The sequence below is a fragment of the Thalassovita autumnalis genome (assembly GCF_001458255.1).
GTDB classification, from domain to species: domain Bacteria; phylum Pseudomonadota; class Alphaproteobacteria; order Rhodobacterales; family Rhodobacteraceae; genus Thalassobius; species Thalassobius autumnalis.
The window spans coordinates 1-57,671 of sequence record NZ_CYSB01000036.1; the positions used below are offsets into that span (position 1 = coordinate 1).

Sequence of the window (57,671 nt, forward strand, 5' to 3'; positions counted from 1 at the left end):
CCATGGAACTGGCGCCCCGAAAAAGCCTGAAACCGCCCCGATACCGGACGGATACCCTTTGCGGTGAAGACAATGAGATTGTTGTCCGCCATTGGTCCGAGGACAATGGTCGAATGCTGAGCTGTGCTGTCCTGAAGGCATCTCTCAGGGCATCTACTACAAATGGTCGAAGGACTTCATAGACTGTCGAGGTGAATGCCATCGGTTCGAAAGAGCCGAGACAGAGGAAACGCCGACTGGCTGGTGATAGGGCCCGTGAGGCCACAACCGATGACCCAGCCCCTTGATCCGGTCCGTTTAGATGGAGAATCCGTCCCTGTTTCTTTCTCGTGATTAGGTTGCGGTCAAGGCCTGCTGAGCGGAGCCATTGCGTAGCTCAACCGAAGCAGGCCGGGTGGCGCGGTTGAGATTGACGTAAACGGCTGGGGACAGTCCGCCAAGCGAAGTGTGTGGTCTTTGGGTATTGTAATCAATTCTCCAGTTTTCAATGATCTTTCTGGCTTCAGCGAGATTGCCGAAGATGTGTTCATTCAGGCATGGTCTCGCAGCCTGCCCTTGAAGCTTTCGACGAATGCATTTTGCATAGGTTTTCCGGGCGCGATGTAATGCCAGTTCACGCCAGTGTCCTGGCACCATCTTAGAACAGCGTGCGATGTCATCTCCGTTCCATTATCAGAGACAACCATATCGGGCTGACCGCGCCGACGGATCAGCTCATCCAACTCTCGGGTCAGTCGCATCCCAGACAAAGAACGATCCACAACCGTTGCCAGTGCTTCTCGCGTGCAGTCATCCGCGATACACGGCACACGGAATCTCTGGCTGTCTTAAAATGCATCAGACACAAAGTCCAACGACCACCGCTGATTGGCACGATCCGGCGGCAAAATGGGCCTGCGCGTGCCTAAAGCTCGTTTTCTCGAAAGTCTGCGGCGCACGGCCAAACCCTCTTCACGATATAAGTGCAAGAGCTTCTTGTGACTCACTTCAAAGCCCTCTCTGGCAAGCAGGATTCCCAAACGACGATATCCAAACCGACGCCGTTCATTCGCCAGTTCACGCAGCCGCTTTCGCAGAGCGCCATCGCCTTGTCCCTGCATTTGGTACTAAAAGACAGACCTATGCAGGTCAGCCAATTCACACGCCCGATGCTCTGACAGGCCATGCTGATCCATCACATCACGCTCGGCTCGTCGCTTCACGTCAGGCGTCAGTAGCGTCGCAGGCGCTCACTCGGACCAGTGGCTTTCGATCTGCTCCATTGTGGCAAGATCCTTAAGCGCGGCGTTATCCAGCATTGCATCTGCAAGTATGCGTTTCAGCTTGTTGTTCTCGTTTTCAAGAGCACGAAGCTTCTTGGCATCCGACACATTCATGCCGCCAAACTTTGCTTGGTATTTATAGAAGGTCGCATCACTGATGCCGTTGCGGCGACACAACTCCTGCGCCTTCACACCAGCTTCATACTCTTTGATCATTCCGATGATCTGTTCGTCTGAAAATCTACGTTTCATGCTCCATCCTTCAATTGGACGAATTACTAACACCCCAATGGCCCGATTTCAGGGGGCTGGGTCAGCACCAAAGGTCGATCTCAGCCCAAAATAGGCACGGCAATCAATCAGTTCGGGGGAGCGTCTGGTCGTCGCATCGAAATGAGAATAACTGCTTGTTTGTTGGCACTATTTGGGAGATTTCGAACACAAACGTTTCAGACGGATAGGATCGGGATGGTGCTGCACCTTGCCGTCAATACGCGCCCACAGGCAAGCAAGCAAAGCGTTGGTGCTGGCTTGCAGGAACGCCTCAGCCAAAGCGGTTGGGTCGTCGGTGCGCAGTACCTGTTCGCGGGTGGCCTGCCAATGTTCTATCAGAGCCCTGATTTTTTCGCTTGGGACACGGTCCGCTTCATCCATTAAGAAGGAGGCAAAGGCGTCGCCTGCTGCGCCGCCTGCGAGGCGCGTCGCCATCATGCGAGCATGAATACCGTTGGTGCCTTCATAGATCGCGGTGATGCGGGCATCGCGGTAGGTTTGTTCGATCCGGTATTCCCGCAGGTAGCCATAGCCTCCGAGAACCTGCATTCCCAACTCGGCCGCGCGCATGCCCGCTTCGGTACAGTAAACCTTTGCCAGAGGTGTCAGAAACTCAACCAAATCGGGGGTGTCGCCCTGTTCCATTTTGACGCAAGCCAGATGCGCCATGGCCCGCGCGCCAAGGGCGAGGCGGTCGATCTCGTCAAGCATGCGGCGGACATCGGCATGCTTGTCAATCGTGGTCGAAGCACCATCAAGGCCGCGGCCCTGTACCCGCTCAGCAGCATAGCTCGCGGCGATATCATAGGCGCGCGCAGCATGTGCCACCCCCTGTAGCGCCACGTCTGCTCGGGCGTGGTTCATCATTGCGAACATGGCGGCAAGGCCTTGGCCTTCCTCTCCGATCAGCTCCGCCTCGGCATCGTCGAAGGCGAGTTGGCACGTAGGCGACGCGTGAAGGCCCATCTTTTCTTCGATCCGCGTTACCGTCACGGCATTGCGGCTGCCGTCACTACGGGTGCAGGGGCAAAGGAACAAGGACAAGCCTTTGACACCATTGTCAGAGGTGCGCGCCAGAACGAGGTGCAAGATGCGCTTGGACATGTTCTGATCGCCACCCGAGATGAAAATCTTCTCGCCCGAAATCGCCCACCCTTCCGCGTGCTCTTCTGCGCGGCACCGGATGCGCGCAAGGTCGGACCCGGCGCCCGGTTCTGTGAGACACATGGTGGGCAGCATGTCACCCGATGCCAGCCGGGGCATGATCCGCGCGCGCTGTTCTTCGTTACCGAAATGCCTGAGCACCCGCACCGCGCCTGGAACAAGGCCCGTGACCATCTGCAACGCGTGGTTGGCGCCTGAGAAAACTTCGGAGGTGACGGCGAGCATGAGCGCGCTCATACCCTGTCCGCCGTATTCTTCGGGCACTGTGAGGGCAGGCCATCCCTGCTCAGCATAGGCGGCGTAGCAAGGGGCGAAGCCGTCGGGCATCTTCACGCGTCCGCCTTCAAGACGGCAGCCCTGAACGTCGCCCACTTCGTCGAGCGGGGCGATCTCGCCTTCTGCAAAGGCGGCGAAATGCGCGCCGACCTCACGTGTCAGTTCGGCGTCATAATCGGGCAGCTTACTGGCTTCAGCCACATGGGCGAGTGTAAAGAGGATGTCGTCTAGAGGGGCGGCAAAAGGCTTCATCAGAGCACCTTGAAGTAAGTGATTTCAACGCTTGAGGCGCGGCGGACGCCTGCGCAAACGAAGATCATGTGGTTGACCCAGCGGTAGCCTGCGTCGCCTGTTTCAAGTCGCGCAGCGGTCCGCATATAGTATTGCGAAGGCGGCACATCTTCCCCGTTCGCAAGTCGCTCCATCGCTTCGGTTGGGCCATGTCGGGTGCCGACATTGACGACCTCAATGATCGCTCCATCCGTTGTTTTGATTGCATAGCGCGTGTCGAGTTGAGCGGTTCCATCTGGAAAAACGGTCTGCCAGTCCGCGCCAAGGTTCAACACTTCGCCCTCGATTTCAGGGCCAAGTGCCGCCCCTCCGACGATTGGGATAATGCGTCGCTGGCCAGCACGTCCAACGCCCATCTCGATAGGCTCCCCCAGATCGACGCGAAGCGTGAAGCTGCGCTCAAGTCTGGGGGTGGGTATACCTCGAAGCGTCATTCCAGCCCCAGCAAACGCGCGGCGTTGCCCTTGATGATATCTTCGCGCAGGTGGTCTTTGATCGCGATCTTCTCGAAATCCGAGAGCCAGCGCTCTGGTGTGATCATCGGCCAATCAGACCCAAACAGAACTTTCTTCTTCAGGATCGAGTTGCAGTATTTCACCAAAATCTCGGGGAAGTATTTCGGCGACCAACCTGAAAGGTCGATGTAAACATTCGGCTTGTGCTGGGCCACCGCGAGCGCCTCTTCCTGCCAGGGGAAGGATGGGTGCGCGAGGATGATCTTGAGTTCAGGGAAGTCCACAGCAACGTCATCCATATACATCGGATTTGAATACTTCAGGCGCATCCCATTGCCGCCGGGCATTCCGCTTCCCACGCCAGTTTGCCCAGTATGGAAAAGCGCGATCCCACCTTCTTCGGCGATCGCCTCATAGAAGGGGTAGGCCATGCGATCGTTGGCGAAGAAACCTTGCATGGTTGGGTGAAACTTGAACCCCTTCACCCCGTAGTCGCGCATCAGTCGCTTGGCTTCACGCACGGCCATCTTGCCTTTCCACGGGTCGATGCTGGCAAACTGGATTAGCACGTCGCTGTTCTCTGAAACAGCTTCATAGACTTCGTCGTTGTTGTAGCGGCGGTAGCCCGTTTCGCGCTCGGCATCGACGGGGAAGATCACCGCCGCGATGTTCTGCTCACGATAATGCGCGGCGGTCTGGTGGATGGTTGGCGGGTGGCTCCAAGGCGCGCCGAAATAGCTGGCCATTGTTGACTGCAGATCGTCATAGCCATCATCCGCGTGGCAGCCGCACGGTTCTTCGGCGTGGGTGTGGATGTCGATGGCGCGGACTTTGGAAATGTCTACCATGGGTTTCTCCTAAAGAGTTGCGACGGCCGGATCGGCGTCAGCATAAAGGCGTTTGAGAAGACCCGCGCGGCGGGTCAGAACCTTGCGGAAGTTAAGATTGCCTTTGGCTGTCATTTCGCCGTCGGGCATCGACGCAGGCTCGCTCAGGACAATTGCACGGGCGACGCGGGTTGAACTGCTGGCACCTGTCGCTGCATGGGCCGCCAGGCGACGGTGAATTTCTCCAAGCAGCAGTGGGCAAAGGTAAGCGCCTGCATCATCTTCGAGCTCGAAGCCTTCGGCCTCCAGCTCGCCCAGGTTCGGAAAGATCATCGCACCGATCTCGCCTTTATCTGCACCCGTAATCACAAGATCAGCCGCCAACGGCGCGAGAGCCGCCAGCATGTCGATGCGTAGCTGTGCGGCGCGCACCCAAGTGCCCGTGAGCAGCTTGAAATCCTCCGAAATACGTCCGTCGAACTTCATGCCCTTGTTGATGTCGCCGGGATCGACAAAGCGCATTGCGTCGCCGGTGATGAAGAAACCGTCCTCATCAAAAGCCTCGGCTGTCTTCTCAGGCGCCTCAAAGTAGCCCGGCATGAGGTTCGGTCCCTTGACGCGCACTTCGCAGCGCATCTCACCGTCGGGGATCAGCTTGGCCGTGACACCATTGAGCGGCACGCCTACCACGCCTGAGTTTTCTGTAGGCTCGTGTTGCAACATCATCGCGGGTGCGGTTTCGGTTAGCCCCCATGACGAGGTGATAAGAGGTACTTCGCCTTTCGTCTCCATCGCCATCTGCTCAAAGCCTTGCCAGATCTCCTGTGGGAGGGAAGCGCCTGCATAGAAGATCATGTCGAGGTCTTCAAAAAAGCGCTGGCGCAGGCCCGCATCTTCGCGCAGCGCGTTTAGCAGCATGGAGAAGCCGACGGGCACGTTGAAGCACAGGGTGCCCGTCACCAGCGACAGATTTTCGACCGTGCGCTCGAAGAGATTTTTGACGGGTTTTCCATCGTCGATGTAAAGGCTACCGCCATTGGCCAGCATCATGTTGAAGTTATGCGAGCCGCCAAAGACATGGTTCCACGGCAGCCAATCAACGATCCGCGGCGCACGCGTGCGTAGGAACGGCATGGCATCGGCCAGCTGCACCTGATTGGCGCACATCATGCGCTGTGTTGTCATCACGGCCTTGGGGCTTGAGGTTGAGCCCGAGGTCATCAGCAGTTTCACAACGCTGTCAGGGCCGACGCGCGCGCGCGCTGCGTCCACGTCTGAGCTGTCGCCTTTGAGCAGATCGGCAAAGGGGGTGGTGCGCGCGTCAGGGCGCGTGGCGATCACCTCGATGCCGTCCAGCGCATCCATTGCGAGCGCTTCGCCATATTGCTTGGCATCGACCACATAGGCCATGCGCGGGCGTACCAGCTCGATGGCGTGACGCAGCCGCCCGTGGGCCCCGTGGATCAGGGAGTATTGCTCGGCCACTGGCACCGTAGGGATGCCGACATACTGAGCGGCCAGCGCCAGCAAGCCGTGGTCAACCCCGTTGCCTGACATGATCAGGATCGGCGTGTCAGGCCCCATGCCCCGCCCAAGCAGCGAGGCCGCGATCGCGCGTACCTTTTCAAGTGTCTCCGCATAGTTCTCTTCGCGCCATCCGGCCCCGTGGCGTTCGGCAATAAAGGTGCGGTCTGGTGCGTCTTCTGCCCAGCGGTGCAGCCAGTCGCCCGTGGTGTCGACCACTTCGCTGAGCGGCTCGGCAGAGCGCAAAAGGATGGAACCATCCGCGCGGTCTTCGCGCACTACGGCGTGCGGTTTGAAGTTTGTCGTGCGTTTCATGTGCCCCTCACTTTCGAGAGGATGGCAATCATTTCTGAGCGCATTTCATCATCCAGGCCCGCAAACAGCTTGGCCTCATGTGCTTCAACGGCGGCAACGGCCTGCTCGCACAGGTGGCGCCCTTTGAGGGTCGGGACAAGCGCGTAGGCGCGGCGGTCTGTCGGAACGCGGGTGCGGTTGATCAGCTCGCGCCGCTCCAGTTCGTCGACGATCACGACGATATTGGGGCGTTCCACGTCCATCGCCGCCGCCAGCTGCGCCTGGCTGAGGCCAGCGTTTTCGCAGACCAAAACCAAGGCGGTGTAGGTCAGCATGCGCAGCTCAAATGGTTTCAGCGTGGCGACCAGGTCAGCCTGCACCACGTTGAAAGCGCGCTTCATGTGGTAGCCGAGAAAACGGCGCAGCGTTTCATCGCTGACATGGGGAGGCGGGGTTATGTTCTGTTCAGGTTGGCTCATGAGATCACCGGAACTTAGGCGCGCGCTTTTCAAGGAAGGCGTTTAACCCTTCCTCGGCATCGGGCGTGGTTTGCGACAGCGCCGCAGCGAGGCTTTCGGTGAAGAGCCCGTCTGACTGCGACATATCGTTGATCCGCGGGATGGCCTGGATCATCAGATAATTCGAGAGCGGCGCATTGCGCGAAATCTTCCCGGCAAGTTCTTGTGCCAGGGCCATCGCCGTGCCATCGGCAACCGCATAATGGGCCAGTCCCAGCGCGACCCCATCCTCAGCGCCATACTTGCGCCCTGTCAGCATCATTTCTGTCATACGGTCAGCGCCCAGCAGACGGCCCACATTGGCGGTAGCACCACCACCAACAAAGATGCCACGCCGTCCTTCCGGCAGCTGGAAAATGGTCGAGGCTTCAGCGACGCGCACGTGGGTGGCCGAAGCCAGCTCAAGCCCGCCGCCGATGACCGCGCCGAACATCGCTGAGACCGTTGCCAACCCACCCAGCCTGATCTGATCCATCAGCTTGTGCCAATTTCTCGAATGGTAAAGGTTTTCCTCGGCCGAGCGATGGACATGTTCCGCCAGATCAAGGCCCGAGCAGAAATGACCTTCCACACCTGTAAGGATCACCACACGCACCCCTTCGGGCGGGTTGAAGTAGAACGCCTCCAGCGCGTGCAGCAACTCTTCGCACATTGCGTTGCGTTTGTCGGGCCGGTTCATCGTCAAAGTGGCGATCTGCCCGTCTACCTCGATGTTCAGAATGTCAGACATGAAAACTCCTCAGCGCGGGGGGAGGCGCGTTGCGCCATCAAGACGGATGGTCGTGCCATTCAGGTACGGGTTGGCTACAATCTGCGCGGCCATCAAAGCGTATTCCTCTGGCGCGCCTAGTCGAGCCGGATGAGGAATGTTGCTGGTGATCTGTGCTGTGACGTCATCGGGCAGGCTTTCCATCATTGGTGTATGGAAGAGGCCTGGTGCGATCGTCATGACGCGTATGCCCGCGCGGGCAAACTCACGCGCGGCAGGCAGTGCCATCGAGGCAATGGCACCCTTAGATGCAGCGTAGGCTGCTTGGCCCAGCTGCCCGTCCTGAAAGGCGACAGACGCGGTGTTCACGATGACGCCGCGCTCGCCCTCGACAGACGCAAGCTCCATCATTCGCCGCGCGGCGTGCGTCATGACTGCATAAGTGCCGAAGAGATTGACATCGAGTGTCTTGCGGAAGACGTCAAAGCTGGTCTTGCCATCTCGTCCCACAATACGGGCGGCTGTCCCGATACCAGCACAGTTGACGGCGATCCTCGGCGTGCCCAGTGCCTGCTCTATTTTCGTAATGGCCGCATCAACGGCTGCATCGTCGCTGACGTCTACCTGAGCGGCAACGCCGCCGATTTCCTCGGCAATTCGTACTGCGCCTGCGCCATCAAAGTCCAAAATGCCAACCTTGGCCCCATTTGCGGCCAGATGGCGCGCTGTCGCCGCGCCAAGACCACTGGCGCCGCCTGTGACGATGGCCACGTTTCCGTCGATCTGCATCCGTCCCTCCCATAGGTGCATCGGGTAATAGTTATGATCTATACCTATTTGTGTTCGGACCTGTCAAGCCGGTCTGCGGGCTATCTGTTAGGAAGTGCTTTCGCCGCCAATGCAAGAAACGTTTTGCGTTCAGAGCTGTCCAACTGGCCGAGGATTTCATCCTGAAGATCGCGCACAACAGGCGTTACTTGAGCCAAAAGCTTGGCGCCGCTTTCTGTCAGGTTTACCACGCGCGCCCGCCTGTCAGACACGCTTGGCATGCGCGCAATAAGCCCCTTGGCTTCAAGGCGGTCGATCACCCCGCCGATGGTTGCCTTGTCGTAGGCGATCAAGGCCGCGATGCTTGCCTGATCCGCGCCGGGGTGCGCCCCGATGGCGTCAAGCGCCGCAAACTGTACTGGCGTCAGCTCGAGCCCCAACTTTTTTAGCCGCATTGCAAATACCTGCGTCGAGAGTTGGTGAAGCCTCCTGATGAGGTGGCCCGCCATGTGCTGCGCTTCCATGTCGCTCTCCTTGGTTTGGGGCACGATACTCTGGCTGATATGGGGTGTACACATACTACTTGACTGAAATTAGTATGTATGCAAACTAAATAGCAATAATCGCAAGAGAGGCATTCATGCAATATCATCTCGACGGCTTCCTTCCCGGTGATCCGGATGTATTCCCCGCAGACCCAGATCGCTCGCGAAAGGGCAGTGGGTTATCAGATAAAGTCGATGTGTTAATCGCGGGCTGCGGGCCGGCCGGCCTGTGCCTTGCGGCCCAATTGGCGCGTTTCCCTGAGATTTCCACAATGATAGTCGAGCCGAAGTCAGGCCCGATGGAGAAGGGGCAGGCAGACGGCATCAATCTACGTTCCATGGAGATGTTTCAGGCCTTCGGCTTTGCCGAGAAGATCAAGCGCGAAAGCCTCTGGATCAATGAAACCACGTTCTGGACACCAAGTCAGAAAACGCCGTCTCATATCAGCCGGGCGGGCCGTGTCGAAGATGTGGCCGACGGGCTTTCGGAAATGCCGCATGTTCTGATTAACCAGGCGCGCATTCACGATATGTTCCTCGACCTGATGCGAAATTCGCCGTCTCGGCTTGAGCCGAACTACCAGCTGCAAGTGGTTGATGTTGCAGTTGACCCAGATGCATCGGACCACCCCGTGAGCGTTACTTTGGAGCACACCGCGCCAGAAAAGCGGGGGCAGTTTGAGACAATCCGCGCCAACTATGTCGTCGGCTGTGACGGTGCGCGCAGCAATGTGCGCCGTGCCATTGGGGGTAAACTGCATGGGGATTCTGCGCATCAGGCCTGGGGGGTGATAGATGTGCTCGCGGTTACGGATTTTCCCGACATCCGCATGAAATCCATCATCCAGTCAGGGGCGGGCAACATGCTCGTTCTGCCCCGCGAAGGGGGGTACCTTGTGCGGCTCTACGTTGAGCTGGATAAACTGGATGAAGCCGAGCGAGTGGCCGACCGCGGGCTTGGCGTAGATGATATCATCAATAGTGCGCAAGCCATCCTGCGCCCGCATTCCTTCGATGTAAAAGAAGTCGTTTGGTGGTCAATCTATGAAGTCGGACACCGCCTGACCGATAGGTTTGATGACGTTCCTGAGCAAGAGCGCGGTGTCCGTACGCCACGCGTTTTTACAGCGGGGGATGCCTGCCACACCCACAGCCCGAAGGCGGGTCAAGGCATGAATGTCTCCATGGGGGATACGTTCAATCTCGGCTGGAAGCTGATCTCGGTCCTAACCGGACGCGCCAAAGCAAGCCTGCTACACAGCTATTCTGTCGAACGACGAGGTGCGGCAAAGGCCCTGATCGACTATGATCATGCCTGGTCTCGTACAGTTGGGGCAGCTAGTGAATCCTCGGCTGAGGAAGACATGCCTCTTGTGCAGAAAAAGTTCATCGAAGGCGGGCGCTTCACTGCTGGCCTCACTGTAAAGTATCCACCGTCTGATCTTGTCGCGGCGCACCATGCGCAAGACCTTGCGACGGGGTTTGAAATTGGAACGCGGTTTCACTCGGCGCCAGTTGTTCGTCTAGCAGACGCCAAGCCTATGGAATTGGGCCATGTTGTTGAAGCGGGTGTGCGCTGGACGCTTTTCGTCTTCGCCCCAAAAGACGACGCTCCTCTGCGCGCCTTGTGCGACCATCTAAATGCTGATGCCTCTTCACCGTTGAAAATGTTCCGCCAAGAGGGCGACGACACCGATAGGCTGATTGATGTCCGGGCTGTTTATCAACAGGGGTTTCGTGCCCTGGAGCACGTTCAAATGCACCCGTTGCTACGCCCAGCTAAGGGTGTTTATGGACTGACTGACTACGAAAAGGTTTTCTGTGCGACACCCGAAAGTGACATTTTCGATCTGCGTCAGATCAATCGTGAAGAAGGCTGCATCGTTTTGGTGCGTCCTGATCAATACATTGCCAGTGTTCTGCCGCTTGGCGACCGTACAAGACTAACAGAATATTTCACACGAATAATGCTCAACAGTGTCTCTGACTGAATCCAATTCAGCCTTCAATTGATGCTGATGTCGCTTGTTTCTGAAGGTCGGCGCAACGCCATCGAACCGCAGTAGATCTCGGAAGTAATTGGCTGGTCTGGAAATGCCTGCCGGCTGTGTTGCCAGTTACATTCGGTTGCCGAAATCTGTCTATGTCAAAGCGGCGTACGAGTGACCGTCGCCATTGCCTAAGTAATTTATTTATTGGGCAAAGTTGCTTGATTGCCGGCATCAGTACTGAAGGCGAGGCGAGCTCTAAGCGTAAAGTCTCAGACATCAAGGCAGTGCGCCATCAGGACAATTGCCATGATGCCGCTGTTGCGCAGAGCATCTCAGCGCTCTTGCAACGGGAAAAAGGCAGGCGTCTAGGACCCGAGCGAGCCTTAACTTTGCCGATGCGTCGTCTTGGGCGGGGACGATCTCACGGCGAAAATATGAAAATTTTACTTAATATCAAGTTCTTAAGTATTAATGGAGGTTCCAAAGGGCGAAGTGCCCTTGCGCGACTCCTCATGCAGAAGTAGCGTCTAAGCAATATGTAAAACTTAGTTTTGCATAGTAAAACAACTCAAGGATCGAGTGTCAAGGGAGGAGTGACATGCGTTTTCTAAAATCGATGGCTTTTGTGGCCGGGGTGGCTGCGGCTGCAACAGGTGCTCATGCGCAAACAGTATTGTTGCATGGTGAGGCAGGTCCCAACCGGGGTGCGCGCGCAGCGGCGCTGCAGTGGTATGCAGATCAGGTTTCTGAAAGATCCGCAGGCGATCTGCAAATTGACATCCAATGGGGTGGGGCATTGTTCAAGGCAAACGCTGCCCTGTCTGGCATCAAGGATGGTGTGTCTGACATGGGTTCATTGATTGCGGTTTACTACCCGCAGGAAATGGCCGCTTACGGTATCGCCGATCTGCCGCTGGACAATCCGGATGCCTGGGTTGGCATGCGTGCAACGGATGAGTTCATGCGCGCAAATGCAGCGGTGCAAGCAGACCTGGCAGCGAAGAACCTTGTTTACATCGGAACCTGGACCACCAGCCAGGTCAATATCGGCTGTAAAGGCGCGGCCATTCGTACCGCCGAGGATGTCACAAATCTGAAAGTGCGCGGTGTCGGCGCTTACGGCAAAGTCTTTGGTGAAATGGGTGCCAATATGGTGCGCATGTCAATCTATGACGCCTATCAGGGGCTGGACACCGGACTTATCGATTGTTCTCAGGGCTACTCCTATGCCGTTGCGGCGTTGAAACAATACGAAGTCATGGACAGCTACACCAAGCTGAACTGGGGCCAGGTTGGCGGTGTCGGCATCTTTATGAACAAAGACACCCACGACTCGCTCACGGCGGATCAGCAGGCTCTACTGGCCGCAACTGGGGCGGACATGGCCGATGAATTTGGCCGGATGATTATCGCTGCCAATGACAAGGCTGTTGCTCAGATGTCTGAGAATGGCGTGGAGATCATCGAACTGGATGACGCGGAGCGCACCAAGCTTGTAACCAAGGGTGAGCAATTCGTGAACGCCTGGGTTGAGACCGCGACCAAGGCGGGTCTTCCAGGGCAGGACATGCTGGATGAGTACCAAGGGCTGTTGGCGAAATGGACAGCTAAGCGGGATAGCGAAGGCTACCCCTGGGCACAAAACTAACGGTGCTGACGGCTATGTCGAACGTGCTTGATCGTGTTTTGCTCGGCGTTGCCGCTCTGGCTGTGATTGGGATGGGAGGCCTGATCACAGCCAACGTTCTGGCACGTCTGGTCGGTTGGAACATCCCTGACAGCAACATCATCGTTGAAGAGCTGATGCTGGCTGCTGTTTTGCTGCCCCTGTCCATCGCGACAGCGCAGCGCGCCCATGTGGTGGTCGAGTTCGTATCGAACTGGTTCCCCGAACGGGTGCGATCCTGGTTGGTTGTACTGGGGTCATTCGTTGGGCTGCTGGCGCTTGCCCCCCTGACCTATGCCGGAGCGCGCGCATTTATGGGCGAATGGGGATCGGGCAGCTTTTATTTTGGTGATCTGGGATTGCCAAAATGGCCGGGGCGTTTGGTTTACACATTGGCCTTGGCGGTGTGCTGGTTGCGCCTGGCCATGCTGATGCTGGGCGATATTGCGACCATCGCCAAAGGTGGCGTCGTCAAAGATAAAGAGGCACATTAATGGATCCCGCGACGATTGGACTGCTGGCCTTTGCCAGCGTGCTGGTGCTGTTGGCGCTACGGGTGCCGATTGCATTTGCTCTGGGGGCTGTGGCGGTTGCCGCAACCTTTATCATCTTTGCCTTTCGCACGGGCAGCTTTATGCCGGAACGGGCGCTGCGGGCGACCACGTCGATGGTGTTCAACAACTCCTTCGATCTGGTTCACTCCTACTCGCTGTCGATGATCCCGTTGTTCGTGGCCCTTGGGCACATCGCTTACCGGGCTGAAATCACCACCAAGATCTATTTCGCAGCCAAAGTGTGGATGACCAGGATCCCCGGGGGCGTCGCCATGGCCAGCGTCATCGGATGTGGCGGGTTTTCCGCGATCACCGGATCTTCGATCGCTTGTGCCTCGACCATGGGGCGCATCTGCACGCCTGAGATGTTGCGGATGGGATATGATCCGCGCCTTGCAACCGCCAGCGTTGCGGCTGGCGGCACCCTGGGATCGTTGATCCCGCCGTCGGTCTTGTTCATCATCTACGGGATCTTCACCGAAACGTCGATTTCCAAGCTGTTTCTGGCTGGTATCTTGCCGGGGTTGCTGACTTTGGCGGGCTTTCTGCTGGTGATCTGGGTTTGGGTGATGCGTAACCCTGAAATCGCACCCGAGGTGGGGCAGGTCTATTCAGCCAGCGAACGCCGGGAGGCTGCGATTGCGGCTTGGCCCGCCCTGATGCTGTTCGTGGTCATCGTTGGTGGGATCTACGGCGGCATTTTCACCGCGACCGAGGCCGCCGCGGTTTGTGTTACTGCCGCGACCCTGATCGGATTTGCGCAGGGCACGCTGACCTTCACCGGGCTATGGGACAGTGTGAAGGAGACATGTGTTCAAACGGCGGCGGTCTTCTTTATTGCTGCAGGCGCCAAGGTGTTCGTGTCGTTCATCGCTCTGACGGGGATTGCGCCGGTCATTGTCGAAACGGTGTCCGGCGCGGATTTGCCTGTTGTCACGCTGATGATCTGCATTGCCCTGATCTATCTGTTGTTGGGCATGTTCCTGGACCCTATCGGGATTATGGTTCTGACCTTGCCCCTGCTGGTGCCTCTGGTCGAAAGCTACGGTTTGAACCTGATCTGGTTCGGCGTGGTGGTGATCAAGCTGCTGGAAATCGGTCTGATCACGCCGCCGGTTGGGCTGAATGTTTTCGTGATCGCAAATGTGGTTGGCAAGGACGCCCCGATTGATCGGATCTTTGCTGGGATCGCGCGGTTTCTTTCGGTCGACATGGTGGTGTTGCTGCTGATCATGAGTTTTCCGATACTGTCCCTCCTTATTCCTTTGGGGGCACGATGATGGGCAGCGACGAAAAAGACCGCAAATTCGCCACCACTCTGGCGCGGGGGCTCAGCGTACTGCGGGCATTCCGCGCCAGCGATGATGGGCTGACACACACGCAGATCGCTGAGCGGACGGGATTGCCCAAGCCGACGCTGACCCGTTTGACCTATACGCTGAGCCAGCTGGGCTATCTGAGCCACGCCGGGCGAAACGATAAGTTTCGATTGGGGCCCTCCGTTCTGTTGCTGGGATCTGTGGCGCAGGTGTCGATCAGCTTTGTCGAGATGGCGTCTGAAGCGATGCAGAAACTTGCGGATAGCAGTGGGACGCTTGCGCTGATCGCGATGCAAGATGCCGACCGTATGATGTTGGCGCGGACCTGGCGGCCACAGAACACCGCCTCGATCTGGCTGGAACCCGGTCACAGGCTGGATCTGTTCGGGTCCTCGTCCGGTTTGGCGACTTTGGCCGCAATGGGGGAGGAGCAGTTTGCAGCGTTGTCACCGACGGAGGACCAGCGCGCGATGCGTCAGCGTGGCTATGAGCAACTGCTTGAGCGGGGCTTTGTGATCACGCCAGCAGATACCCAATATACCCGCCGGATCCATGCGGTCAGTGTGCCGTTCTTTGCAGGGGAATATGGTGCGCCAGTTTCCTTTACTTGCGGTGCATTGCCCAAAGATCTGGACCTAGAGCGGATGGAACAGGAGGTTGGCCCGGCGTTGCGCGATCTGGTCCGTGATCTGGAGCGCCGCACGGGCCGTGCCCCCACGCTGGCACGCCGGGGATGAGTCCCCTCAGAACATTGCGTTTTTCTGCCCGCTTCAATGCTTCGTTAACGGGCTGATGCTGGGCAAAACGCTGATTAAGTTGGATAAGGAAAAATCGTGATGGAACAGGCTGTTCTGGTCTCCACTGCCCGCACAGGGCTTGCGAAGGCGTTTCGCGGATCGCTGAACACAACACATGGGGCCGCGATGGGGGCTCATGTGGTCGAACATGCTGTGGCCCGCGCTGGTATTGATCCGGCTTCGGTTGAAGACGTGATCATGGGCTGCGGCTACCCGCAGGGGGCAACAGGTCAGAACATCGCCCGACAGATTGCGCTGCGTGCGGGGCTGGGACTGGGTGCGGCAGGTCAGACGGTCAACCGGTTCTGTTCGTCCGGGCTGCAGGCCATCGCAATGGCGGCGCAGGCCATCAAGGCAGACGGTGCCGGCGTCATGGTGGCTGGCGGGCTGGAGAGCATTTCCATGGTCCAGCCCGAAAACAAACCGGTGCGTGATCCGTGGCTCTCTGAGCATATGCCGGACATCTACATGACCATGATCGAAACCGCTGACATTGTCGCGCAACGCTATGGCGTCAGCCGCCAGGCGCAGGATGACTACGCTCTGCTGTCCCAGCAGCGCATCGCTGCGGCGCAACAGTCCGGTCTGTTTCAGGATGAAATTGTCGCGATGGAAACCGTCATGGCGGTCAAGGACCGTGACACTGGCGCGGTATCCAGCCAGACTGTTGTGGTGGATGGGGACGAATGCAACCGCCCGACAACAACCATTGACGGGCTTGCCGGCCTTGCACCTGTGCGTGAGGGGGGATTTGTCACCGCTGGCAATGCGTCGCAGCTGTCCGATGGGGCTGCAGCGCTTGTTGTGATGCCTGAGAGTGAAGCCGCGCGGCAAAACGTAACACCGCTGGGCGCCTTCAAGGGGTTCGCGGTGGCAGGGTGCGCCCCGGATGAAATGGGGATCGGTCCTGTCTTTGCCGTGCCGCGCCTGCTGGAGCGCCACGGGCTGACGGTGGATGACATCGATCTTTGGGAGTTGAATGAGGCGTTTGCCAGTCAGGTGCTATACTGCCGCGACCACCTGCAGATCGACCCGGATAAGCTGAACGTCAACGGGGGATCGATCGCGATTGGGCATCCCTTTGGGATGACGGGTGCGCGGATGGTGGGCCACCTTTTGTTGGAAGGGCAGCGGCGCAAAGCCAAGCTGGGCGTTGTGACGATGTGCGTTGGCGGCGGCATGGGGGCCGCTGGCTTGGTAGAGATTTTCTAAGAGGCGAAACATGGACTTGAGTTACACAGAACAGGAGCTGGCATTTCGCGAGGACGTGCGCGATTTCCTGGCCGAACATCTTGACCCGCAGGTGTCACAGAAGGTGCGCACGGGCCGTGAACTGACAAAGGCCGAGATGGAGGGCTGGCACGCAACGCTGCACGCCCGCGGTTGGCTGGCGCAGAACTGGCCAAAATCCCACGGTGGGGCGGAGTGGACTGCGGTGCAGCGGTTCATCTACGAAGAAGAGGCCGCCCGCGCCTCGGCGCCGCGGATTGTTCCTTTTGGCCTTTCGATGCTGGCACCAGTGCTGATGGAATTTGGCAGCAAAGAACAGCAGGACCGGTGGTTGCCGCGTATTCTGTCTGGTGAGGATTGGTGGTGTCAGGGCTATTCTGAACCGGGGGCAGGGTCCGATTTGGCCAGCCTCAAAACCCGCGCGGTCCGGGATGGGGACCACTATGTGGTGAACGGTCAAAAAACCTGGACCACGCTGGGACAGTTCGCCAACATGATCTTCTGCCTCGTGCGCACCGATACCGAGTGCAAACCCCAGGAAGGCATCAGCTTCTTGTTGATTGATATGGACACCCCCGGTGTGGAGGTGCGCCCGATTGTGCTGTTGGATGGCACGCCCGAGGTGAACGAGGTCTGGCTGACAGACGTACGTGTGCCGGTCGAAAACCTGGTCGGGGAGGAAAACAAAGGCTGGACCTATGCCAAGTACCTGCTGACCCATGAACGTACCAATATCGCAGGGGTTGGCTTCTGTCAGGCGGGGCTTGATGCCCTGAAGCGGCTGGCACGCACGGCCAATCACAATGGCCGCCCGCTGTCGGAAAACCCCTTGTTCGCTGCACGGATTGCGCAGGTGGAAATTGAACTGATGGCGCTGGCCACGTCCAATCTGCGCATCTTGGCAGCTGCCGGCGCTGGCCGGGCACCGGGTGTTGAGGCGTCGATGCTGAAGGTGAAAGGCACTGACATCCGTCAGGCAATCAACGATTTGGCCCGGCGTGCTGTCGGTCCCTACGCAATGCCTTTTGCCTCCGAAGACGTGGAGGGCAGCAACGCACCTTTGCCCGATCCATTGAATGCCGGGGCGGTGACAAAGGCGTATCTCAACAACCGCAAGATCTCGATCTTTGGGGGTGCGAATGAGGTGCAGAAAAACATCATTGCCAAGACGGCACTGGGAGGTCGGGGATGAATTTTGATCTGAGTGACGAACGTCAAATGCTGTCGGATACGCTGCGGCGGTTTCTGGCGGACAAGTACAGCAGCACGCTCAGGAATGAGGTGCTGTCTGATCCTGCCGGTCTGTCCCGTGAGATCTGGTCTCAGCTGGCAGAGCTGGGCGTGATCGGCGCGCTGTTTGATGAAGCGCAGGGCGGCTTTGGTGGGGCAGGCGGTGACATCGCTGTGGTGTTTGAGGAACTGGGCCGCGCAGGCGTGGTTGAGCCGGTGCTGGACACTGCCGTTCTGGCCGGCGGGATCATCGCGGACCTTGGCAACGCTGACCAACAGGCACTGGTCGAACAGATCATCGCGGGCGAATTGCATGTCGCGCTTGCGCATGGCGAACCTGAGGCGCGCTATGACCTGCCCTATGTGACCTGCCGCGCCGCAGAGGATGCGGAAGGTATCCGTCTGGAGGGGCGCAAGGCCGTGGTCGTGAACGCGGAGGCGTCTGAGTATCTGATCGTTTCCGCGCGTGAGGCTGGTGGGCTGAGGGATTGGGAAGGCATCTCGTTGTTCTTGGTGCCACGTGACACTGCAGGTTTGGTCTTGCAGGGCTATGCGCTTGCCTCTAGGGGACGCGCGGCTGAGGTGGTTCTGGACGGCGTGACCCTGACGCCCGAGATGCGCCTTGGCACGGCGGGGCAGGGCGGGGATGCCCTGACCAAGGCAATGGCCCGATCCGCAGTGGCGCAAATGGCGGAAACGCTGGGCGCCATGCACACGGCCTGTGAAATGACACAGGATTATCTGATGACGCGGCGCCAGTTTGGCAAACCTCTGGGCAGTTTTCAGGCCTTGCAACACCGCGTTGCTGAGATGCTGATAGAAATGGAGCAGGCACGTTCCGCAACGATCAATGCCCTGGGCCATCTCGACGGCCCGGATCGGGATCGCCAGATCAGCGCGGCCAAGGCGTTGATGGGGCAGATCGGCAAACGCATCGCCGAAGAAAGCATTCAGATGCACGGCGGTATCGCGATGACGCAGGAATATGATCTGGCACATTTCGCCAAACGCATCATCATGGGCGATCATCGTTTCGGTGACAGCGATTATCACCTGGAGCGGTTTATTGACCTCTCCGCAGCTTGACTTGACCTCAACAGGCGCCCGCGCGCTGGTGGGCTATGACATAGAAACGGACCCTCAGGGGGATGTTCTGGTCTCGCTCTCCATCGGCGGGCAGCACCTCAATCGGGTGGACACTCTGCACGGTGGCATTGTGTCGATGTTGCTGGATACGGCGATGGGTGTGGCGGCGTCGCGCCATTTTCAGACGGGGGATAGTTTGCCCCAGGTGGTGACCCTGTCGCTGACAACCGATTTCCTCAGCGCTGCGCCATCGGGGCAGCGGGTTGTGGCGCGTGGCTGGATTGATGGGGGTGGTCACAAGATCTGTTACGCCAAGGCGGAACTGCGGGGCGAGGCCGAGGAGGGTCGCCTCTACGCCAGCGGTTCTTCGGTGCTGAAACGTGTGAGGGATCGCGAATGACGCGGTTTGAGGACCGGGGCGATCGGTTGATCGTTTGGAACGGCAACAGCACCCGGCGCGGCGCGCTGACCCCTGAACTGTATCAGGCCATCCAACAGGCCGTGGAGATGGCAGCCCGTCCTGACGTGCGCGCCATCATCTTGACGGCCGAGGGGGGCTTTTTCTGCGCCGGGGGTGATCTGAATGCACTGCAAGAGCGCCGCGCCCTGTCCATCGAAGAACGCCACGCACGGATTGAGCTTTTGCATGATGTGACCCGGGCGATCCGCGCCTGCCCGGTGCCGGTGATTGCGGCGGTTGAAGGCGGCGCGGCCGGGGCTGGGTTTTCATTGGCTCTGGCCTGCGATCTGATCGTGGCGGGTGAGGATGCAACCTTTACTGCGTCTTACGTCAAGGCGGGGTTGGTGCCCGATGGTGGCCTGACGGCTGCCTTGGCCCGCAGTGTGCCGCGACACCTTGCGATGGAGCTGTGCCTGATGGGCCAGCCCGTAACCTCGGCCCGTTTGCAGGCATTGGGGGTTGTCAGTCAAATCGTGCCCACGGGGCAGGTATTGTCCGCGGCGCATACACTGGCTGACAGGCTGGCCAAGGGGCCTGCTGTTGCGCAGGGACAAATCCGCGCATTGGTTGCGCAAGCCTATGACCAAACCGAGCAGGACCAACTGAACAGTGAACGGGACGCGATGGCAGTCGCGATTGGTGCTGATGAGGCTGCAGAAGGGATTGCGGCCTTTTTAGAGAAACGAAAACCGAGGTATTCTTAATGAGTTGGAACACGGCCGTGACCCAGACCTTTGGGATCCGTCTGCCTGTTGTGGCGGGGGGGCTGCAATGGTTGGCAGACGCGGAATATGTGGCTGCTGCAGGCCGCGCCGGTGCCATTGGCTTCATGACTGCGGCAAGTTTTGGCGGCGATCAGGCGGCGCTGCGCGCTGAGATCGCCAAAGCGCGTAAACTATGCGGGGCGGCGCCCTTTGGGGTGAATGTGTCAATGCTGCCGAAACTGGTTCCGGGTGAGCAGACCGAAGATATCTTTCGCCTGATTGCAGACGAAGGCGTGCCGTTTGTGGAAACCTCAGGGCGCAACCCTGAACCCTATATGGAACTGTTGAAATCCCTTGGCCTTGTGGTGATCCACAAGGTTCCGGCGGTGCGCTATGCGTTGAAGGCGCAAGAGGCTGGTGTGGATATGGTTTCCATTGTTGGGGCCGAATGTGGCGGTCACCCGGGGATGGATATGATCGGCAGTTTCGTTAACGCGGCCATGGCTGAGCGGGCTCTGCGTATTCCGTATTTGATTGGTGGCGGCGTGGGGCACGGGGCGCAATTGGTTGCGGCGCTGGCAATGGGAGCCTCTGGCGTTGTGATGGGCACCCGGCTGCTGGTTTCAGATGAAATCAATGCCCATCCGGATTTTAAATCCGCGCTTGTATCTGCCAGTGAACGCGACACGGCGTTAACCATGCAGTCGGTGCGCAATACCGTGCGCAGTCTGGCGAATGAAACAACGGCTGCGTTAAATCAGTTGGAGGCCAGCACCCCCAACCTGACGATCCAGGATCTTTTGCCTCTGGCCTCCGGTCAGATCGGGCGTAAGGCCTATGAAACCGGCGATGTGTCGCGCGGGATCCTTTCGGCTGGGCATGCGCTGGGATTAACGGATCGTTGCGGGCCGATGGCTGATATTCTGTACCAATTCGAAAACGAGGCGCTGGCGGCGCTGGGACGCTTGGACAGCGTTAACACTATGACCACTGAAGGGGCAGTATGAGTATGGCATCAGAACGGTTTTCACGCTGGCATGACGCGCTGCAGCACCAATACGAAACACGGCCCGCCGCACCCGCCTATTCGGATCGGGCAGGGTTGTGTTGGTCTTGGGCAGACCTTGATAGGGCCGTTTCCGACCTGACGCAGGCCTTGTCCCAGGCCGGGGTTTGCGCAACAGATCGGGTGTTGTTGCTGGCGGAAAACAGCGCTGAGGCAATAGCGACGCTTTTTGCCTGTTCGCGTCTTGGTGCCGTTGTCATCCCGTTTAATGCCCGCCAAACCGCGCCCGAAGTCGAAAAGATCATCAATCACGCCACCCCGGCTGCCGTTGTCATCACCTCTGCCATTTCCGCCGAAGCAGAGGCACATGCCGCACGTTTGGGCGCGCAGCCAATCCGCGGGGCCTTTGGGGTGTTGTCACTGCTGCAGGCTGCGACGGACCCCGATCCGGATCTTACCGATGTGGCCTGCATCCTTTACACCACCGGTACAACGGGGGATCCGAAAGGGGTGATGCTGACGCATTCCAACCTGCTGTTTGGGGGCCGTGCCAGTGCCGAACTGCGCCATATGTCACCCGATGATCTGGTCTATGGCGCCCTGCCGATCACGCATGTCTTTGGTCTGGCCTCAATCGTGACGGCCTGCGCAATTGCGGGGGCTCATGTCCGGTTGGAGGCGCGGTTCTCGGCCGAAAAGCTATACAATGCCTTGCAGGACGGGGTTTCGCTGCTGTCAGCGGTTCCGCAAATGCATGCTTTGCTGATGCAGTATGTCAAAGAACGGGGATTGACCGATTTGAACTCGCCCGCGCTGCGCTATGTGTCATCAGGCGGCGCACCGCTGGACCCGGATTGGAAACGCAAAGCTGAGGCCTTCTACCGTGTTGCGCTGCAAAACGGGTATGGGATGACGGAAACCACGGCCGGGATTTGCGCCACGGACAACGATCTGGGCGATCCCGATATCTCCACCGGGCCGCCATTGCCGGGGGTGTCTGTCCGTATTGAGGGGGATCAGGACACCGGGGGCGACATCTACACATCAGGCCCCCACATCATGCAGGGCTATTTCCGCAACCCGGTCGCGACCGAAGAGGCGCTGAGGGAGGGCTGGCTCAAAACCGGCGATATTGGCCGGTTCGACGCACAGGGCCACCTGCATATTCTGGGGCGCTCCAAGGAGTTGATTATTCATGGCGGGTTCAACGTCTATCCCCCCGAAGTCGAAGCTGCCCTCTCCGAGCATCCGAAGGTGATCCAAGCCGCCGTGATCGGACATGTTGTGAAAGGTGATGAAAAGGTCATTGCCGTCTGTCAGGTTGCGCCTGGGGACCAGCCCGACGAAGAAGATCTGCGGGGGTTCGTCGCGTCACGCTTGGCTGGGTATAAGCGCCCCAGCGCCTATATCTTTGCCAGCGAATTGCCCGCAGCGCCAACAGGAAAGATCCTAAAACACAAACTGCGCCAAGCGTTTGCCTCCCATCTGGCGGGGATTGAACGGGAGACGTGACCTTAGTTGGAGCATCACTAAAATGCCTGTCGCTTTCGGCTTGCTCCGTAATCGCGGCTGGCGTTAAGGGCAGGTTTCTCTGATCTTCATAGGGAGCGTGCCCAATCGTCTCGGAATTTTGGGAGTGAACGCATCTGATCTATCTGGCCCCCGATGGACACAGAATTTGGCTGAGGTCCCGGTGGTATTGGGATTGGGGCGGAAACGGATGTGCCGCGCGTGTGGCTGGCGGAGCAGACCGTGGATCAGCACCACGCGGCACTCCGGTTCATGGAGGAGGGTTTGCACGGGAAACCCCTCGATCGGCTTGCAATCCGGGATGTAGGTCGGGTGCGCTCGGCCCTGATGGGGGCCTTGGATGAGGAGTATTAGGCAGTTCATTTTGGTCTCCGTCACCCCATTTGTGCGACAAAGCCAGTGAACTCGGGGGCGCCGGTAAGAGACCCCGTTTGAGCACGCTGGATGAAGTCGGGGGCGGTAAAGGCCGGGCGCTTCGGTTTCCTTATCTGGCGAGCAGAACCTCTGCGGGGGCACTGAGCGGGGGGAGGGTAGTCTACGCGCTAAGCTCGGCCAGCATCCAATTGCGCAGCGCGACGATGTTTGGGCGTCTCGAATGGGCTTCAGGGTAGACAAGGTAGAACGTCGAGCCGAGCGGGATTTCCAGATCAAAAAGCTCCACCACCCGCCCGGCCTGCACATCATTTGCCGACAGAAACCGCCAGCCTAGCACCACCCCGGCGCCGTCAATCGCGGCTTGCAACCCGTGATCAGGTAGGCTGAAGTGCATCCCGCGCGACGCATCCACGTCTTTGGCGCCGCTGGCATCAAGCCAGGTCTGCCAGGTTGGCGCATCGGGGTCGAAATCCATCGAGTGATTGTGCAGCAGCACGTGTTTGCGCAGATCTGATGGTGTCTTGATGGCGTTTGGGCCTTCCAGCAGGCGCGGGCTGCACATCGGTATGACAGACTCATCAAACAGTTTGATCGCTTCAAGGCCGGGCCAGTTGCCGTGACCAAGACGGATGGCCGCGTCAAAATCATCACGTTGGAAGTCAACCAACCCAAGGCTGGTTGAAATCAGCACGTCAATCTCGGGGTGCTGGGAATAGAACTTCTGTAGCCTCGGGATCAGCCACATTGCGGCAAAGGTGGGTGCAACCGTCAGCGCCAGAGAGCCCCCTTTGTCAGCCTCCATCACATGCTCCATGGCCTGATCGAGGTTCACAAAAACCGCATGCAGTTCTTTAGCCAGCAATTGGCCTGCTTCAACCAGCACCAACCCACGTGTGCGCCGCCGGAACAGCGGCACACCAAGGAAATCTTCCAGCTTTTTGATCTGGTGACTGATTGCAGCCGGCGTCACCGACAGCTCTTCGGCGGCAGCGACAAAGCTGAGATGACGCGCGGCCGCTTCAAAGGCGCGTAGGGCGTTGAGAGGGTAATTCTTACGATTCATGTCTTTGACTTAGTTTTTCTAATCTTGAGATAGACAACGTCGTTTGTCAAATCTCTTGGTGTCAATCAAACATAGCGTCAGAGAGCGCCCAAAGGCGCCGTTAACTCAGAAAAACTAACAAACATCCGAAAGGAAACGCTATGGCACGGGCCTTCGCGACCATCGCCTTTACGCCTGCAGTTCGCACCCAACAGTCCCGAATGGGATCTGCTGAGGGCTACAGCAAATTCTTAGCTGATGATGTGACACATCCAGATGAACTTGGCCCGCAAGAGGTCGCCTTCATTGCGGCGCGGGATGGCTTTTATCAGGCCTCCGTCTCCCAGACCGGGTGGCCCTATGTGCAGTACCGCGGTGGTCCTGCCGGTTTCCTGCGGGTGCTGTCTTCAAATGCCATCGCCTATGCCGATTTCCGGGGCAATCGTCAGTATATCAGCACCGGTAACTTCGCGGGCAATGAGCGCGTTTCGATGATCCTGATGGATTATCCAAACCGTCGGCGCCTGAAGATCTGGGGTCGGGTCCGTCTGATCGAAGGTGCGGACAATCCTGAGATCCTGGCGCAACTGCATGACCCATCCTATCCGGCGCATCCCGAACGTGCCGTGCTGATCACAGTCGAGGCATTCGACTGGAACTGCCCCAGCCACATCCCCCGCCGCTTCACCCTTGAAGAGGCCGAAGAAGAATTCGCGGCATTGCGTCGCGAAAATGAGGCCCTGAAGGCCGAAACCAACGCCCTGCGTGCTGCCATTGCGCAGGCAACCCAAAATGTAACCCTGAAAGGAAAGAAGTCATGAAGTATAGTCTGCCTACCCCCGTTACTGCTGCACTGTTTGCTGTCTCAACCCTGTTTCCCGCCGTGCTGCCCGACAGTTCGGAAGCTGCCCCCAGCCCCTTTGCTGTGAATATGCAAACAATGGAAATTGGCGGCCATACCGTCGCCTATCGTGAGGCCGGCGATCCAGCGAATCCCACGATCCTGCTCTTGCATGGGTTTCCGACATCTTCGCATATGTTCCGTGAACTGATCCCGGTGCTGGCTGAGGATTACCACGTGATCGCACCGGATTACCTGGGTTTTGGTGCATCCGACATGCCATCGGCCGACAGCTACGACTATAGCTTTGCCAATGCGGCGCAGACGGTCACGCAGTTGATTGATGCGAAGGGCGTCGACAGCTACGCGGTTTACCTGATGGATTACGGTGCCCCTGTGGGCTATCGCATGTTCGCAGAACACCCCGAACGGGTCACCGGCTTCGTCATCCAGAACGGCAACGCCTATGATGAAGGGCTGCGGGAATTCTGGGATCCGATCAAGGCCTATTGGGCCGAACCGACAGCCGAGAACGGTGACGCGCTGCGTGGTTTTCTGACGCTTGAGGCCACCAAGTGGCAATTCACCCACGGTGTTGGCGATGTTTCAACCGTCAGCCCTGACAACTTCTGGCATGTCCAATATCTGCTGGATCGTCCGGGCAACCAAGAAGTTCAGCTTGAGATGTTCCTGGACTACGGCACCAACGTTACGGAATACCCCAAGTGGCAGGCGCTGTTTCGGGAACACCAGCCGCCGACGCTGATTTTGTGGGGCAAGAACGATCATATCTTCCCGGCCGAAGGGGCCCATCCCTACAAGGCTGACCTGAAGGATGTGGAGTTCCACTTGCTGGATACCGGGCATTTCGCGCTTGAGGAATATGGTGACACGATCGCCGCCGAGATGCAGGACTTCCTTGCCCGGATCAACAACTGATAACTGCCGGCCCCGGTGCGCTTTTGTCGCCGGGGCCGCTTTGCATGGTGGGCAGGCTTGATGCCACACCATGTGTGGGGCTCTCCGGCGCAATGTGAGCGTCGGCTGAGCGCACAGGCGCAACCAGAAACTTGCTGTAGCTTGGCTTTGACCTGCGCGTCATTTTGAGAAATTCACAGCTTCATGTATCCTGACGCGGCACTTCCCGCCCTGCACCTTATGGGCCTGCTCTAGGAGGGACGTCTTGCGGAAATTGGTTTCAAGATACATTTCCACTTTTATTTGTGCTGCCTGCTGGATCGTTTCCTTGTGGGCAGTCTCTTCCGGCGGCGCCTCCGCACAAGAGATTGCTGTTTCAGCAACCCGTGTAGAGGCAGGCGCGGATTTTGCGATCTCCTACGCGCTGCCTGAAACCGATCCTGCGCGCAGCTATAAGCTGGCATTGCTTCCGCTTGGGGCGGACACCATCCCGGCCAGCCATGTTGTGTCTTCTCCTGGTCAGGGGGAATGGCGCTTCCCTGCACCTCAGGTGCCGGGAAACTATCAGGCGGTTATTGCTCTGCTGGACGCAGAGCGCCCGATCCGCCGTCAGCGTGTGCAAGTTGTGGTCTCCCCGACCCCCGGTGCCCTGACACTACCCAAAGAGAGTTTTCTGGGACAGGAGGGAACTTCTGTCTCGGTGACACTGCCCGAAGGACGCCAATACCCCAATCCGTGGGTTGGACTGTTTGCGGTGGGGCAAAACATGCCGCTTGGCGGGGCATCTGTCGGGGATGAACGGCTTTCGTGGCATTGGGTGCAGGGCGATGGGTCTGCGGTGAACTTTACCTTGCCACGTTGGCCGGGTGTGTATGAGTTTCGCCTATTTGATCGGTCCGAAGGTCCCTATGTGCTTGATCGGAAACGGGTAACTGTAACGCCTCCGCCACAGCCCGGCATCCTGCAGCTCGACAAGGAAACATATGAAGTCGGTGCGCAAGTTTCTGTGACCGTCTCACCAGACGCCAAGTTGTTTGCGCAGACCTGGATCGCGCTGACCCGCGCTGGCCGAGAGGAGGGCGGCGGCTCCATACTGGAACAGCGGCTCCATTGGGATTGGCTCAACCGTGAAACCCGCACGTGGCAGTTCGCGGCCCCTTCCACCGAAGGGCAGTTTGAGGTGCGGATCTACGATGGGGATGGGCAATTCTATTTTGAAATGGACCGTCGGAGTTTTGATGTGGTTGCCAAACCCGAAGAGGGGGCCATCAAGCTGGCAAAGACGACCTTCAACGTGGGTGAAGTTATAGATGTTTCGGTGGCCTATGGGACCGAACGGGGGCAGTATTCTTCGTGGGTTGGGTTGTTTGAGCTGGTCGACACCGCAACGGGAGGTAACGCGGCGAAATCCGTGCACCGTTATGGTTGGGAATGGGTCGGAAACAACGCCGCCACAAAACTGACAGCGCCTGTATGGCCCGGAAACTACGAGTTGCGTCTCTATGATCGCGATGGGCGCCACTACATGCTGGACCGGCAGGCCATCACGGTCGTTGTGCCGCCTGTGCCTGAGGCTCTGACCGTTTCCACCCGTCAGTTGCGCATCGGCCAACCGTTTGAGGTGGAAACCGCACTGCCGCCGGGGCGTGCCTATCCTTCCCCTTGGATCAGCCTGACACGATTAGAGGCAGAGACCAGCGCAGGTGGGGCGGAAATCACGCCGCGGGCGCATGAATGGCATTGGGCGCGGACAGATGGGCCGGTGACTTTCAGGGGGGTGCCGCACCCTGGCCGCTATCGCGTCCGGCTTTTTGACCGCGAAGGTGGTGGGTATATCCTGGATGACGAAGAGATCGAGGTGACCGTACCTGTCCTATCGGGTGCGGTGCAGACCGATAAGCCCAGATACCGCACTGGGGAGAAGATCAAGGTCGCTGTCAACCTGCCTGCAGAACGTCAGTTCGGCGGCGCCTTCGTTGGGATGTATATCAACGAAGAAACCGGTGCCGAGGGTTTGAAATATGGGCGCAATCGCATCGGTCATCATTGGATTTCGGTTGATGGCGGGCCTTACGAATTTGAGGCGCCTGCGACCGAAGGCACTTATCAGATCATCGCGTTTGACCGTGAAAACGGTGGCTATGAACTGGGGCGTACGTCGGTTCAGGTCGGCGCAACGCCCGTAGACTTGCTTCGTCTAAGTGGACGTAGCTTCCAGCCCGGAGCGGTAATCCGTCTGCAGACCCGTGTGCCTACGGGGCTGCGCCTCTATGACCCCATCGTAAAGATGATGCACGCCTCCTATGTGTTGGAAAACGGCGTGCTGGCGGCGGAGGTCCCGATCACATCGCGCCACGTCAATCGTACCGAAGGCGAGACGTTTGAGGTGGCTGCACCGCAAGAACCGGGCAAGTATGAATTTCGCTATTATGATCGCGGTGGTCATTTTTACATTCTGGATATTGAAGAATTTGAGGTCGCCGCATTGGGGCCAGAGGCCGCGCGGCGCGACCACAGCCGGCTAACACCAATGCCGGGCGAAGGGCGGCGTGTCACACCCAATCGCGTAGATGATCCCGGGGAAACGCCTCAGCCCGAAGCGGAACGCAGAGAGGATCAGCCCGAAACAGGGCCAGAGGATACAAGCGACAGTACCGAGGCGCCTGACGCGGAGAGGGATAATGAGGCGGCAGATCCAAACAGTGATGCCCCCGTGGACAGCACCACTGATGATCCAATCGACAATGCCGCAGATGACCTGACCCCAGACGGGCCGAAGTTGCAGCTCGAAGCATTGACCGAGTTTGGCCTGCGGGCCGTGGAAGAGATTGCACCCGGTGCCAGCTTCCGGGTGCGGGTCTTCTATCCACTCCCACCCAAGGAGGCACCAAAGGCAGTTCAGGTCGGCCTTCAGGGAGGTAGCACTGTGACCCTGCCATTGAAGGCGGACAAAAACGCCGGGGTCTTTGTCACCGACGTTATGCGTGTGCCAATGGACGGAGGAGAGTGAGATGAGGATACCGTGTTTTGGGGCAAAGACGGCACGTGCCCTGTTGCTTGGAACGGCCTGTCTCTTCGCTGTGGCCGAGCTGACTTATGCGCAGGATAGCAAGCCAAATCGGGCTGAGATTCTGCGCCGGATCGAAGACACGCGGCTCAGCGATCAGGATCAGCTGCGCCTGTTGCTGCAAACTGAATTTGTTGCGCGTACCAAAGCACCGAACGGCTGGACGGACGTCTTTTTGGGGGACAGCAACCCGGACCTGCGCCGGTTTAATCGCACCATGGCGCAGCACTCACAGAACACCGCGAAAGCTGAAAGCGCCTATCGGCAAGCTTTGACGGCACAGATCATCGCAAACACCCGCGGCCTGCCACGCGATCAGGCGCGTGCCTACATCACTAAGATGGCCCATGAAACATTTCTGGCGCGTCAACGTGGCCATCAGAACGTACGTGAGGCACTGCGCTACAAGCTGTCTAACGCCAAGACCGACGTTGATAAGGCCAAGGCCCGCGCCTTCGCTGAGAGCATTCTGCGCACCCGCGCGCTTGAGGATGAAGTCTATCAAAGTGCTCTGCGTCGCCATGACGGTCAGGGTGATGCGGCCCGGATGCGTGAGCTGCTTCGGCGGATTGCTAACCGAAAAACCACTTTGCGTCCCTCTGACATTGCAAACTCGGATGAGCGTGCGCGTGAGGAGTTCCTGCGGCGATCTCAGACAGAGTTGGAAGTGGCCGAGTATCGTCGCCTCGCCCGCAGTGGAACGTTCCTGAGTGAACAGAACGGTCAACCCGTTTCTGGTCAGTCGCGCCTCGCGATGGCGCGCGACGCTGAGCAGGTTCTGGTGAACCGCCTGAATGCCAAGGCACTGCGGCCCAGCCGGTATGACATACTGGCGTTTACCCTCAGCAAAGATGAGCGCGCGATCCGCGCTGAAACCCTGTCAAAAGAGATTAAGGAAACGCCGGAGTACGTCGCGCTTGATATGCTCAGCCCGGCAGATTTCGGCAATCAGGGGATGCGCTATCTGGCGGTGGCCAGCGCATTGCGGCAGCAGCAGCAAGGGGTCGCTGATTGGCGGGCGAAATTTGTCAAAGGTACGGACACCGGTATTGCTGCTGTGGATGGGTTTACCAGCATGTTGCAGACAGGTGCCGCGGATTATTCCCGGATCTGGGATAACGCCGGTGACATGTCCCTCAGCAAGGTCGACGCGCGGATTTCACGCTACAACGCCCATGTTGATCAGTTGATCCCGGCCATCACCGAGGCAGGGAAGCTGCAACTGGAGGCCCGGCGCGCCGGCAAGCCGCTGGATCTAAGCAAATTGTCGGCAAGATCGCGAGAGTTGCTGATCAAGGCGCAGATGTTACAGGGCAAACCCGGCCAACAGCGGCTGGTGCTGAACGACAAAACACGGGTCTTTGGCGGGTTGAAAGAAGGGCTGAACCTGCCAGGGGATCATTTCCTCAACTCGGTCTCGGGTCTCAACATGCTTGAGATGGCGGCCACAACCTATATCCCCGCCGCCGGTTCGGGCAAGGTGGCCAAGATGCTGGAAGGCCTGAAGGTCTCGCGCACTGGGGTACAGGCGGCGCGGTTTGGCACCGATCTTGGGGTCGGGATGATCCTGACGGGTGCCACGGATTACGCCAAGACCGGCAAAGTGGATCCCAGCAAAATCGCCATCGAATCCTCGCTGCTGCAACTGGGACTTGGCAGTGCGGGCAGCGTCACCAATGGGGCGGCACGGGCGATGGCCAGCCATCTGACCAAGAACCCCACCGCCCGCGCTGCCACCGAAAAGGCGCTGCGCACGGCAATGGGATTGCCGTCCGAGGCGATGTTGCAATCGGTCTATCAGGCCAAACTACAGGGCAGCGATGTCAGCTATGAGATGTTCTTGGCCAATCTGATGAATGCGGGCATGTCACGTGGGGTGTCCCATTCCATCGAAAGCCCGTTTCTGTCTCACTTGCCGAAATCTCTGCGGCGCAAGGTGGTGGACGCCAATGATGTGGTGCAACGTTCCAAAGATGTGGCTGAGGCCCGCTTGAAAGAGGTGCTGGGGGATCAGGTCACGGGGAAAGCCGCAGAGGATGGTGGCATCCGGGCGCGTGAGGGCACACCAGAAGACACGTTGCGCAAGACCATGGATGAAGCTCTATCCTCGGGCAAGATCACCTGGGGTGAGTTGACGATGCTGTACGGCGACAATCCGGGGCTGAAGCCGGTGTTGCAGGCGGTGAACAATCATAGGGCGGAGTATTTTCAGAAGCTGGTGGAACCGGCCCAGAACGCCGCCCGCCGTGAGTTGACGGGGGAATTCACCTGGCGCAGCAATCAGATCAAGAAGCTCTACGCCAATGATCCTGCCAAGCTGAAGGCGGAGGAGGCGCGGCTGCAACGCGAATATGATGCGGAGCTGAAGCTGATCAACACCGCCCCCAAGGCGCCGGGGTCAGACAACCTGACCAGCGATGTTGATCGCTCCATCGCGTCGGAACGGGTACGCCGGCAGCTCAAGCAGATGTATCGCAATGATCGTGGTGGCTATGAAATCCCTGCCAGCTCAGCGCAGTCCTATGATGTGAACGAGTATATCAACGTCTTCCCGGACATCCGCAAAACCATGGGGCAGGCCAAGGAGTTGGCAAATGTTCAGGTGAAAGAGGGTGACTATAACGGGCTGACCCAGGACCAGGCGATTGAAGCACAGGGCATGGCGACGGCCATGTTGCATATGAATGCCGCTCAGCGGGATCAATACCGCCGGAACGTGCGCAGCTCTGCTGGCGATCGGGCGCTGGCAGATAAACAATTGGCGGCCGCTGGCAAATCATTGCTGCGGGCGGACCGAGAAATGCAGGCCGAAATGCAGGCCGTGGCGCGGGATAACCCGAACCTCAAGGCAAACCCCGCGGATCTGGCCGTCCGTGCACGCGATAACCTTTATGGTCGACGAACTGAGGCGATCCGAAAAGACAATCTGAAACTGATGCATCTGGAACATGACATTCAGGCCCTGAAGGATAAAAACGTTCCCGAAGATGCGCCCGAGCGGGTCAAGCTGGAGGAAGCCCGCAAAGCATTGCAGGCCAAGATCCATCGCGATTGGGGCTTTGCACTGCGTGAGGGGATCGAAACTTATGCCAGCTTTTCTGGCCTAGATTCGATTGTCAGCGACGGACAGATGAAAAAGATCCCAATCCGCGAGTTGATCAACAACAAGAAATACTACCGTGTGAAACCCGGTGAAAAACAGGAAAACCCGCCCGAAGGGGTGATCGAAAAGGAACTGTCTGACCGGCAGGTCCAGGCCTTTTTGGACGATCAAATCAATATGATGACCCACCACGTGAACGGGCTGCACAAAGGTGGCGAAGATGTGGTTGGTGCGGCTTCGGCGTTGGGGAAATACGGCGAACGGGCGGTGCTGGGGCTGAAGTTACAGGGCAAGGATCTAACCAAACCACCTTATCTGGCGTTCAGCCGATGGTCCGAGGCGATGGTCAAGAACCGTAAAGACCCTGAAAAGCTAAAGGAAACTCTGCGTGAGATTTCTTCGGCTTTTGGCGGCAACGGAAACGAGAAACACGGGCTATTGCAATTTGTGAAGATGGCCGAGGCGTCTTTGCCGGGCGCCAAAGGTGTCTGGGATGCCAAGGCAATGGGGTTGAAGCCTGCCCAGACCGCGGCCAATCAGCCACCCACGATGCAACAGCTTAAGACGCAACTGGCCAACCGCCGCAGGATGCTGGAGGAAGAAGAGGAACTTCGCCTCCGCTATGGGCCCGCGAGCGCGCGAAAGTCGAATGAGACCAAGCGGCTGGCGCTTAAGGAGGAACTGACCCGGCTGGAGGCCAAAAAGGCACGTCGCGCGGCCTTTGGTAAAAAGTACCTTCGTGAAGATTGGGACAAGGCGGAATCGTTGGAAGCCAAAGAAAGGTCCTTGCAGGAACGGCTTGCCCAGCTTGGTAAGCTGTCAAAAAACGATAAGGCAGCGGTCCCTATCATAAATGAGCTGCGCGAAACGCGTAAGCAGCTTGAAGGCTTGCGCAACAAATATAAGGAAAAGGGCGGCAACGGCCCGTTGGCTTTAACGGATCAAGAGAGGCTGGAAGAGGCCCGGATGGCCGCAATCCGTAAGGAACTGAAGGTGCGGGAAAAGGCCAGCGAACAATATGAAGCATTGTCCAAGAAAAACCTGGAGAAAGTGAAATCTGCAAACCCACTGCCAGCTGGCCAGGACGGTAAAATCGCAACCTTGCCGTTTGGCAAAACTACTGAGGGGCAGGTGCAATTGCTGACAGTGACGCTCGGCTCAGCATCATTGCAGATCAAGGTTCAGAAACCCAAGGAGCCCGTGGCATCTGGGGACTGAGGAAATCGCCACCTTAGGCCGCCCCCGACCACAGAATTGCGATTGTGTGGCAGGCTGAAAACATCGGGTTCAGATGCCATGACAACGTTTGGAGAAAGGTTCCACTTTGGGCCAATTTCTCAAGGGATTCCTCGTTTTTGATTTTTTTTACAATAGCTTAGGTGGCATTTGTCTGCCTGAGATGAATTTTGAAACTCTCCAAATTTGTAATCATTTGGTGCTTACCCATCCTTTGAAATCAGATTTCAAGGACGGAAAACATGGACCAGTTTTGCAGCGTGCTCTGGCGGGGGAGTGGCGCGGCTGGAGCATCCATGTTGAGGACCATCTGGAAGGTGCCATTCACAAGCTGCTGGAAACCGAAAGCCTGATCCTGGAACCCGCCCTGCATAAGGGGTTTGACCACGCCGCCTTTGAACAGGCCTGGGCCGCGTTTGAGGCTGCGCGCACCTAAGGGCGCGACAGGGGCGGGCGCATTGGAATGTTGGCCGGGGTCAGGACCTGAACGGTTGAGGCCTGGCTTTCGTCCAGTTCCGTGGTCAGCCGGTGGTGTGCCAGAAACTGATGAAATGCGCCTGCGATGTCGTGTTGCAGATCATGGTGCAGCACGTAGTCCAACTGCCCCGTCTGCAGCAGGGCACGGTTTTCCTGATCCAGATCGTGCGCGACGTAGACGTCTGGGCGTTGCCCCCTCTCAGCCAGGGTTTGCAGGATCGCGCGGTTGCCGCCCCCCATGGAATAGACCGCCATGATCGCGGCGCTGCTATCGAGGCTTTGTTCCAACATCCGAGAGGTTTCAAAGCCCAAGCCGCCGCCACCTTCGGTGGTCAGTACCGTGAGCTGCGGGCAATAGCTGCGCAGTGCCTGAAGGAAGGCCTGTTCGCGTTCCTCCTCACCAAGGAAGGCGCCGTGGCTGCGGCTGGCCAGGACCTGCCCGCGCTCTGTTCCAAGGGTTTTGTAGATCAGATAGGCCGCCGTCCGTCCGGCACCGGCATTGTCCAGCCCGACATAGGCGCGCCGGTCGGTGGTGGGCAGATCGGTTACCAGGGTGATCACCGGGATGCCCGCAGCCACCAGACGGTTCACGGCTGCCCTGATCTTTTCGGTGTCCCGCGCCTTCAGGCACAGGCCGTGGCTGCCGCGTTTCTGGATCCGCTCCAGCGCTTTTAGAACCTCAGCCTCTGGCATTTGGTCCTGCAACAGAAAGCGGGGCCGGCAAACCGCCGTGCCGATACGGGGCAACACAGCCTCGGCAGCAGTTTTGACTTCGCGGCTGAACCGGGTGGGTGCCTCAACAACGAAATCGAAAAACAACCGGCGCCCGCGTGCGGCAAGCTGGGCTTCCTGCGCCTCCAACTCCTGTATCGCGGCAGTGACACGCTGGCGGGTCTGGGCGCTGACATGGGCCCTGTTGTTCAGCACCCGGTCAATGGTTGCGGTGCCCAGTCCGGCCTGACGGGCGATTTCTTTGATGGGAAAACGATGGGTTATTTGATGTGTTTTTGATGTGAATTGCTGCGCAATTACAATCAGTCCACCCGTAGCCTGACAAGACCAAAGGGAGACGCCACAATGACCAACACCCCGCAACCCCCCGCCTATTACGCGCCTGAGGCCTGTCAGATCAGCGAATTTGAGGCGCTGCTAAGCCAAACCACCAAACCCGCCGCCGTGCCCAGAGCCGCCGCCATCGAACATGAGATCCCGATTTATGACATGCGCGATCTGCGTGCCGGGTTGGAGGAGGATCACACCCGTCTGTCCCTGATGGGGGAATGGGCGCAGGTACTGCGCGACGGGGCAGGCGTGCTGGTGCTGAAACAGGCCTATGCCGACACTTCAGTGCTGGACGCTGCGACGGATGTGTACCTGCGGATCATCGCAGAGGAGAAACAGGGCACTGGCGGTGGCGGGGATCACTTCGCAGCCTCCGGCGCCAATGATCGGGTCTGGAACGCGCTGCAAAAACTCTGCGAGGCGGCGCCAGATGTGTTCCTGCGCTATTTTGCCAACAGTGCCATCGCCGCGGTCAGTGAGGCCTGGTTAGGCCCCAACTATCAGATGACGGCGCAGGTCAATTTGGTGCATCCGGGTGGCGCGGCGCAGCAGGCGCACCGGGACTATCACCTTGGCTTTCAGACCGCAGAGGTCAGCGCCCGTTACCCGGCACATGTGCATGACATCTCACCCATCCTGACGCTGCAGGGCGCGGTTGCCCATTGCGATATGCCGGTTGAAAGCGGCCCGACAAAGCTGCTGCCGTTTTCGCAGGCCTACCGACCGGGCTATGCGGCCTGGCGATGCGAAGACTTCCGGGCGCTGTTTGAGGAGCGCTATGTTCAAATGCCATTGGAAAAGGGCGATGCAGTGTTCTTCAATCCGGCCCTGTTTCATGCGGCCGGGGCCAACCGCAGTGAGGGCATTCACCGCTTTGCCAATTTGCTTCAGGTCTCTTCAGCCTTTGGCCGGGCGATGGAGACGGTGGATCGCGATAAGATGTGCCGGCTGCTCTACCCGGCGTTGGAACGGGTGTTGGGCACCGACCTTTGTTCCCCGGCGGAGATTGCAGCCGCCATTGCCGCCACCGCCGAAGGCTATTCCTTCCCGACAAATCTGGATCGTGACCCGCCGGTCAACGGATTGGCCCCGGAAACCCAGGCTGTGTATATGGTGCGGGCCCTCAAGGACGGGATCAGCGCCGAGGATTTCAACGCGCATCTGGATCACATGGCCGCCGTCCGGGGTGCCTGACGGTCAGACAACAGATCAGGGCTGGCCCGAGGTTTTGCTGGGGCCAGTCTGCGTGCGGGTGACCCAATTGCGCAGGCGTTTCGCACGTCGGCGCAATACTGCCCACATATCGCGGAAGGGGCGCAGGTAGATATCTGTCAGCTGAGAGGCGCTGGCCTCTTTTGCGTCCAGCCCAAAGCTCAGGTCACGACCCTTTTCTGACAGGTGAAGCGAGCCAAACAGCCAGTCCCAGATCGCCAGCGCCACACCAAAGTTCTTGTCATAATGTTCCACCGCGGTGGAGTGGTGCAGCTGGTGCTGTGCTGGGGAAATCAGGATCCGCTCCAGCCAGGGCCAGTAGTGAATATCGATATGCGAATGGCGCAGGTTGGATCCGGTGACATGGAAAACAAAGACCAATGCGTTGACGCCAACCACAGTGACCAGATCCACCGTGCCGCCGAAGAAGAACAGGAAAACCGGGATCAGGCTGCCCTGAACAAAGACGCTGCGCAGCCCGTAAAGCACGCCTTCCAGCGGATGCACACGGTAGACGGTGATCGGGGTCAGGGTCTCGGCAGAGTGGTGCACCTTGTGGATCGCCCACAGCAGAGGCCAACGGTGCATCCAGCGGTGCAGCAGGAATTTGGTGAAATCGTCAAAGACAAACATCGAAAGGGTGAACAGCGTCACCACGACGGTTTTAGGTGTTTCGGCAAATTGGCCTTTGCTGATCCAGTCCACCCCGTGCAGAAAGAAGAAGATCGCGGTGGCGATGGTCATCTGGGTGATCAGCAACGGTGAAATGAACAGGGTGAAGATCCGGTTGATCACAAAGATCTTGTAGTCCGCCTTGGCCGAGGAGGAGAAAAACACCCCCCGGTCAAACAGTTTCCGCAGGCTGTCACGCAGGCCAGTGCGTTTGATCGCCACCAACCAGAGGCCTGCGATCACAAGGGACAGGAACAGATAGCCGAAGAAGATACGTTTCTTCGGATCCCACAAATCGCCAAAGATATCCGTGAACAGGTCCATGGTGCCCCCAAGGTCAAAAGGGCGGCCCTGATCAGGCCGCCCCGGTGTCTCACTTAACCTGACAAAGCAGGCTGCATTTGGCCAGAGCCAGCCTTAGTCAGTCTCAGCGCTTGCTTCGGCTTCCAGCTTGCCTGCCAGACCTTCCAGCTCAGCCAGCTGATCGTTAGCCAGCGACTTCAGGCCGAATTTGGCTTTCAGCAGCTCCTGGGTTTTCAGCATGTTCAGCTGGTAGTCGTTCCAGGTCATGCGACGGTCACGAACGAAGTTGCCGTTCGCGTCAACGCCGGTGACATAGCTGTTGTCCAGGGTTACCGGACCAAAGCCGACCAGTTTGTTCAGCTCAACCGAGGTTGCGCCCAGGTTGTTGCGGCCCGACTGCAGCGCCATCACGAAGCCTTTCAGCTCACCCCAGTGCTTGACGTAGGCGCGGTAAGCTTTGGCTTTGTCGTCACCTTCGGTTTCGCCCAGCTTGGTGATGTCCTTGTAGACCGAACCGGCATATTTGAACGCGGCTTCGGCCAGAACCTGTTCCCAGTTCTGTTCGATGATCGCAGCCTGTGCTTTCAGGGCGGCTCGGGCCTCGTCGCTCAGCGCTTCGCCTTTGGCATCAGCGATGATCTGGCGGCCGTCGATGAAGGCCTGCATGATGGTGTGCATGTAGGTGGTCGACTTGGTGCCGCCTTTGTCTGCACCTGCGGCGTAGTAAGCCGGGCCAAAGACATATTCGGTTTTCAGGTCAACCATGCCGTCGCCGTTGGCGTCCGCTGCGGCCAGATCCTTGCCTTTGGCGATGTCATAGGCCTGTGCGGGGGTCAGGCTCATCAGGTGGGCCGGGGCACCCCAGTAGCCAAAGCCTTCGTCCCAGCTGTGCTCTTTACCGGTGTAGTAAGCACCCTCTTTGTAAGGCTTGTTGTTCGGCTTGTTGTCCGCAGCCAGTTTTTCGTCGAGGTAGTTGTCGACCGACTGGTTGTACATCATGGCGCCCATGGTGAACTTTGAAATCAGCTGTGCGTAATCATAGCCGTTTTCCGCATCGTAGCCGTTTTCGGACTGGGCCGCTTTGGCGATCATGTGCAGAACTGCGTCTTTGCCGGTGCCGTTGCCGGGCCAGGCAGGCATCGCGCCGCCGTAGAATTTGCCCGAGATGTTTTTGCCCGATGAGATGGCGTTCACGGTGCTCTGCTTGATCGGGAAACCGTCTTTGGAAGTCGGGGCCAGAATGTCGAGGTCAGCTTCGGAGCCGTTGAAGTAGGACAGCAGCAGGGCCTCAACTTCGGCCGCGTTGGCGCCACCGTTGCCCAGGGCAGCCGCTTTTTTCAGGCTGTCATGCAGCGCGTGGCGGGCGATCTGACCCGAGTAGGACACCGAATCAGTTTTGTCGCCGGCATAGCCTTGCAGGGTGACAGGGAAGGGGCCGTAGGTGTCCGCTGCCAGAGCGCCGGAGGCGGTCATAGCGATCAATGCCAATGCGGTGGAGTGGAGTTTAAGTGCGCGCATTTCTGCTTCCTCTAATGGTCCGGGCGGGTGCCGGGAAAGAATGTTGAGGCTTTTAATCAGAAATATTCATGTTAAGTCAACAATAAGAGTCAGGTTTATTTCGCGCGCCTAACTCTGCCGAGTGAAATTCATGGAGAGAAATGTTAACTAATTGTTTTTAATACACAAAATTCGCTGGTCTGCTTTCCGCTCTGCGGCAAGCGCGATTGTTCTGTGTCCTCCAACTATGTGGACACCCCCAAATCATTCTGAAATAGAAGAGAGATTGCTAAACATGCAGGAGCATCTCGTGGCCAAGGCCATTGCAGTTTTTTCTGACATCGCAGAGTTGAACTTTGAGGCCGTGCATGGGTTGTTGATGCATGAAGCGAAGGAGCTTGGCCTGCCGGTGATGGAGCAGGACGAGGGCCACCTGATGGTCGGCTCGGCTTTTGGGTCCTTTGGCATCACGGCCTGTGAACCGGGGATCCGCCTGCATGTGCGGGCGCAGTCCGAAGATAACCTCTCGGTGCTGCGGGACAGCCTGCTGGAACATCTGAAACATTTCCTGCCCGAAATCATGGCCGATCTGCGCTGGTCTGATGCGCCGGTTGCGGGCAGCCTGCCGGTAAACTTCCAATTCGCTGAGGTTCTGGCAGTTGAGGATCTGGGCGTGGATTTCTACCGGGTGCAGCTGAAGCTGGCGCGCTTTGCGACCTTCAAAGATGCGGCCATTCATTTCCGTCTGGTCCTGCCGGATCCCAAGGTGGCAGATCCCGAATGGCCCAGCCTGAAAGAAAATGGCTCCATCGCTTGGCCTAAGGGCGAAAAAGCGCTGCATCGCCCGGTCTACACCGCCCGCACGATGGATCATGAAACAGGCGTTTTGACCGTGGACATCTATCGGCACGACGGCGGGCGCGCCAGTGGCTGGGCGGCTGCCGCCCAACCCGGCGATCTGGTGGCAATGATCGGCCCCGGTGGCAGCGGGATACTGACCACACCTCAGGTCACGCTCTGCGGTGATGAAACTGCCTATCCGGCGCTGGCCCGCATTGTCGAAAGCCTGCCCGAGGGCGCGCAGGGACAGGTCATTTTGGCCAATGCCTCAGGCGCGCGGGACTATCCGTTTCCCACGCGCGACGGGCTGGAGGTTTCGTGGTGCGATGCCGCCACCGGGACCCTTGCCGCAGCGGCGCAACAGGCGCAGACTGCACAGCCAGAGGCGTTCCTGTGGTTCGCCTCAGAAGCGGCGGAAGTGGCCGAAATGCGCAAACACATCAAAGCGGCGGGCTGGTCGAAGGAGACGTTTTACGCTGCGGCTTATTGGGTGAAGTGAGGCATCTTTTGGCTAGATCGCAGCCACCTCATAATCCGGTCGGATTTCGCACTGTTCCAGCACCTGTTCCACGTTTTGACTGGCCAGAAACCCATAGGGGGTCAGCAGCACCGATTTCAGCCCTGCGGCATTGCCGCCGAGTATGTCAGTGTGGGGGCTGTCGCCGACCATGAAGACACGGTCGCGTGGGATCTCTGGCGGTAGGGTGGCCAGCGCCATGTCAAAGGCATTGTCAAACGGCTTGCCAAAGAAGGTGGGGGCGATTGCGAGGCTGTCGGCGATGTCATGGGCGAAAAAACCAGGCTCAACGCTGAAGCCGGTTTCGCGTGGTGCCACAAGGTCGGGGTTGCCGATCCAAAAAGGCCGTGGTGCCTTGGCGAGGGATCTGGCCAAAATCTCCTGATGTTCGGGGCTCCAGCCTTTGCTGCCGAGGAACAGAAATCCCTCCACCACGTCATAGTCTGCCGGATCGGAGGTCAGCAGGCGATGATCCAAGTCTGTCAGGTCATCTGTGTCAGAGCCTTCGGGCAGGATCACGCCCCAGTGTCGGGCAGGGGCCTTGGCTGCGGCGGCGATCAGCACCTGACGGCTGGAGACCACCTCCTCAAGGGTGAAATCAAATCCCAGCCGGTGATATTTCGCCAGCAGATCCTGCACCGGCACACTGGCGGCATTGGTCAGCACCCGCAGCTCTTTGCCCAAGGACCGCAGTTCGGCCAGGCGTTCTGGCGCGCCGGGCACAGGTGCTTCGCCAATGTTGAGCACGCCAAAGGCATCCAGAAGCAGCGCATCAAAATGATCCGCGATCTCTGCCAGATTGGCCGCGCGATGGGTGACCCGAGGCGTTCCCGCCTCGGGCAGTCTGTGTCTGACCGCCTCATACCTGGCAAACGCCGTGTGGTAATCGGTGGTCCTGAACCCTGCTGGCATCAGATGATGGCCCCGCGCACCTTGGCCGAGACCCATTCGCTGATCACCACAGCAAAGAGGATCACGATCAGGATCAGGCTGACCTGCGGCCAGGCCAGCACGTTCAGCGATGCCGAAAGCTGCAGGCCAATGCCGCCTGCGCCCACAAGGCCCAGCACGGTGGATTCGCGGATGTTGATGTCCCAGCGGAAGACAGCAATGCCTGCAAAGGCCGGCAAGATCTGCGGCACGATGCCATAAACCATCACCTGCCAGCGCGAGGCGCCGGTGGCGGTGATCGCTTCAACCTGCACTTCGTTGATCTCTTCGATCGCCTCATAGAGCAGCTTGGCACAGAACCCGATGGAGCGGATGGCGATGGCCACCACACCGGCAAAGACACCGGGGCCGATGATGGCAATCAGCAACAGCGCCCAGATCAGCGAGTTGATCGAGCGGGTTGAGACGATGATCAAAAGCGCGATCGGGCGCACGAACACGGTGGAAGGCGTTGTGTTGCGCGCTGCCATAAACGCCGTTGGCACTGCCAGAAACAGGGCGATGATCGTGCCGAGGGTGGCGATGTTCAACGTGTCCCAGATCGGGCGGCCAAGCTGGGCGAAATATTCCCACTTGGGCGGCGTGGCGCGGTCCCAGATGTCGCCTGCAATGCGCGGGGCATCGGTGACGAAGAACCAGGTGGTTGCGGCGCTGATCTGCTGCCAGCAGTAGACAAAGACTGCAACGCTTAAGAGCCAGCCAAACCAGCGTGTCAGACTTTCAGAGCGGGTACGGCGTTGCCAGACCCGGGTTCCGTTCTGTTCATGATACGGCATTATTGAACCCTCGCCCTGATGATGCCCGAGAGGTATTCCAGCGCCATGACGATCCCGATTATGATGATCAAAATGGCGGCGGCGGTGTCATATTCGTAGCGGTCAAAGGCGGTGTTCAACGTCGCCCCGATGCCACCGGCCCCCACCAGCCCCAGAATGGCACTTTCGCGGAAGTTGATGTCGATGCGATACATTGACAGGCCAATCAAGCGCGGCATGACCTGCGGCTGGACACCGTAGTTGATCCATTGCATCCAGCGTGCGCCGGAAGCTTTGATCGCCTCTGCCTGCACGCGGTCCATGCTCTCAATATCTTCGGCCAGCAGTTTCGACAGGAAGCCGATGGTGGCAAAGCTGAGGGTCAGGAAACCTGCCAGCGGTCCAAAGCCGAAGATCGCCACCAAAAGGATCGCGACGATAATCTCCTGCAGGGCGCGGCTGACGGCCACGATGCCACGGCAGATCAGATAGACCGGCATCGGGGCAATGTTGCGCGCAGCGCCCAGCCCGATGGGTATTGAGATGGCGATGCCCACGACCGAGGCCGCAACGGTCATCACGATGCTTTCCACCATCCCGTCCCAAATGTCGCCAGCGCGGCTGGTGAAATCGGGGCTGGTGAAGGCCAGGATAAAGGCGGCGCCACGGTCCAGCCCTTCGTAGACACGGGTCCAGTTGACATCAATCGTCATGAAGGAGGCAATGAGATAGGCCGCAAAACCGATCATCAGCATCCAGCGCAGCCAGGCCCGTTTGACCAGCGGCGGACGCTGCCATTTCTGCCCGATCAGGGCATTTAGCTCAGGGGAGATGGCGCTTCTCATGCGGCGGCCCCTTCATCTTCGTCCTCATCCTCGACCTTTTCGATGGTCGCTTCCCAGTCTTCTTCGCCGTAGATCGTGGTCAGCACATCCGGGGTAAGTTCCTGCGGGGTGCCATCAAATTCAATTGCACCAAAGCGCAGGCCGACGACGCGGCTGACAAACATCTGCGCCAGGGCCACATCGTGGATGTTGATGATCGCGGCCAGGCCACGTTCCGCACAGAGCTCACAAATCAGGCGCATGATCTGGCGGCTGGTTTTCGGATCAAGCGAGGCGGTCGGTTCATCGACCAGCAACAGCTTCGGATCCTGAATAAGGGCGCGGCAGATGCCGACCCGCTGACGCTGACCGCCTGACAGTTCATCGGCCCGTTTGTCGGCCATTGCCAACAGGCCCACGCGGTCCAGCAGGCGATAAGCCTCATCCACATCTTTTTGCGGGTATTTGCGCAGGAAGCTGCGCCAGAATCCAACATAGCCCAAGCGGCCGGACAGAACGTTCTCCATTACGGTCAGACGTTCCACCAGCGCATATTCCTGAAAGATCATCCCCATCTGACGCCGCGCCTGACGCAACTCACCAGAGGAGAGTTTGGTCAGATCGGTATCGTCCAGCCACACCTCGCCGCTGGTGGGTTCCACCAGACGGTTGATGCAGCGGATCATGGTGGATTTACCAGCCCCCGAAGGGCCGATGAGGGCCAGCACCTGGCCATCGGGAATTTCCAGGTCGATGGATTTCAGCGCCTGATCCCCGGTTTTATATGTCTTGAGTAGTTTCTTGAGCCTGAGCATGACCGCCTCATTTATTGCAGACGGCGGGGCCACAGAGACCCCGCCGCGATTTCGTCACCAAAGCTTACTTACAGGCGTAGCTGACGTCGTTGGCGCTGTCGATTTTGCGGATCACATCCCAATGTTCCTGATAGGTGATCGGGATGAACTGCGCTTCGCCGTTTTTGCCGAACTCTTCTTCCAGGCTGGAACCTTCCCAGTTGAAGCTGAAGAAAGCGTCCTGAATGTTGGCCTGCAGCTCAGGCGTCAGGTTGTAGGCCACACCATAACCGGTGGTCGGGAAGGTCTGCGATTTGTAGAGCGAGACCAGCTGGTCTTCTTTCACGACATCCCGCGAAATCATCCGCGCCAGAACCGAGTTGGCGATCGATGCGGCCTGATAGTCCTTGTTGGCCACACCCAGGATCGAGTTGTCGTGCTTGCCCGAATAGACCGGCTCAAAATCCCGCTCAGGGATCATGTCATAATCGGCTTTCAGGATCGCCGAAGGTGCTTTGAAGCCCGAGTTTGAGGTCGGCGAGGTGAAGGCCAGCTGTTTGCCTTTGATGTCCTCAACCGCTTCGATACCCGAACCGGGGTAGGTCAGGATTTCCATCTCATAGCCGAACGATCCATCGGCACCTGCCATGATGGTGAAAGGGCGGAAGCCCGCGCAGTTCACCGCCAGCGGGTTGGAGCCCGTGTTGAAGCCCGCAATATGCAGACGGCCCGAACGCATCGCTTCGATCTGGGCGGCATTGGACTGTACCGGGAAGAAGACAACTTTTTTGCCGGTTTTCTCTTCCAGATAGCTCAGGAAATCGGCCCAGGCCTCTTTATAAACCGCGGGATCTTCCACCGGGGTGTAGGCAAAGACCAGCGTGGACGGATCCATCTGCTTGCTGGCGTCGGTGGGGATGTCTGCGATTAGATCGCCGTCGGCGTCGCAATACATCGCGTCCAGCGTGCCACGCTCACATTCGGCCTGTGCGGCACCGGCAACCAGTGAGGTCGCGGCGGCCAGAATGGCCACATAAGATGTTCTCAGTTTCATGTTCTTTCCTCCCGTTGGTGTTTTAAGTATTTGATGATGCGACCAGAACCTCGACGTTTGCCGCGTCCAAATCTGCGGCAAGCGCCCCTCCTGGGGACTGGTCAACAATCAGGGTCTCTAATCTGTCCAGCGCGCCAACTTGGCGAAATCCGGGCAGGTCGAACTTTTGTGAATCAATAAGCAAATGCGCTTTCTTGGCGCGGCGGATCATCGTGGTTTTCACAGCGGCAAATCCGGGCACGGATTCCTGAATGCCATCCGCATTTAGCGCCGAGGCGCCGATGAAACAGGCATCAACCTGAAACCCGTTCAGATAGTCCACCGTGTCCACGCCGGTTGTCGCCGCCTCGGACGGCATGAAACGGCCGGGGCATTGGAACACATCGATGCCCTTGCTGGTGCCCAAGACCAATGCAATCTCAAGCGAGTTGGTGACCACAGTGCAGCGGGTGCCGGAATGGGCCAGAAACCGCGCCATCTGGAAGGTGGTTGAGCCTGAATCGATCATGATCCGCTGCCCGTCCTCAACCAAGCTGGCCGCCGTGCGACCGATGGTTTCGCGTTCTGAAATCCGCGCCTTGCTGCGTTCGCCAAAACCGGGCTGTTGGCCAAAACTGGGGGCCGAGGCCCCGCCGTGTTCCCGCGCCAGCCGGCCGTCGCGATCCAACTCGTCCATGTCGCGGCGGATGGTTTCTGACGAGACCGCAAAGCGCCGCGCCATATCTGAAATCCGCACATGTGGACGCAGCTTCAACTCCTGCAGGATCTGCTCCTGCCGGTCGGATTTTCGCAGCCTTTGGCGCTGCTCCATCTCAGTTGTCTCTGGTCCCACCATGTGGCGCATCCACCGGAAAAATGTGCGTTCCCACAAAACTGTGTGGGATTCGGCAATTCATGCAACAATTTTGTTGGTGTACCTCACATTTTGGCCCGTATATCCGTAGACCTACGGTTCCTTCAACGTCCTCAAAGGGCTGCGGTCTGGGAACGCGTGTTGCGCAGCTGGTCCAATTCCTGCGCGCCTCCACCCGAAACCGTCAGTACCTGACCGCTGCGCCAAGAGGCCGCAAGGGAGCGGAGAAACAGCGCCACCTTGCCATCCGTTGGAGTGTTTTTTCGTCAAACATGTCGGCCCCCTTGTAATTGGATCAACCAATTAGGGCTTTCACAGCATGCTGCTGGTCTGGGGCAGGCGACATGAGGAAAGGCAAAGCATCAGGCGGCCCTACCGGACCAACCTAATGCGTTTTTGTCAGCCGCCCATGATTGGGCAGCAAATGCGGCACATGGGGCCTAGGCCTCAGCCGCGCTCATGCGGCGTTCCAACCAGCGCACGCCGGCCGAAACGATCAGGATCAGCACCAGATATTCCAGCACCAGAATGGTGTAGATTTCCAGCGGGCGGTATTCCGAGACCACCAGCTCATTGGCTTTGCGGGTCAGCTCCTGCATCCCGATAACGGAGACGAGCGAGGACATTTTCAGCATATAGACCAGTTGGTTACCCAAGGCTGGCAGAATGCGGCGGATCGCCTGAGGCAGGATCACATAGCGCATGGTGTCGCGGTAGCTGAGGGAAATGGACTGCGCCGCCTCATATTGGCCTTTGCCGATCGATTGAATGCCAGCGCGAAAAATCTCAGCCTGAAAGGCGCTGTCAGACAGGGCCAGCGCCAAAACACCCGCCCAGAACACATTCAGGGTGATGCCACTCAGCTGCGGCAGACCGTAGTAAACCCAGAGGATCAGCACCAGAATGGGCACCGCGCGCACAATCTCAACATAGGTGCGGTTGAAGGCACGCCAGCCGCGTTTGCTGGACAGGCCGGGCAGGGCCACCAGCAGGCCAAGCGTGATCGAAATCAGGATCGCCGTCAGCGACATGATGATGGTGTTATAGGCCCCACTCATCAGGAATTTTAGGTTGGTCGCACCGTTTGGCGTGGTGGGATCCACGACATACCAGCCCCAGTTGCCGGAACATCCAGACAACAGCATCAACAGGGGCGCGAGGATAAGAAAACGTTTCATCAGGGCGCCTCAGTGGTTCAGGATCTGTTCAAGGAAGGTGGCACAGCGCTGCGACTTGGGCGCGGTGAAGAACTGGTCCGGCGTGCCGGTTTCCACAATCTCGCCCTTGTCCATGAACACCATCTTATCAGCCACACGGCGGGCAAAGCCCATTTCATGGGTGACCACAATCATCGTCATGCCGCTTTGTGCCAGTTCCACCATGACCTCCAGCACCTCGGCGATCATTTCTGGGTCCAGGGCTGAGGTCGGCTCATCAAACAGCAGGATCCGTGGCTCCATACAAAGCGAGCGCGCGATCGCCACGCGCTGTTGCTGCCCGCCGGACAGATGGCGCGGAAACTTTGCAGCCTGATCGGGGATTTGCACCCGTTCCAGATAGGTCATCGCGCGGGCTTTGGCGTCTTCTTCGCTCAGCCCCAGCACGCGGCGCGGGCCAAGGGTCAGGTTTTCCAGAACCGTCAGATGCGGGAACAGATTGAACTGCTGAAACACCATGCCAACGCTGCCGCGGATCTTCTCCAGGCTGTCCTTGCTGTCACTCAGCGTCATGCCATCCACGATGATTTCACCGGCCTCATGGCTTTCCAGCCGGTTGATACAGCGGATCAGGGTGGATTTGCCGGACCCCGAGGGCCCGCAGACCACAACCCGCTCCCCCTGCGCGACATCCAGTGAGACATCTTTCAACGCCTGAAAATCATCGAAGTGTTTCGACACGTTTCGCATCGAGATCACGGGTGGGGGGGCACTGCGTGCATCCGTCATGTCTGTTCGTCTTCTTTTCTGTCACCGCACGGGTTTGTGATTTTTTCACAGAAGCTTACCCGTCGCACTTTCCATGTCATTCTGGCAACCTAGCTATGATCGACAGGTTGAAAAGGGAATGACATGAAGTTCTTCAAAATTGCTGCCGCCACTGCGGTATTGGCTTTCTCCGCGGTTCAAGCGACTGCTGAATCCGCGTTGAGTGATATTCTGAGCTCTGGTGTGCTGAAAGTGGGCACAACAGGCGACTGGAACCCTATGACAATGCGCAATGTCGCCACAAACTCTTATGAGGGGTATGACATTGATGTGATGACCGAACTGGCCGCCGATCTGGGGGTTGAGGTGGAATTTGTGCCGACCGATTGGAAAACCCTGGTCGCAGGCGTGACCTCGGGCCAGTACCACATCACCGGGTCGGCGTCGGTTTCGCCGTCGCGGGCCAAAACCGCCGGCTATTCGAACAGCTACTTCTCACTGGCCACGGTGCCGCTGACGCTGAAGAAAAACGAAGGCCGTTTCAACGATTGGGATGATCTGAACAAGGCCGATGTGTCGGTCGCCGCGACGCTGGGCACCACCCAGGAGGCACAGGTGAAACAGTATTTCCCCGATGCCACCCACCGCATCGTTGAAGCGCCCGCGCGTGACTTCCAAGAGGTGCTGGCCGGCCGTGCCGATGCCAACATCACCTCGAACGTTGAGGCAAACAAACTGGTCGCCAAATACGATCAGCTGATGATCGTACCTGTCAGCGCCGGTCGTTCGCCGACGCCGATTGCGATGTTGCTGCCCCAGGACGATCAGGTCTGGATCAACTACGTCAACACCTGGATCGCACTGAAGCAGGAACGCGGCTTCTTTGATGAGTTGGGCAAGAAGTGGCAGCTGCTGGCTGAGTAACTACTCTACTTTTTCAAAGGGCAGGGCCGCGCGTCGGGCCTGCCTTTTCCTTTGGTGAAAGACATCCTATGTTGCAGATCTATTCTGACCCCGTATCGCTCTACTGTGCCAAGCTGCGCATCCTGTTGCGCCACAAGGCCATCGATTTCGAAGAACTGGCGCCCCCCGGTGGCTACGGGTCTGAGGCCTATAAATCCATCGTCCCCTCCGGCAACCTGCCTGCGATGCTGCATGATGGGTTCCAACTGGCAGATTCCGAGGCGATTGCCGAATATCTGAATGAGGCCTTCGTGGATGTGCCAATGTTGCCGGTAAACCTGCAGCTGCGCGCGAAAGCCCGCGAGAAGAGCCGTTTCCATGACACTCGGCTGGAACCCTCGGTGCGGGCGTTTTTCCCGCAGGTGGCCTATGCGGGCCGTGATGCGGATCGGGTGAAAGCGCTTGGGGAGGCGATGAGCCAGCACCTGTCCGCATTGGATCTGCTGTTGGACCACAGCCCGCTGGACACCTCTGAGCTTTATCTGTGTGACTGCGGCTTTGCGGTGACCTTTGCCTGGATCCACGCCTTTGAGGCGGATTGCGGCCTGCAGGTGACATGGCCAGACCGGGTGCGCGCTTATGAGGAACGCCTGCATGGCTTTGCCGCCGTGGCTGAGGAACTGGCGGCTTACAAACCGGCAATGGACGGCTACATGACCAAGGCCCACGCGCCCTAAGTCACTATAGCGCTTCGGAGAACCCATCCTGCGGGGTGGTCAGGCGCACGTGACGCAAAAAGGCCCGGCCGACATGGGACAGCGGCCGGTCCTCACTGGAAAAGAACGTGGTGGTGAAATGGATCGGCGCGTTGAACCGGCGGTAAACGATCCTGTCATCAGGATAAAGCGCTGAGGGAAACGGGTTCAGAATAGACACCCCGACGCCGGCCTTCACCATATCTGCAGCAAACTGCCAGGTGTCGGCCTCCATCACGGGCGGTTTGTACACCCCGGCCTGCGCCATGATGCGGTCAAAGGTCCCCCGGGTGATGTTGTTCTGCGTCAGTGAGATCAGGTTTTCATCGCGCAGATCGGTTGGCTCAATCTGTTCTTTCGCGGCCAGCGGATGATCTGACGGCAGCGCGCAAACCGCAGGTGAGCGGCGGAACGGAATGGTCTTCAGGCCCGAACGGGTCATATCCACTCCAACCAGCGCCAGATCACAGCTGTGTTCCAGCACATAGCGTGGCATGTCGTCATTGGTCGCGACCAAGATGCGCAGATTGTAATCCGGCTTGGCGCGCATGAAACTTGCGCAGATATCGACAAGATAGCGATGGGTGTAGCTGGGCGGCGAAATCAGCGTCAGGGTTTCCCTTACCGGCTCGATCGGCCCATCGATCCGCGCCAGCGCATCAAACAGCGGGTCCAGCCGCCGGTTCAGCTGCAGGGCTTCTGCGGTGGGCCGCAGGCGGCCGCCATCTCTCTCAAACAGAATGTAACCTGTGCGTGCCTCGAGGTTGGCAATGGAGCGGCTGACAGCGGGTTGCGACAGGCTCAAATGGGCCGCCGCAGCCGAGGCTGTGCCGGTCTCCATCAATGCACGAAACGCTTGGTATTCGGGCAGGCTGTGCCAGTTTTTACGCGCCATTATTAAGGTCCTGCAGCTTTCCTGATTGATCTATAACTAAAAGTTATAGTTGGGCTAATTGCCTATTACATTACCTTGGGTATCATCGCGGCGACCAAGACCCAACCAAAAGATTTACAACCCTTGCCTGATCGTCCCACTGCCTCCGACCTGAAACAGCCGCTGATCTTTGATGGCCACAACGACCTCTTGCTGAAGGTCCAGCGCGCCGGCGGCCTGTCTGCCCTGTCTGATTACATGGAGGGCGGACCGGGGCATCTGGATCTGCCAAAGGCAAAGGCGGGGGGCTTTGGTGGCGGCTTCTTCGCGATCTACGTGCCTTCGGCCAGCAATGCCGATGTCGACGATCTGGAAGTGCGCGATCCCCCCTATGACCTGCCGCTTCCCGATGCGATTGGCTGGGAAGATGCGATGACCGTGGCGATGTCACAGTTTGCTGTCCTCCTGCGTCTGGAGGAACAGGGTGGCCTGAAAATCGCCCGCACGGCGCGTGAAATCCCCGAGATTATGGCCCAGTGCAAAGTGGCCGCCATCGCCCATATGGAAGGGGCCGAGGCGATTGACCCCGATTTTGAAACGTTGGAGGTGCTTTATGCCGCGGGCCTGCGCTCGCTTGGCCCGGTCTGGAGCCGCCCCACCATCTACGGACACGGCGTGCCGTTTCGCTTCCCATCGGATGGCGATATCGGCCCCGGCCTGACCGATCACGGCGTCCGGCTGGTGCGCCGTTGTGACGAAATGGGTGTGATGATCGACCTGTCGCATCTGAATGAGGCTGGGTTCTGGGATGTGGCGCGCCACAGCACCAAGCCATTGGTCGCCACCCATTCTAACGCCCATGCGCTGTCTGCCTCGGCCCGCAACCTGACCGACAAGCAACTGGATGCCATTGCCGAAACCGACGGCATGGTGGGCCTGAACTTCGCCACCGCCTTCCTGCGGGAGGATGGGCGAATGGATGCGGACACGCCGCTCGATACCATGCTGCGCCACCTCGATCACCTGATGTCGCGTCTGGGTGAAGACCGTGTCGGCTTTGGCTCTGATTTCGATGGGGCAATGGTTCCCGCCGAAATCGGCGATGTCAGCGGGCTGCCCGCGCTGCGCAAGGCCATGATGGATCATGGCTATGACGCGGCGCTTTTAGAAAAGCTCTGCCACCGGAACTGGGTCCGAGTGCTGGAGGCAAGCTGGGGCCACTAACCCGGCATGCAAGAAAAATCCCAGATAAAACCAACAGGAGAACGGATAGAAATGTCTTATTTCAGAAAACTGATGGCGACTGCGGCAATGGGTGTCGCGGTGGGTGTGACCGCCCTGCCTGTGATTGCAGAAACGCCAGCCAATATGCTGGTGATCGCCAACCGTATCGACGACATTACCACGCTGGACCCGGCGCAGAGCTTTGAATTTGCGGGCTCCGACGTGCTGCGCAATGTTTATGGCAAGCTGGTCAACTTTGACCCGAACAACCTGGATGCCGGCTACCAGCCCGATCTGGCCGAAAGCTGGACCGTGTCCGAAGACGGCAAAACCATCACCTTCACCATGCGCGAAGGTGTGAAGTTCCACTCAGGCAACCCGGTACGCGCCGAAGACGTGGCCTTCTCGCTGAAGCGTGTGGTTCTGCTGAACAAAACCCCGTCGTTCATCATCACCCAGTTCGGCTTCACCCCGGAAAACGTGGATGAAACCATTGTGGTTGACGGCAACACCGTGTCGATCACCACCGACAAGCGTTACGCCACCTCCTTTGTTCTGAACTGCCTGACAGCGACCATCGGCGGCGTTGTCGACAAAGAGCTGGTGATGGCCAACGAAGTTGACGGCGATATGGGCAACACCTGGCTGGCCACCAACTCGGCAGGCTCGGGCCCGTACAGCCTGGCCAGCTGGAAGCCGAAGGAAAGCGTCACGCTGAACGCCAACGCTGACTACTACGGTGGCGCGCCGGCGATGAAACGCGTGATCGTGCGTCACGTACAGGAATCCGCCACCCAGCGTCTGATGCTGGAACGTGGTGACATTGACGTGGCCCGTGACCTGAACCCGTCGGACGTCGAAGGCGTGCGCGCGGCAGAAGGTGTGGAAATCCTGGAAGAGATGCGCGGCCGTCTGATGTACATCGCCGCCAGCCAGAAACACCCTGAGCTGTCCAAGCCTGGTGTCCGTCAGGCGCTGAAGTATCTGATCGACTATGAGGGCATGCAGAACAGCTTCCTCAAAGGCGCTTATGTCACCCACCAGAACTTCCTGCCAAAAACCTATCTGGGTGCGGTGGATGAGAACCCGTTCTCGCTGAACCTCGACAAAGCCAAGGCCCTGCTGGCCGAAGCAGGTGTTGACGGCATGGAGCTGACCATCGGTGTGCGTGAAGCGCAGGAACGTCTGGAAATCGCCCAGTCGCTGCAGAACACCTTTGGTCAGGCGGGCATCACCGTGAACCTTGAGGTGGGTACTGGTAAACAGATCCTGGGCAAATACCGTGCCCGCGAACTGGACATCTACCTGGGGGCCTGGGGCCCGGACTATCCCGATCCTCACACCAACGCAGGCACCTTTGCCTATAACCCCGACAACTCGGATGCAGCAAATGCCACCGGCCTTCTGGCCTGGCGCAACAGCTGGGACACCGGTGGTCTGACCGAAAAAACCGCCGCAGCGGTTGTGGAAGGCGACCGTTCCAAACGTGCCGAGATGTATCAGGGCATTCAGGCACAGTTCCGCGATACCTCGCCTTTTGCTGTGATGTTCCAGAAGGTTGAGCAGGCCGGTGTTGCAGACAACATCGAAGGTCTGAACCTTGGCGGCGCCATCACCGCAGTGTCTTACTGGACCGTGACCAAGTAAGATGCGGGCGCAACGTACCTTCGTGAAGAGGCAGCCACAGCTGCCTCTTCCTCCATGGGTCCGAGGGTTGGTTATCACCCTCTTTTCCATCTCCATCACCATGTTGGGTCTGCTGCTGGTCACCTTTCTGATCGGTCGCGTGATGCCCATTGACCCCGTTCTGGCTGTTGTCGGTGAACGCGCAAGCCAGGAACAATATGATGCGGTCTTCAAAGACCTTGGGCTGGATAAGCCCCTCATTGTACAGTTTTTCTACTATGTCTCGGATGTGCTGCGCGGCGATTTTGGCCAGTCCTTGCTGACGGCCCGCCCGGTTGCCGATGACATTGCCCGTGTGTTCCCCGCAACCTTTGAACTGGCCACCATCGGCATCTTACTGGGCTGCATCCTTGGCGTGCCGCTGGGCGTGATTGCCGCCGTGCGCCGTGGCTCCTGGATCGATCAGATCGCCCGTGTTGTCGCGCTGGTGGGGTATTCCATGCCGATCTTCTGGCTGGGCCTGATGGGGCTGTTGCTGTTTTACGGAATCCTTGGCTGGGTCGGCGGACCGGGCCGTCAGGGGATTTTTTACGAGGATATGATCCCCTCTGTGACCGGCATGATCCTGATTGACTCGGCGCTGGCCAGGGATTGGGGGGCCTTCTGGGATGCGTTTTCCCATATCATCCTGCCGGCTTCATTGCTGGGGTACTACAGCCTCGCCTATATCAGCCGGATGACCCGGTCGTTCATGCTGGAACAGCTCTCGGCCGAATATGTCACCACCGCGCGCGTCAAAGGCATGAGCGAATGGGCGGTGATCTGGGGCCATGCGTTCAAGAATATCCGGGTGCAGCTGATCACCGTGATTGCGCTGTCCTATGCCAACCTGCTGGAAGGGTCGGTGCTGACCGAGATCATCTTTAGCTGGCCGGGCATCGGCAGCTATATCACCACGGCGCTGCTGTCTGCGGATATGAACGCGGTACTTGGCGGCACGGTTGTGGTGGGGCTGGTGTTCATCTGTCTGAACGTCTTCTCGGACCTTCTTTATAAATTCTTCGATCCGAGGTCCAAATGAGCAGTCAAGCATCCTCTTTGCACGCCTGGCTGACGTCAGAGACCCCGACGTCCCGCCGGCAGGCCCGCTGGGCCGCCGTCTACAAGGGCTGGCTGTCGCTGAAGTCAAACCACATGGCGATGGCCGGTCTGGCGATCATCATTGCGTTGATCACTGTGGCCGCCTTGGCCCCCTGGCTGGCGCCACATGATCCCTTTGTGCAGGACCTTGGCAACCGGCTGCAGCCGCTGGGCGCCGAAGGCCATGTTCTGGGCACTGACAGTCTGGGCCGTGATATCCTCAGCCGGCTGATCTACGGCGCGCGGATCACGCTTTACATCGTGGCGCTGGTGGCGCTGATTGCGCCCATCGTCGGGCTGCTGGTCGGCACTATTTCGGGCTATGCCGGGGGATGGGTGGATCTGGTGATGATGCGCATCACCGATATCTTCCTGGCCTTTCCCCGTCTGGTTCTGGCGCTGGCCTTTGTGGCCGCATTGGGCGCAGGGATTGAAAACGCCGTGCTGGCGATCAGCCTCACCGCCTGGCCGCCCTATGCGCGGATGGCACGGGCCGAAACCCTGACCATTCGCGGATCTGACTATATCAGCGCGATCCGACTGCAGGGGGCTGGCCCGTTGCGGATCATCACCAAACACATCTGGCCGCTTTGTATTTCGTCGCTGATCGTGCGGGTCACGCTGGATATGGCCGGGATCATTCTGGCCGCTGCGGGCCTTGGCTTCCTGGGGCTTGGTGCGCAACCGCCCAGCCCGGAGTGGGGTGCCATGATTTCTGAGGGGCGTCGGTTCCTGCTGGATCACTGGTGGGTCGCCACCATGCCCGGCCTTGCCATTTTCACCGTGTCGCTGGCGTTCAACCTGTTGGGTGACGGTCTGCGCGATGTGCTGGACCCGAAGGATAGCAGCTCATGACCACGCTACTTGATGTTAAAAACCTCTGGGTCAAGTTCCCCACCCGCAACGGTATCTTCGATGCGGTGCGTGGTGTCAGCTTCTCGCTGGGCAAGGAACGGCTGGGGATCGTTGGTGAAAGCGGTTCGGGCAAGTCCATGACCGGCCGGGCCATTCTGCAGCTGATCCGTAAACCCGGCATGATCGAAGCCGATCACATCGCGCTGCAGGGTCAGAACCTTTTGAATCTGAGCGAAAAGCAGATGCGCAGCGTGCGGGGCAAACAGATCTCAATGGTGATGCAGGATCCCAAGTTTTCGCTGAACCCGGTGCTGACTGTGGGCGATCAGATTGTCGAGGCCTACCGGCTGCACAACAAAGCCAGCAAGGCCGAGGCCCGCGCCAAAGCGCTGGAGATGTTGGAGGCGGTTTCGATCCGCGATCCTGAACGGGTTATGAAGGCCTATCCGCATGAGATGTCCGGTGGCATGGGGCAGCGCATCATGATCGCCATGATGCTGATCCCGAACCCGGAAATCCTGATCGCGGATGAGCCGACATCGGCCCTTGATGTGTCGGTGCAGGGGCAGGTGCTGTCGATCATGGACCGGCTGGTCAAGGAGCGTGGCATGGGGCTGATCTTCATCAGTCACGACCTGAACCTTGTGTCGCAGTTCTGTGACCGGGTGCTGATCATGTATGCCGGTCGTGTGGTTGAGGTCTGCCAGGCGGACAAGCTGCATGAGGCCAAACACCCCTATACGCAGGGTTTGCTAGGATCTTTGCCGAAATTTGACGCACCGCGTCCCCGGCTGGAGGTTCTGAACCGTGATCCAGCGTGGCGTGAAGCCCCCAGCGTGGAGAGCACATCATGAGCAATGCGTTGAAGATCAAAGATCTGAACGTCTACTTCGGCGATCATCATGACCTGTTTCAGGCGGTGAAATCGGCCAGCTTCACGGTCGAGAAAGGCAGCAGCTTTGGCCTGGTCGGCGAAAGCGGATCGGGCAAGTCGACGATCCTGAAAGCCCTGACCGGTCTTGCCCCCCAGTGGGAGGGCGAGATGACTGTCGCCGGGCAGCAGCTGGGACTGAAACGGGATCGCAGTTTCTACAAGACGGTGCAGATGGTGTTTCAGGATCCCTATGCCTCGCTGCATCCGCGGCAATCGGTGGATCAGGTACTGTCAGAAACGCTGAAACTGCATGGCTTCAGCGACATTAATGACCGTATTGAGGCGCTGCTGAAGGATGTTGGACTTGGTCCGGCGTTCCGGTTCCGCTATCCGCACCAGCTGTCGGGGGGGCAACGTCAGCGGGTGGCGATTGCCCGGGCCCTGGCGTCTGAGCCGCAGATCCTTTTGCTGGATGAACCGACCTCGGCGTTGGATGTGTCGGTGCAGGCGGAAATCCTGAACCTGCTGAGCGACCTGCGCGCCGAACATGGGCTGACCTTTGTGATGGTGTCTCACGATCTGGCGGTGGTCTCGCACATGTGTGACCAGACCGCCGTGATGCGCAACGGTGAGATTGTGGAGATCATCAGCATCGAAGACATGCGCGCCGGCAAGACCGCACATGACTACACCAGCCAGCTGCTCCATGCCTCGGTCAATCGTGTCGCCTAAGTGAGCAACTGAACCAAATGCCAAGGGCCGCAGCTGTTCCGCTGTGGCCCTTGGCGGTTTTGGGGCGGGCGGATGATGCGTCAGAGGTCTGCATCCGCAGTCTTGACTGTGCGGCGGAATATTGGATGTATCAGATCGATACATCGGATTTCAGGCGGTATTGGTGATGCGCAAACTTCATGACATTGATCTCAAGCTGCTGCGCAGTTTTCAGGCAATTGCTGAGGCAGGCGGCATCGCGGGCGCGCAGGTGGCGTTGAACGTCAGCCAGTCCACCCTCTCTACCCAATTGGCGGATCTTGAGGCGCGGCTGGGCTTTCGCCTGTGTCGCCGGGGGCGTGGTGGATTTGCGCTGACAGATGAAGGCCAGCAGCTGCTGGACGCGATGGAGGATCTCTTCGCCGCGGCAGATCGGTTCCAAAACGCCACCGCCACCATTTCCGGTGAAATGCGCGGCGTTTTGCGGATCGGCATCATGGACGCCATGTTGGCCAATCACGCCTGGCCGCTGCCGGACGTCCTGGGCCGGTTTTCGGCCCGCGCCCCGCACACCCATGTTGACCTGTCGCTGGTCTCCCCCGCCGCGATGGAGGGGCTGGTGCTGGACGGCAAACGCGACGCGGTGATAGGGCCCTTCCCGGAAAAGCGCGCAGGTCTCAGCTATCTGCCACTGTTTCAGGAACGCCATTCCCTCTATGCCGCCCGCCATCATCCGCTGGCGCAGGAGGAGGCGATCACGTTTGACACCCTGAGCCGCCATGCCCTGATTGTCACCGCCGGTGAGATGCGGCGCTTTCCGTTTATTCGCACTGGCCGGGCCAAGTCTGGCGCAGAGGACCGTGAAAACATCTACCCGGCCGCGACGGTGGATCAGATGGAAACCCATGCGATCCTGATCCGCTCGGGCCGGTTTGTGGGGTTCCTGCCGGATTACTACGGCGCCAGCTTGACGGATCTGGCGGTGTTGCCCACTGGCAAGGAGCTGCAATATCTGTCTCCGATCTATCTGGTCAGCCGCAAAGGCGGTGACGACAATCTGATCCTGCGCCGGTTCCTGAAGGACGTGGCGGATCAGCAGCTGATTGCGGGGCCGCTGACGCGCGGTGGGGCGGTGGTGCCGCTGGCTGAGTAGTTGTATCGGAAAATCCGATGTGAATGGCAGGTATCTTGGATGTTTCGCTGTGATGCCGCGGGCTATTGCGGGTCAAACCCTTTGACCGGAGACCTCAAATGCCCACCCCTCACGCGCCCTTGGTTCTGGATGCCGCTGCCGTTGCCGCCCTTTTGCCGCAGGTTGATGCGCTGGCTGCAATGCGCCGCCTGTTCACGGAACTGGGGCGGGGGGACGCCGTGCAACCAGCACAAAGCCTGACGCTGCTGCCCGGCGGGCAGGGCTTTCAGGGGGATTTCATCACCTATCAGGGCGCCAGCCATGGTGCACAGATGTTTGGCGCCAAACTGTCCCCCTATTTGCCACGTGAAGATGGTGCGATTGTCACGGCCTGGACGGTGTTGATGTCCTCGGAAACCGGGCTGCCTTTGATGCTGTGTGATGCGGGGCGCCTGACGGTGGAACGCACCGCCGCCACAACGGCCCTTGCAGTGGATCACCTTGGCGCGGCTGCGGCCCGCCGCCTTGCCATTATCGGATCCGGCGCGGTGGCTGAGGCGCATCTGCGTCACGTGCTGCCGCTGCGGGACTGGCAGGCGGTGCAGGTGTTTTCCCCCAGCTTGCAAGGCGCAGGGCGGGCAGATCATTGGCGCGGCCTCGATCCCCGGGTCACTGTTGCGCAGAGTGCTGATGCTGCCATTGCGGGGGCGGATGTTGTGATGCTCTGCACCTCCTCCGGTCAGCCGGTGATCGATACCACAGACGTCACGCCCGGAACCT

50 protein-coding genes and 1 pseudogene (1 of these 51 running past the window's edge) are annotated in these 57,671 nt (G+C 58.8%); 29 read left to right on the forward strand and 22 right to left on the reverse strand.

Translation table 11 applies throughout. From position 1 onward, the window contains the following. Positions 1–333: 333 nt before the first annotated feature. From TL5118_RS20930 to TL5118_RS13675, 9 genes and pseudogenes are all read right to left on the reverse strand, one after another. Positions 334–1,514 (reverse strand): annotated as a pseudogene (locus TL5118_RS20930) (IS3 family transposase). Positions 1,515–1,682: 168 nt separating this feature from the next. Then, entirely contained in the window at positions 1,683–3,227 is a 1,545-nt protein-coding gene (locus TL5118_RS13640) for an acyl-CoA dehydrogenase family protein (protein ID WP_058242659.1), read from the reverse strand. Further along, the gene (locus tag TL5118_RS13645; protein ID WP_058242660.1) at positions 3,227–3,700 is read right to left on the reverse strand and encodes a DUF3237 domain-containing protein; all 474 of its coding nucleotides are present in this window, start codon (positions 3,698–3,700) and stop codon (positions 3,227–3,229) included. The genes TL5118_RS13640 and TL5118_RS13645 overlap by 1 nt, the downstream gene beginning before the upstream one ends. Then, positions 3,697–4,569, reverse strand: coding sequence for an amidohydrolase family protein (locus tag TL5118_RS13650; protein WP_058242661.1), 873 nt, complete (start codon positions 4,567–4,569; stop codon positions 3,697–3,699). The genes TL5118_RS13645 and TL5118_RS13650 overlap by 4 nt, the downstream gene beginning before the upstream one ends. Before the next feature lie 9 nt (positions 4,570–4,578). Further along, positions 4,579–6,387: a feruloyl-CoA synthase gene (locus tag TL5118_RS13655; protein WP_058242662.1), complete on the reverse strand. Its 1,809-nt coding sequence runs from the start codon at positions 6,385–6,387 to the stop codon at positions 4,579–4,581. Continuing rightward, positions 6,384–6,845 (reverse strand): MarR family winged helix-turn-helix transcriptional regulator, encoded by a 462-nt coding sequence (locus TL5118_RS13660; RefSeq protein ID WP_058242663.1) that lies wholly within the window; start codon positions 6,843–6,845, stop codon positions 6,384–6,386. The genes TL5118_RS13655 and TL5118_RS13660 overlap by 4 nt, the downstream gene beginning before the upstream one ends. A gap of 4 nt (positions 6,846–6,849) precedes the next feature. Continuing rightward, entirely contained in the window at positions 6,850–7,614 is a 765-nt protein-coding gene (locus TL5118_RS13665; RefSeq protein ID WP_058242664.1) for a crotonase/enoyl-CoA hydratase family protein, read from the reverse strand. Positions 7,615–7,623: 9 nt separating this feature from the next. Continuing rightward, a complete protein-coding gene (locus tag TL5118_RS13670) occupies positions 7,624–8,382 on the reverse strand; it encodes an SDR family NAD(P)-dependent oxidoreductase (RefSeq protein WP_058242665.1) in 759 nt (252 codons plus the stop codon). Between the two features lie 80 nt (positions 8,383–8,462). Then, a complete protein-coding gene (locus TL5118_RS13675) occupies positions 8,463–8,885 on the reverse strand; it encodes a MarR family winged helix-turn-helix transcriptional regulator (protein ID WP_058242666.1) in 423 nt (140 codons plus the stop codon). Between the two features lie 116 nt (positions 8,886–9,001). Here TL5118_RS13675 and TL5118_RS13680 point away from each other — a divergent pair, with 116 nt between their 5' ends. The 12 genes from TL5118_RS13680 to TL5118_RS13735 all read left to right on the forward strand — a co-directional run bounded on the left by TL5118_RS13680 (position 9,002) and on the right by TL5118_RS13735 (position 22,461). After that, entirely contained in the window at positions 9,002–10,897 is a 1,896-nt protein-coding gene (locus TL5118_RS13680) for an FAD-dependent monooxygenase (protein WP_058242667.1), read from the forward strand. Between the two features lie 598 nt (positions 10,898–11,495). Beyond that, positions 11,496–12,545, forward strand: coding sequence for a C4-dicarboxylate TRAP transporter substrate-binding protein (locus TL5118_RS13685; protein ID WP_058242668.1), 1,050 nt, complete (start codon positions 11,496–11,498; stop codon positions 12,543–12,545). Between the two features lie 14 nt (positions 12,546–12,559). Beyond that, positions 12,560–13,057, forward strand: a complete 498-nt coding sequence (locus TL5118_RS13690) for a TRAP transporter small permease (RefSeq protein WP_058242770.1) — start codon at positions 12,560–12,562, stop codon at positions 13,055–13,057. Next, positions 13,057–14,397 carry a TRAP transporter large permease gene (locus TL5118_RS13695; protein WP_058242669.1) on the forward strand — a complete coding sequence of 447 codons (1,341 nt, stop codon included), beginning with the start codon at positions 13,057–13,059 and terminating at the stop codon, positions 14,395–14,397. Before TL5118_RS13690 ends, TL5118_RS13695 begins: the two co-directional genes overlap by 1 nt. Beyond that, positions 14,397–15,173: an IclR family transcriptional regulator gene (locus TL5118_RS13700; protein WP_058242670.1), complete on the forward strand. Its 777-nt coding sequence runs from the start codon at positions 14,397–14,399 to the stop codon at positions 15,171–15,173. The genes TL5118_RS13695 and TL5118_RS13700 overlap by 1 nt, the downstream gene beginning before the upstream one ends. A 99-nt stretch (positions 15,174–15,272) precedes the next feature. Beyond that, positions 15,273–16,445 carry an acetyl-CoA C-acyltransferase gene (locus TL5118_RS13705; protein WP_058242671.1) on the forward strand — a complete coding sequence of 391 codons (1,173 nt, stop codon included), beginning with the start codon at positions 15,273–15,275 and terminating at the stop codon, positions 16,443–16,445. Positions 16,446–16,455: 10 nt separating this feature from the next. After that, positions 16,456–17,655 carry an acyl-CoA dehydrogenase family protein gene (locus TL5118_RS13710; protein WP_058242672.1) on the forward strand — a complete coding sequence of 400 codons (1,200 nt, stop codon included), beginning with the start codon at positions 16,456–16,458 and terminating at the stop codon, positions 17,653–17,655. Then, complete coding sequence (locus TL5118_RS13715; protein WP_058242673.1) at positions 17,652–18,779, forward strand: acyl-CoA dehydrogenase family protein; 1,128 nt, start codon at positions 17,652–17,654, stop codon at positions 18,777–18,779. The genes TL5118_RS13710 and TL5118_RS13715 overlap by 4 nt, the downstream gene beginning before the upstream one ends. Before the next feature lies 1 nt (position 18,780). Beyond that, entirely contained in the window at positions 18,781–19,179 is a 399-nt protein-coding gene (locus tag TL5118_RS13720; protein WP_058242674.1) for a PaaI family thioesterase, read from the forward strand. Then, positions 19,176–19,943, forward strand: a complete 768-nt coding sequence (locus TL5118_RS13725) for an oxepin-CoA hydrolase, alternative type (protein WP_058242675.1) — start codon at positions 19,176–19,178, stop codon at positions 19,941–19,943. The genes TL5118_RS13720 and TL5118_RS13725 overlap by 4 nt, the downstream gene beginning before the upstream one ends. Further along, the gene (locus TL5118_RS13730; RefSeq protein ID WP_058242676.1) at positions 19,943–20,950 is read left to right on the forward strand and encodes an NAD(P)H-dependent flavin oxidoreductase; all 1,008 of its coding nucleotides are present in this window, start codon (positions 19,943–19,945) and stop codon (positions 20,948–20,950) included. The genes TL5118_RS13725 and TL5118_RS13730 overlap by 1 nt, the downstream gene beginning before the upstream one ends. Further along, positions 20,947–22,461 carry a class I adenylate-forming enzyme family protein gene (locus TL5118_RS13735; RefSeq protein ID WP_370701678.1) on the forward strand — a complete coding sequence of 505 codons (1,515 nt, stop codon included), beginning with the start codon at positions 20,947–20,949 and terminating at the stop codon, positions 22,459–22,461. Before TL5118_RS13730 ends, TL5118_RS13735 begins: the two co-directional genes overlap by 4 nt. 553 nt (positions 22,462–23,014) lie before the next feature. Here the strand turns inward: TL5118_RS13735 and TL5118_RS13740 are convergent. Beyond that, positions 23,015–23,917: a transcriptional regulator GcvA gene (locus TL5118_RS13740; protein ID WP_058242677.1), complete on the reverse strand. Its 903-nt coding sequence runs from the start codon at positions 23,915–23,917 to the stop codon at positions 23,015–23,017. A 140-nt stretch (positions 23,918–24,057) separates the two neighbouring features. On the opposite strand from TL5118_RS13740, the gene TL5118_RS13745 reads away from it, so the two are divergent. From TL5118_RS13745 to TL5118_RS20935, 5 genes are all read left to right on the forward strand, one after another. Beyond that, complete coding sequence (locus TL5118_RS13745; RefSeq protein ID WP_058242678.1) at positions 24,058–24,717, forward strand: pyridoxamine 5'-phosphate oxidase family protein; 660 nt, start codon at positions 24,058–24,060, stop codon at positions 24,715–24,717. Continuing rightward, positions 24,714–25,676 carry an alpha/beta fold hydrolase gene (locus TL5118_RS13750; protein ID WP_058242679.1) on the forward strand — a complete coding sequence of 321 codons (963 nt, stop codon included), beginning with the start codon at positions 24,714–24,716 and terminating at the stop codon, positions 25,674–25,676. Before TL5118_RS13745 ends, TL5118_RS13750 begins: the two co-directional genes overlap by 4 nt. A gap of 307 nt (positions 25,677–25,983) precedes the next feature. Beyond that, positions 25,984–28,665, forward strand: a complete 2,682-nt coding sequence (locus tag TL5118_RS13755; RefSeq protein ID WP_058242680.1) for a hypothetical protein — start codon at positions 25,984–25,986, stop codon at positions 28,663–28,665. A gap of 1 nt (position 28,666) precedes the next feature. Beyond that, positions 28,667–33,043: a hypothetical protein gene (locus tag TL5118_RS13760; protein ID WP_058242681.1), complete on the forward strand. Its 4,377-nt coding sequence runs from the start codon at positions 28,667–28,669 to the stop codon at positions 33,041–33,043. Positions 33,044–33,314: 271 nt separating this feature from the next. Next, entirely contained in the window at positions 33,315–33,497 is a 183-nt protein-coding gene (locus TL5118_RS20935; protein WP_370701679.1) for a hypothetical protein, read from the forward strand. Here TL5118_RS20935 and TL5118_RS13770 read toward each other — a convergent pair. Further along, entirely contained in the window at positions 33,494–34,465 is a 972-nt protein-coding gene (locus TL5118_RS13770) for a LacI family DNA-binding transcriptional regulator (protein ID WP_370701680.1), read from the reverse strand. The genes TL5118_RS20935 and TL5118_RS13770 overlap by 4 nt on opposite strands. A gap of 150 nt (positions 34,466–34,615) precedes the next feature. Between TL5118_RS13770 and TL5118_RS13775 the strand changes: the two genes are divergently transcribed. Then, positions 34,616–35,794, forward strand: coding sequence for a phytanoyl-CoA dioxygenase family protein (locus TL5118_RS13775; RefSeq protein WP_058242683.1), 1,179 nt, complete (start codon positions 34,616–34,618; stop codon positions 35,792–35,794). Between the two features lie 15 nt (positions 35,795–35,809). Here the strand turns inward: TL5118_RS13775 and TL5118_RS13780 are convergent, their stop codons facing one another. Both TL5118_RS13780 and TL5118_RS13785 read right to left on the reverse strand, forming a co-directional pair. Then, entirely contained in the window at positions 35,810–36,808 is a 999-nt protein-coding gene (locus tag TL5118_RS13780; RefSeq protein ID WP_058242684.1) for a sterol desaturase family protein, read from the reverse strand. A 93-nt stretch (positions 36,809–36,901) separates the two neighbouring features. Beyond that, positions 36,902–38,305 (reverse strand): DUF4856 domain-containing protein, encoded by a 1,404-nt coding sequence (locus TL5118_RS13785; RefSeq protein WP_058242685.1) that lies wholly within the window; start codon positions 38,303–38,305, stop codon positions 36,902–36,904. 274 nt (positions 38,306–38,579) lie between these two features. On the opposite strand from TL5118_RS13785, the gene TL5118_RS13790 reads away from it, so the two are divergent. Then, a complete protein-coding gene (locus TL5118_RS13790) occupies positions 38,580–39,623 on the forward strand; it encodes a siderophore-interacting protein (protein ID WP_058242686.1) in 1,044 nt (347 codons plus the stop codon). Positions 39,624–39,635: 12 nt separating this feature from the next. On the opposite strand, the gene TL5118_RS13795 is transcribed toward TL5118_RS13790, so the two are convergent. The 8 genes from TL5118_RS13795 to TL5118_RS13830 all read right to left on the reverse strand — a co-directional run bounded on the left by TL5118_RS13795 (position 39,636) and on the right by TL5118_RS13830 (position 46,818). Further along, complete coding sequence (locus tag TL5118_RS13795) at positions 39,636–40,553, reverse strand: HAD-IIA family hydrolase (protein WP_058242773.1); 918 nt, start codon at positions 40,551–40,553, stop codon at positions 39,636–39,638. Next, positions 40,553–41,368, reverse strand: coding sequence for a phosphonate ABC transporter, permease protein PhnE (gene phnE, locus TL5118_RS13800; RefSeq protein ID WP_058242687.1), 816 nt, complete (start codon positions 41,366–41,368; stop codon positions 40,553–40,555). The genes TL5118_RS13795 and phnE (TL5118_RS13800) overlap by 1 nt, the downstream gene beginning before the upstream one ends. Beyond that, on the reverse strand, positions 41,368–42,192 hold the full coding sequence (phnE, locus tag TL5118_RS13805; protein ID WP_058242688.1) for a phosphonate ABC transporter, permease protein PhnE: 825 nt from the start codon (positions 42,190–42,192) through the stop codon (positions 41,368–41,370). The genes phnE (TL5118_RS13800) and phnE (TL5118_RS13805) overlap by 1 nt, the downstream gene beginning before the upstream one ends. Then, positions 42,189–42,986, reverse strand: a complete 798-nt coding sequence (gene phnC, locus TL5118_RS13810) for a phosphonate ABC transporter ATP-binding protein (protein ID WP_058242689.1) — start codon at positions 42,984–42,986, stop codon at positions 42,189–42,191. Before phnC ends, phnE (TL5118_RS13805) begins: the two co-directional genes overlap by 4 nt. Before the next feature lie 64 nt (positions 42,987–43,050). Then, positions 43,051–44,019 (reverse strand): phosphate/phosphite/phosphonate ABC transporter substrate-binding protein, encoded by a 969-nt coding sequence (gene phnD, locus TL5118_RS13815; RefSeq protein WP_058242690.1) that lies wholly within the window; start codon positions 44,017–44,019, stop codon positions 43,051–43,053. Positions 44,020–44,041: 22 nt separating this feature from the next. Further along, positions 44,042–44,854, reverse strand: coding sequence for a DeoR/GlpR family DNA-binding transcription regulator (locus tag TL5118_RS13820; RefSeq protein ID WP_242601781.1), 813 nt, complete (start codon positions 44,852–44,854; stop codon positions 44,042–44,044). Between the two features lie 458 nt (positions 44,855–45,312). Further along, entirely contained in the window at positions 45,313–46,050 is a 738-nt protein-coding gene (locus TL5118_RS13825) for an amino acid ABC transporter permease (protein WP_058242692.1), read from the reverse strand. A gap of 9 nt (positions 46,051–46,059) precedes the next feature. After that, entirely contained in the window at positions 46,060–46,818 is a 759-nt protein-coding gene (locus TL5118_RS13830; RefSeq protein WP_058242693.1) for an amino acid ABC transporter ATP-binding protein, read from the reverse strand. 123 nt (positions 46,819–46,941) lie between these two features. Here TL5118_RS13830 and TL5118_RS13835 point away from each other — a divergent pair, with 123 nt between their 5' ends. Together TL5118_RS13835 and TL5118_RS13840 are read left to right on the forward strand one after the other, a co-directional pair. Beyond that, the gene (locus TL5118_RS13835) at positions 46,942–47,721 is read left to right on the forward strand and encodes a transporter substrate-binding domain-containing protein (protein ID WP_058242694.1); all 780 of its coding nucleotides are present in this window, start codon (positions 46,942–46,944) and stop codon (positions 47,719–47,721) included. A 68-nt stretch (positions 47,722–47,789) separates the two neighbouring features. Continuing rightward, entirely contained in the window at positions 47,790–48,437 is a 648-nt protein-coding gene (locus TL5118_RS13840) for a glutathione S-transferase family protein (protein WP_058242695.1), read from the forward strand. Positions 48,438–48,441: 4 nt separating this feature from the next. Here the strand turns inward: TL5118_RS13840 and TL5118_RS13845 are convergent, their stop codons facing one another. Further along, positions 48,442–49,350: a LysR substrate-binding domain-containing protein gene (locus tag TL5118_RS13845; protein WP_058242696.1), complete on the reverse strand. Its 909-nt coding sequence runs from the start codon at positions 49,348–49,350 to the stop codon at positions 48,442–48,444. 150 nt (positions 49,351–49,500) lie between these two features. Here TL5118_RS13845 and TL5118_RS13850 point away from each other — a divergent pair, with 150 nt between their 5' ends. From TL5118_RS13850 to TL5118_RS13885, 8 genes are all read left to right on the forward strand, one after another. Further along, complete coding sequence (locus tag TL5118_RS13850) at positions 49,501–50,553, forward strand: dipeptidase (RefSeq protein WP_058242774.1); 1,053 nt, start codon at positions 49,501–49,503, stop codon at positions 50,551–50,553. 51 nt (positions 50,554–50,604) lie between these two features. Continuing rightward, a complete protein-coding gene (locus TL5118_RS13855) occupies positions 50,605–52,200 on the forward strand; it encodes an ABC transporter substrate-binding protein (protein WP_058242697.1) in 1,596 nt (531 codons plus the stop codon). 67 nt (positions 52,201–52,267) lie between these two features. Continuing rightward, complete coding sequence (locus tag TL5118_RS13860) at positions 52,268–53,260, forward strand: ABC transporter permease (RefSeq protein WP_082626199.1); 993 nt, start codon at positions 52,268–52,270, stop codon at positions 53,258–53,260. Continuing rightward, complete coding sequence (nikC, locus tag TL5118_RS13865) at positions 53,257–54,174, forward strand: nickel transporter permease (RefSeq protein WP_058242699.1); 918 nt, start codon at positions 53,257–53,259, stop codon at positions 54,172–54,174. Before TL5118_RS13860 ends, nikC begins: the two co-directional genes overlap by 4 nt. Further along, on the forward strand, positions 54,171–55,028 hold the full coding sequence (locus TL5118_RS13870) for an ABC transporter ATP-binding protein (RefSeq protein ID WP_058242700.1): 858 nt from the start codon (positions 54,171–54,173) through the stop codon (positions 55,026–55,028). The genes nikC and TL5118_RS13870 overlap by 4 nt, the downstream gene beginning before the upstream one ends. Next, on the forward strand, positions 55,025–55,780 hold the full coding sequence (locus tag TL5118_RS13875; RefSeq protein WP_058242701.1) for an ABC transporter ATP-binding protein: 756 nt from the start codon (positions 55,025–55,027) through the stop codon (positions 55,778–55,780). Before TL5118_RS13870 ends, TL5118_RS13875 begins: the two co-directional genes overlap by 4 nt. Before the next feature lie 166 nt (positions 55,781–55,946). After that, positions 55,947–56,912 carry a LysR family transcriptional regulator gene (locus TL5118_RS13880; RefSeq protein ID WP_058242702.1) on the forward strand — a complete coding sequence of 322 codons (966 nt, stop codon included), beginning with the start codon at positions 55,947–55,949 and terminating at the stop codon, positions 56,910–56,912. Positions 56,913–57,010: 98 nt separating this feature from the next. After that, positions 57,011–57,671: the 5' portion of an ornithine cyclodeaminase family protein gene (locus TL5118_RS13885; protein ID WP_058242703.1), read on the forward strand. It continues 302 nt past the right edge of the window; the window shows 661 of its 963 coding nt (coding positions 1–661); its start codon is at positions 57,011–57,013; its stop codon lies off the right edge, out of view.

Excerpts from the sequence above, each read along its gene's own strand:
- TL5118_RS13640 (WP_058242659.1), bottom strand. The coding sequence starts at position 3,227 with ATGAAGCCTTTTGCCGCCCCTCTAGACGACATCCTCTTTACACTCGCC.
- TL5118_RS13645 (WP_058242660.1), bottom strand. The coding sequence starts at position 3,700 with ATGACGCTTCGAGGTATACCCACCCCCAGACTTGAGCGCAGCTTCACG.
- TL5118_RS13650 (WP_058242661.1), bottom strand. The coding sequence starts at position 4,569 with ATGGTAGACATTTCCAAAGTCCGCGCCATCGACATCCACACCCACGCC.
- TL5118_RS13655 (WP_058242662.1), bottom strand. The coding sequence starts at position 6,387 with ATGAAACGCACGACAAACTTCAAACCGCACGCCGTAGTGCGCGAAGAC.
- TL5118_RS13660 (WP_058242663.1), bottom strand. The coding sequence starts at position 6,845 with ATGAGCCAACCTGAACAGAACATAACCCCGCCTCCCCATGTCAGCGAT.
- TL5118_RS13665 (WP_058242664.1), bottom strand. The coding sequence starts at position 7,614 with ATGTCTGACATTCTGAACATCGAGGTAGACGGGCAGATCGCCACTTTG.
- TL5118_RS13670 (WP_058242665.1), bottom strand. The coding sequence starts at position 8,382 with ATGCAGATCGACGGAAACGTGGCCATCGTCACAGGCGGCGCCAGTGGT.
- TL5118_RS13675 (WP_058242666.1), bottom strand. The coding sequence starts at position 8,885 with ATGGAAGCGCAGCACATGGCGGGCCACCTCATCAGGAGGCTTCACCAA.
- TL5118_RS13680 (WP_058242667.1), top strand. The coding sequence starts at position 9,002 with ATGCAATATCATCTCGACGGCTTCCTTCCCGGTGATCCGGATGTATTC.
- TL5118_RS13685 (WP_058242668.1), top strand. The coding sequence starts at position 11,496 with ATGCGTTTTCTAAAATCGATGGCTTTTGTGGCCGGGGTGGCTGCGGCT.
- TL5118_RS13690 (WP_058242770.1), top strand. The coding sequence starts at position 12,560 with ATGTCGAACGTGCTTGATCGTGTTTTGCTCGGCGTTGCCGCTCTGGCT.
- TL5118_RS13695 (WP_058242669.1), top strand. The coding sequence starts at position 13,057 with ATGGATCCCGCGACGATTGGACTGCTGGCCTTTGCCAGCGTGCTGGTG.
- TL5118_RS13700 (WP_058242670.1), top strand. The coding sequence starts at position 14,397 with ATGGGCAGCGACGAAAAAGACCGCAAATTCGCCACCACTCTGGCGCGG.
- TL5118_RS13705 (WP_058242671.1), top strand. The coding sequence starts at position 15,273 with ATGGAACAGGCTGTTCTGGTCTCCACTGCCCGCACAGGGCTTGCGAAG.
- TL5118_RS13710 (WP_058242672.1), top strand. The coding sequence starts at position 16,456 with ATGGACTTGAGTTACACAGAACAGGAGCTGGCATTTCGCGAGGACGTG.
- TL5118_RS13715 (WP_058242673.1), top strand. The coding sequence starts at position 17,652 with ATGAATTTTGATCTGAGTGACGAACGTCAAATGCTGTCGGATACGCTG.
- TL5118_RS13725 (WP_058242675.1), top strand. The coding sequence starts at position 19,176 with ATGACGCGGTTTGAGGACCGGGGCGATCGGTTGATCGTTTGGAACGGC.
- TL5118_RS13730 (WP_058242676.1), top strand. The coding sequence starts at position 19,943 with ATGAGTTGGAACACGGCCGTGACCCAGACCTTTGGGATCCGTCTGCCT.
- TL5118_RS13735 (WP_370701678.1), top strand. The coding sequence starts at position 20,947 with ATGAGTATGGCATCAGAACGGTTTTCACGCTGGCATGACGCGCTGCAG.
- TL5118_RS13740 (WP_058242677.1), bottom strand. The coding sequence starts at position 23,917 with ATGAATCGTAAGAATTACCCTCTCAACGCCCTACGCGCCTTTGAAGCG.
- TL5118_RS13745 (WP_058242678.1), top strand. The coding sequence starts at position 24,058 with ATGGCACGGGCCTTCGCGACCATCGCCTTTACGCCTGCAGTTCGCACC.
- TL5118_RS13750 (WP_058242679.1), top strand. The coding sequence starts at position 24,714 with ATGAAGTATAGTCTGCCTACCCCCGTTACTGCTGCACTGTTTGCTGTC.
- TL5118_RS13760 (WP_058242681.1), top strand. The coding sequence starts at position 28,667 with ATGAGGATACCGTGTTTTGGGGCAAAGACGGCACGTGCCCTGTTGCTT.
- TL5118_RS13775 (WP_058242683.1), top strand. The coding sequence starts at position 34,616 with ATGACCAACACCCCGCAACCCCCCGCCTATTACGCGCCTGAGGCCTGT.
- TL5118_RS13780 (WP_058242684.1), bottom strand. The coding sequence starts at position 36,808 with ATGGACCTGTTCACGGATATCTTTGGCGATTTGTGGGATCCGAAGAAA.
- TL5118_RS13785 (WP_058242685.1), bottom strand. The coding sequence starts at position 38,305 with ATGCGCGCACTTAAACTCCACTCCACCGCATTGGCATTGATCGCTATG.
- TL5118_RS13790 (WP_058242686.1), top strand. The coding sequence starts at position 38,580 with ATGCAGGAGCATCTCGTGGCCAAGGCCATTGCAGTTTTTTCTGACATC.
- TL5118_RS13795 (WP_058242773.1), bottom strand. The coding sequence starts at position 40,553 with ATGCCAGCAGGGTTCAGGACCACCGATTACCACACGGCGTTTGCCAGG.
- phnE (WP_058242687.1), bottom strand. The coding sequence starts at position 41,368 with ATGCCGTATCATGAACAGAACGGAACCCGGGTCTGGCAACGCCGTACC.
- phnE (WP_058242688.1), bottom strand. The coding sequence starts at position 42,192 with ATGAGAAGCGCCATCTCCCCTGAGCTAAATGCCCTGATCGGGCAGAAA.
- phnC (WP_058242689.1), bottom strand. The coding sequence starts at position 42,986 with ATGCTCAGGCTCAAGAAACTACTCAAGACATATAAAACCGGGGATCAG.
- phnD (WP_058242690.1), bottom strand. The coding sequence starts at position 44,019 with ATGAAACTGAGAACATCTTATGTGGCCATTCTGGCCGCCGCGACCTCA.
- TL5118_RS13820 (WP_242601781.1), bottom strand. The coding sequence starts at position 44,854 with ATGGTGGGACCAGAGACAACTGAGATGGAGCAGCGCCAAAGGCTGCGA.
- TL5118_RS13825 (WP_058242692.1), bottom strand. The coding sequence starts at position 46,050 with ATGAAACGTTTTCTTATCCTCGCGCCCCTGTTGATGCTGTTGTCTGGA.
- TL5118_RS13830 (WP_058242693.1), bottom strand. The coding sequence starts at position 46,818 with ATGACGGATGCACGCAGTGCCCCCCCACCCGTGATCTCGATGCGAAAC.
- TL5118_RS13835 (WP_058242694.1), top strand. The coding sequence starts at position 46,942 with ATGAAGTTCTTCAAAATTGCTGCCGCCACTGCGGTATTGGCTTTCTCC.
- TL5118_RS13840 (WP_058242695.1), top strand. The coding sequence starts at position 47,790 with ATGTTGCAGATCTATTCTGACCCCGTATCGCTCTACTGTGCCAAGCTG.
- TL5118_RS13845 (WP_058242696.1), bottom strand. The coding sequence starts at position 49,350 with ATGGCGCGTAAAAACTGGCACAGCCTGCCCGAATACCAAGCGTTTCGT.
- TL5118_RS13855 (WP_058242697.1), top strand. The coding sequence starts at position 50,605 with ATGTCTTATTTCAGAAAACTGATGGCGACTGCGGCAATGGGTGTCGCG.
- nikC (WP_058242699.1), top strand. The coding sequence starts at position 53,257 with ATGAGCAGTCAAGCATCCTCTTTGCACGCCTGGCTGACGTCAGAGACC.
- TL5118_RS13870 (WP_058242700.1), top strand. The coding sequence starts at position 54,171 with ATGACCACGCTACTTGATGTTAAAAACCTCTGGGTCAAGTTCCCCACC.
- TL5118_RS13875 (WP_058242701.1), top strand. The coding sequence starts at position 55,025 with ATGAGCAATGCGTTGAAGATCAAAGATCTGAACGTCTACTTCGGCGAT.
- TL5118_RS13880 (WP_058242702.1), top strand. The coding sequence starts at position 55,947 with ATGCGCAAACTTCATGACATTGATCTCAAGCTGCTGCGCAGTTTTCAG.